Here is a 57,671-nt window from a genome sequence, read left to right on the forward strand (position 1 = left end):
GGGATCGACCTGGCCCCGATCGCACCGATGATCGCCGGACTCGGCCTGCCCTTCGTCACCGTCGACCTCGCTCTGCGCGCGGACGGCGAATGGCGGGTGATAGAAGTGGGCGACGGGCAGGTGAGCGACCGACCAACCACCGTCGACCCTCAAATGATGATCACGGCCCTGCTTGTCCTGGCCCGATATTGACCAGTCTCAAGCCGATGTGGCGATCAGCATTGCCAAGTGTCGTCCTTGTGAGGCGCTGTCGACGCCGGTGATCGGCGTGTCGAGCGATCCAGCGACGAACGGTGCTTCTGCAGCTGTTTGACCTTGTCGAGGAAACGTCTCCAAGCTCGCACTGCGGGCGAACCTCGGGGGCGGTCCGCTGACCGAGGGCCACGATCTCGCGTCGGGCGAGAGCCGTGAGCCGCGACGTCCGGTGGCTCGACCTCGCCTGAGTGGGCGACGGCGGGTGTCGGTGAGCCCGCCGCCGCTTGCGCACCCGGAACTTCCCGAATGAGCAACATGCTTCGCCCGGTGCGGCCTCTGGCCGCGTCTCCGTGGAGTCCGGTCGGGCTTATTGCCAAAGTATGGCAACTACGTAATGCTGGCAGCAGTGGGCGGGTGCCTCGGCAACGCGATGATCCGAAATTCCGTCGGGGTGCCCGCCCAGGTCACGTGACGACGATGGTGCGAGGAGCTGCTGGTGGCCGTCTACTCTCTGCCCGACATGCCGTACGACTACGGCGCGCTGGAGCCGGCGATGTCCGGCGAGATCCTCCAGCTGCACCACAGCAAGCACCACGCCGCGTACGTCAAGGGCAGCAACGACGCCCTGGAGCAGCTCGCCGAGGCCCGCGACAAGGGTGACTTCGCGGCGCTGGTGGGGTTGGAGAAGACGTTCGCGTTCAACCTGTCCGGGCACGTGCTGCACTCGATCTTCTGGAACAACCTGTCTCCGGACGGCGGCGACCGCCCCGACGGTGAGCTGGCCGCCGCGATCGACGAGCACTTCGGCTCGTTCGACGGCTTCGCCGGGCAGCTCTCGACGGCGACCAAGAGTGTGCAGGGCTCCGGCTGGGGCGTCCTGGCCTGGGAGCCGCTGGGCCGGCGGCTGATCGTGGAGCAGGTCTACGACCACCACGGCAACGTCGGGCAGGGTTCTACGCCGCTGCTGGTGTTCGACGCCTGGGAGCACGCCTACTACCTGCAGTACCGCAACGTTCGCCCGGACTACGTCGACCGGCTGTGGAACCTGGTCGACTGGGCCGACGTGACCGCCCGCTTCGACGCCGCCCGCACCGTCACCCCGAAGCTCTGACCGGCGTGACCGGCCCGGTCCCGGTCGCCGCCGACCTCGTGCAGCGTGCCGCCGGGGTCATCGCCGCCCGCCACCGCGGTGACCTCGCCGGTGCGGAGGCGCTGCTGGCCTCGTTCGACACCGACCAGGCGCGCACGCTCGGCTTCTACCTGCTCGCCGATCTCGCCCTCGGGCTGGTCCGCGCGCAGACCGGGCAGTCCCTGGACGACCTGGTCCGGGAACTCACCCTGCTCGTGGCGGCCACACCGCCACCCCCGCCCGGCTGACGGCGCCCAGCGCCGCGCCGCCCGTCGGCGCACGATCTCCTGGCGTACGTCATGGTCAAGCGGTTGTCCGTGCGCGTGGCGGCAGCGGCTGCCGCCGCTCTGCTCGCGCTCGCCGTCGTGGGCTGCTCGTCGTCGGCAACGTCGACCGGCGGTGCGGGCGGCGTCGGGACGCTGGTGGTGGGCTACCGCGGGTGAGCCGGACACCCTCAACCCGGTGCTGAACTATGGCCCCGACGTGCGTCGCTGATCTTCGACGGGCTGGTTTCCCGCGACGCCCGCACATCGATCCCCCACTAGTTCCTTCAAACGGGCCGGAACTTTTGCCATGAGAACAAAAAGATAACTATGTATCGACGGAAGCGCTTGTTGTCGCGACCATGGTCGGATGCGTCGTCTCATCCCCGCACTCGCCCGGCCGCTTGTCGGCCTGACGGCTCTGCTGTTCGCGGCTGTCCTGCTCCTGGTGCCGGCGCGGCCGGCGGCGGCGCACGGGACGCTGGCGATGTCCGTCCCGGTAGCGGGGGCCACCGTGTCGAGGCCGTTGACCGACGTGTGGCTCTACTTCACCGAGAAAGTCGCCTCCAACGCCCACTTCACCATCACCGCTCCCGGCGGCGGGCGGGTCGACGGCGGCTGGAGCTACGGCGAGCCGCGACCGCTGCCCAAACCGGTCACCGAGTACGTGCTCACCGACGGGCTGTTCCAGCCCCGCGAGTACGCCACCGGATTCCCCGCGATGGTGACGGTCGCCCACCTGCCGGCGGTGGGTGAGTACACCGCCACCTACCTGTCGGTCGCCTCCGACGGCGAGCCGGTGCGCGGCACACTGACCTTCCGGTACACGGGCCCGGTGACGGCGGAACCGACCGGCTGGCGCCCGCCGACCGACCAACCCGACCCCTCGCTGCTGGCGGCCGCCGCGCAGCACGAAAGCTCCGGGCACGGATCGGGAGCGGCGACCTCCTCGGCCCCCGCGCCGGCCGCCGCCGCGCCGTCACCCGCCGTCGCGGCGCCGCCGACCGACGAGGGTGGTGCCGCGCGGATCGGCTGGGTGGGCGCCGGGGTGGCACTGGTCGCGGCCGCGGTCGGTCTCGTGCGGTGGCGACGCCGACCGGACCCTGGTAGACCGCCTACGCGTCAGCGGGCAGGGACGAGGCAGAGGCGACCCGGCGCCAGCCCCGCCGGCCGGGCGGGGACGTCCGCTCGCGCTCGCACCGACCCTCCCGGCCTCGGTCCGGGCAATACGCGGCTCGCGCTGCTCGTCGGCGCGCTGGTGGCAAGCCTGCTGGCCGGATTCGGGCTGGGACGGATCGACACCGGCGTGGCGACCGCCGGCGCCGCACGGCCGGCCGGCGTCACCGCACCGGTCGCGACCGGCGCGGCCGAGGCTGCCGGGGACGGACACCGGCACCCGCCCGGCGCCGGCGCGCACACGCACCCCGGCGACGGCGGCGCCGATCGAACGCAGGCGACCGGCACCACGGTCAGCGCCGGCGGCTACACCCTGCGGCCCGAGCGGCGCTCCCAGTCCGCCGGCCGGAGCGAGGACTACCGCTTCCGCGTCGTGGGCAGCGACGGGCGGCCGGTGACCCGTTTCGCCGTCGTCCACGACAAACCCCTGCACCTCGTGGTGGTGGGCCGCGACCTCACCGGCTACCAGCACCTTCACCCCAGCATGGCGCCCGACGGCACCTGGAGCGTGCCGCTGACGCTTCCCCGCGCCGGCACATACCGCGTCTACGCGGACTTCTCCGTCTCTGCCCCCGGCGGCACCCCGACGCCGTTGGTGCTCGGCGTCGACCACCACGTCCCCGGCGCGTACGCCCCGGCCACCCCGCCGTCACCGCGACCGCAGGCGACGGCCGGACCGTTCACGGTGACCATGGCCGGCACGCCCAGGGCCGGCACCACCGTGCCGCTGGCGTTCTCCGTCCGCCGCGACGGCAGCGCCGCCGAGGTGGCGGTACAGCGCTACCTCGGCGCCTACGGGCACCTGGTCGTCGTCCGTGAGGGCGACCTCGGCTACCTGCACGTCCATCCCGAACCGGAACTGGTCAACGGGGCGATCTCGTTCTGGCTCACCGCGCCGGGCGCGGGCCGCCACCGGGCGTTCCTGGACTTCCAGGTCGACGGCACGGTGCACACCGCCGAGTACACGATCGACGTGGACTGAACGGGCCCGCTCACTCGACTGCGCGGAGCCGGCAGAGCGGCTGCGATGGTGGCGCGGCTGCGGCGTGCCGCGCCACCGCCGCGGACCCACCAGCCGCACCGTTCAGATGGCGGCGCCGCCGGTCGCCTCGGCGGTCGCCGTGTCGCGGCGCCGGCGGGCACCGAGCAGCAGGTCGACCGCGAGGAAGGCCAGCAGGCTCACCCCCAGCAGCGGCAACACCCACCCGACCGCGAAGACCAGGGGTACGCCGACCGCGACGCCCCAGGCGGGCAGCCGCTGCCACGCCCCCCGGCCGGGTGGGGTGCCGAGCGGGGCGCGCCGGTCATGGCGGGTGGGGCGGCGCTGCCACCACATCCGGTAGCCCCACACGGTGACGCAGAGCAGGCCGAGGGCGAGCGCGGCGAGCAGGATCTGGTTGACCGGGCCGAGCAGCACTCCCATGTGCGCCTGGATGCCGAGGCTGCTCACCCGCGCCAGCAGCGGCCAGGAGGTGAAGTCGCTGCGGGCGGTGACAGCGCCGGAGGCCGGATCGACGGCGACGGCGTCCTTGCGTACCGGCCAGGAGTTGTCGACCTGAACCACGCTCCACGCGGTTCCCGCCTCGGCGGGTGGGGTGATCTCGACCGGCCCGTCGAGGCCGGCGTCGCGTGCCAGCGCGAGGACCCGGTCGGTGTCGGCCGGGTCGACCGGCGTGGCGCCCCCGCCGCCGCCGTGGTGGCCGGTGTCGGCGACGGGGGTGACCGCCCCGGGCAGCGTGGTCGACAGTTCGGGCGCGTGCGCGTCGAGTGCGTCGAGGGCGGAGCTGAAGTTCCCGCCGGCGTAGCGGGACCAGGTCAGCCCGGTGACGGACAGGAACAGCAACCCGACGGCGAGCCACACCCCTGTCGCGGCGTGCCAGCCGCGGGTGCGCCGCACGCCCCGCTTCGCGGTGAGGTCGGGTGCGACGAGTCGCCGGGCCCGGCTGCTGCTGGTCCGGTGGCGCCGCCACCAGAGGATGAGCCCGCCGAGGACGAGGACCCACAGCCAGCTCGCGGCCAGCTCCGAGTAGTAGCGCCCGACGACGCCGAGGTGCAGGTTGCGGTGCAGATCATCGAGCCAGGTGGTGGCCGGCGTCGACCCGAACCAGGTGGTGAGGGTGCCCTTGACCTGCGCGGTGTACGGGTCGACGTAGACGGTGTGCTGTTTCTCGCCGAGGGTCGGCACGTCGAACACCACCCGGGTGGTGGCGTCGCCCTCGCCGGGGGCGACGCTGGCGACGGTGCCGCCGGGGTGCGCCGCCCGCGCCGCGCCGATCTGTTCCGCTGTCGGCCGTGGACGGTCCCCGACCCGGTCGACGGTGAGCTGGTCGCCGTAGAGCGTCCGATCCAGCTGCGGCGTGACCGTGTACGCCAGGCCGGTCAGCGCGGCGATCAGCAGGAACGGCGCCACCAGGATTCCGGCGTAGAAGTGCAGGCGCAGCAGCAGGCCACCCCACCCGTTGTCGGCGGACCGGGTCGGCGGCGGTGAGGTGTCAACAGGAACCGTCATGCGTCGATCCGATCTCGTGGGGAAAGGGCGTCGGCCTTCCTAGTCGGCGCGGGACCCGCGCTGGTTCCCGCACCCGCCCGCCGCGGCGCGCGTTTCCACCGTTCGGTGGAGTCCGGGAACTTTTGCCGCCCCGCCGCCGACCATTACGCCGGTGCCGGAGGACCGGCCCGAGACCGGATGCAAAGGATGCGCTGATCATGAATCGGACTGCGTTCGCCCGGGTGGCGACGATCGCCGCGGGCGCCGCCGCGCTCACCCTCGGGCTGGCCGGCCCGGCCGCGGCCCACGTCACCGTCAACCCGTCGACCGCGGTGCAAGGCGGGTGGACGAAGGTGTCGTTCCGGGTGCCGAACGAGACCGACAGCGCCGACACCACCAAGATCGAGGTCAACCTGCCCACGGCCACGCCGATCGCGTCGGTGTCCCTCAAGCCCCTCACCGGCTGGACCGCCACCACCGAGAGCACCAAGCTGGCCACGCCGATCAAGACCGACGACGGGGAGATCACCGACGCCGTCACGAAGATCACCTGGACCGCCGGGCCGGGCGCGGCGATCAAGCCGCACCAGTTCCAGGAGTTCGACGTCTCCCTCGGCCCGCTACCGAAGACCGGCCAGGTCGTGTTCAAGGCCCTGCAGACCTACTCCAACGGCGACATCGTCCGGTGGATCGACGAGCCCGCCGCCGGCCAGGAACCCGAGCACCCCGCGCCCGTGCTCACCCTCACCGCCGGCAAGGACGACACCACGTCCGCCCAGCCCGTCGCCGCCGCGGCGCAGACCAGCGGTGACACCGACTCCGACAGCGGCAACGGGACCGCCTACGGCATCGCCGGCATCCTCCTCGGCCTGGCGGGCCTGGTGGCAGGGCTCCTCGCCTACCGCCGGGCGGTCCACCGGAACTGAGCGCATCCCTTCTGTCCTCCGCACCCGCGGCTCGCACTCCCGCGAGGGCCGGTGGCAGGGCGTCGCCGTCGGCCCCGTCCGGGCGGCGGTCAGGCGGCTGTCGGGGGTGGACGCAGACCGGAAAGGCTCTGCGGGCCGGACCGCCGATCAGTCCGACGGGGAGTCCGACCGGCGGGCCGTCGGCCGTCCGGCCCTGCGGCTGTCAGCTTCCCGCGCACTGGCTGCCAGGAACGCGTTGTAGCGGGCCAGGTCGTCGTCCTCGCCGGTGGATTCGGCCCGGTCCGCGGCCCGGTCGAGGCGGCGCTGCTCACGCTGGTCGGCCTGGATCCACTGCCGGACCAGCAGGACCATGACGACGGCGGCGGGGATCTCGCCGAACGCCCAGGCGATGCCGGCGCCCAGCTTCTGGTCGGCCAGGAGCGTGGAAGCCCAATCGGGATGGACGCCGAGGTACCAGTCGGGAGCGATGACCGTGGTGGTCTGCATGAGCACGAGGCCGAAGAAGCCGTGCGCCATCATCGCGGCGAGGTGGATGAGCACGAGGACCGGGTGGGGTACCCGTGGCCGGCCGGGGTCGACGCCGATGAGCACCCAGAACAGCAGGTAGCCGGAGAGGACGAAGTGTCCCAGCATGGCCAGGTGTCCCAGGTGGGAGCGCATCAGAGTGCCCAGCAGGTCGCTGAAGTACAGGCCGAACAGGCTGGCGGTGTAGATGCCGAGGGCCACCAGCGGGTGGGTGAGCAGCCGGGTGGCCCGGCTGTGCAGGGCGAGCAGCAGCCACTCCCGGGCGCCCCGGACCTGCGGTTCGGTCGGACGGCGCAGGGCCCGTAGCGCGAGGGTGACCGGGGCGCCGCCGACCAGCAGGATCGGCACCAGCATGGACAGCACCATGTGCTGCGCCATGTGGGCGCTGAACAGCACGTACGCGTAGCGGGCGAAGCCCAGGCCGGTGGCGGCCGCCAGCACCAGCAGGCCGCCGATCCAGCTCGCGGTGCGGGCCATCGGCCAGTGGTGCCCGCCTTGGCGCAGCCGGCGTACCCCGGCGAGGTAGCCGGCGACACCGACCACGGTCACGGTGAGGAAGAACAGGTCTGGCAACGGCTGCCCCAGCAGGTGCGCCGCCGTGGGCGCGGCCGGCATCGGGAAGCCGAGCACCTCGGTCACCGGGTCGGCGTCGACCGGCTCGGTGACCGGGGTCGGGCTGCGCGACAGCGCCACGGCAAGACCGACGGTCGCGGCGAAGACCACCAGCTCCCCGGCCGCCAGCCGCGCGAACGCGCCACGTCTCCCGGCGGCCAGGGCCGGCAGGGTACGCGCGCGGTGCGCCGCGCCGAGCAGGCCGAGCACCGCGAGCGCGGCCAGTTTGCCCAGCACCAGCCACCCGTACCGGGACTGCCAGAGTTCATCGACGGTGCCGAGGCGCACCGCGGCGTTGGCGAGGCCGCTGACCGCGACGGTGACGAAGCAGGCCAACGCGAGGCGGCTGTAGCGGGCGGCGGTCCCGGGCAGGTTGCGGCTGCGCCGGATGGTCAGCAGCGCGGCCAGCCCGCCGGCCCACAACGCGGCGGCCACCACGTGCAGGGCGAGGCTGGACACGGCGATCTGGTGGTTGCCGGCACCGGCGGCGTGCCCGGTCAACGCCGGCGGCAACAGCCCGACCAGCGCCGTCGCGGCAGCGAGCGCGGCCGTCCGGCGGGACAGGCCGACCCGGGCCGTCACCGCCACCACCGCTGCCAGCCCGGTCTGGGCGAGCAACGCCCGCCCCTGTGTGATGTCGACGCCGAAGCTGACCACCGTTGCCGCACCGAGCCGGCCGAGGGGAACGCCGAGCAGGTCGGAGACCGTGAGTACCAGCAAGGTCAGGGACGCCGCCGCCCAGCCGGCCGCCGCCAGGCCGGCGCGGCGCAGCAGCAGCCACCCGTGCGCGGAGACACTCGCCCCGTCACCGGGCAGCAGGAACGCCGCCGTCGCCGCGAAGCCGACGGTGAGGGTGGCCAACCCGTCTTCGAGTAGCCGTACCGTCGGCAGCGCCCACGTCGTGACCGGTCCCGGGTCGGGCAGGCCCGGGACCGCGGCGGCGAGCGCGCCGCCGAGGCGCAGCGCCAGCAACAGCACCGCCACCGCCGAACCGGTCGCCACCATCGCGACGAGCCATCCACCCGCCGCTGGCCCCGTGCGGCCCGGGCTGCCCTGCCGGGCGCCTATCCGTCCGGTGCTGCCCGACCTGGCGCCGACGGGCCGGTCGGTGGCTGGCTCCCGGCCGTGCGGCCCGGCGGTGGCAGGCTCCGCGGCGACCGATCCGAGGCCGGCCGGTTCGGCCGCCACGGGGCCGGCGGTGTCGGACGGGCGGGGGGAGCGGGGTGTCGGGGACGGCGATGCCGGCTGGCGCACGGTGTGGACCTGGTTTCGGATCGGGTCGCCGGACGGGCCGGCGTCATGGGGTCAGGAGGAGCGGCGGCGGAACAGCAGCAGGGCCGCGCCGGTCACGGCCAGGACGGCGACCCCGCCGGCGGCCAGCAGGACCGGCGGTGGCCCGCCGTCGCCGCCTGCGCCGGTGGCCACCGTGCTGGCCGGTCCGCCGCTGCCGGTCGTCGTCGCGGGCGGTGGGGGCGACGTCGCGGACGCGGCCGGGTCGGCCACGGTGAACCGGTACGAGCCCTGCACCGGGTGGCCGTCGGCGGAGACCACCCGGTAGGCGACGGTGTAGGCGCCGTTGGCCAGCGGCTCGTCGACGCTCACGCTGCCCGCCGTGCCGTCCACGGCCGGCGCGCCGGTCGGCACCTTCCGCCGGCCGGCGTCGCTGAGCACGATGGTCGTGAACTGCGGGTCGAGCCGCTGCAGGAAGCGCAGCGTCACCGAGGTCGGCGCGGCGGTCAGCCGCGCGTCCTGGGCCGGGGTGGCCGATTGCAACGAGTTGTGCGCCGCGGCGGGCGCGGCCGGCACCAGCAGCAGCGCGGTGAGGAGCGCGGCGAGGGCTGCGGTGACACGGGTACGCATAGCGAGCAGGTCCTTCTGGGCAGCGCTCATCCGAGCACCTGCTGGCCGATCCAGCCGCCTTCGGGGCAGCCGGGCGGGATCGCGAAGACGGCGGAGCCGATCGGGCTGGTCCATTCGTTGAGCAGGTCCCGTTCGGCGAGCCGGCGCTGGATGGGTAGGAACTGGCGGACGATGTCGGCCTGGTAGGAGGCGAAGACCAGGCCGCTGTCCGCGCGGCCCTCGGCGCTCGGCGCCCCGTCGTAGTTGTAGGGCCGGCGCAGGATCTTGAGCCGGTCGTCGGTGACGTGCGCGCGGGTCAGGTGGGAGAAATCCGGGATGACGGTGAGCCCGTCCTCGCCGAGCGCGGCGAAGTCCGGCTCGTCGTGCTCGGCCGCGCCGGTCAGCGGCGCTCCGGTGTCGAGCCGCCGGCCGACGGCGAGTTCCCGGTCGGTGCGGCCCAGCAGGTCCCAGGTCTCCAGGTTCATGCTGATCCGCCGCACCACGAGGGTGCTGGAGTCGCGCCACCAGTCCGGCCCGTCGGGCACCCACACCGCGGTATCCACCGGGGCGCCGGGCTTCGGGTTGGCGGTGCCGTCGAGTTGCCCGAACAGGTTGCGCTGCGTGCGTCCCGGCTCCGCGCCGGCGGCCCGGCGGAAGCCCTGCTGCACCCACCGCACGGCGGCGAAGGGTCGGCTGTCCTTGATCAGGACGCGTTGGGCGTGGGCGACGGTGAGCGGGTCGTCGGCGCAGATCTGCAGCAGCAGGTCCCCACCGGACCAGCGTGGCTGCAGCCGGTCGATCCGGAACGCCGGCAGGTCGGCCACCGACGGCGGCCGGCGGTCGTTCCGGCCGGCGGCGGCGTAGAGGCCGGGGCCGAAGCCGAACGTGACGGTGAGTCGGGCTGGCAGCAGGCCGAGTTCCGGCTCGGTGTCGGCCAGCGCGGGGCGGCCCTGGGTGAGCCGGGCGACGTCGTCGGAGAGTAGCCGCAGCATCCGTCCCAACGCGGCCCGGTCGGTGCCCGGCTTCAGGGTGAACGCGACGAACGCGGCGTGCGCCTGCGGCTCGGTGGTCACCCCGGCCTGCCGGGCGCCGTGGAACGGCTCCACCGCCCCGCCCACCCGGGCGACCGGGACCGGCTCTGCGGGGCGTACCCCGAGATCGCCGGAACGGGCGGCGGCGATCGCGGCGCCGCCGGCCAGCGCGCCCCCGGCGGCGACGGCGCCGCCGGTGAGCAGGCCGCGCCTGCTCACTCGGCGGGAGGCCGTGGTCGCGTCGGTCATGCCGCCGGAGTGGTGCTCATGCCCGGCATGGGCTCGCCGTGGCCTGGGGCGTAGGACTCCTGGGCGCCGGTGAACGGCTTCGCCACCGCGCTGAAGGTCTGGGTACGGCCGTCGGCGAAGGTGAGCGTGAAGCTGAGTTCGTCGCCGGCGCGCACCGGCTTGCTGATGTTCATCAGCATCAGGTGGTCCCCGCCGGGCTCCAGCGTGGCGCGGGAGCGCGCCTTGACCACGATGCCGCCCTGCTTGGGCTGCATGACCATCTTCCCGTCCTTCATGGTCATCTCGTGCAGCTCCATCGGGGAGACCTCGGTGGCCGCCTTGGTGATCGTCACGTCGGTGTCGCCGTCGTTGACCAGCGTGCCGAACGCCGCCGTCATGCCCTTGTCGGCGGCCTTGACCCACGGGTCACGCACCCCCAACACCCCGGTGGCCGGGCTCGCCGACGTCGCGGCGGTGACCTTCGGCGTGGCGGTCGTGACCTCTCCCGAGGACCCGCAACCCGCTGCGGCGACGGCGAGAACAGCGGCGGTGCTGAGCAGGATGACCGGGCGAAGCCGGCGAACGTCGGTGGAACTGGGCATGGGAGGTCCCCTCGATGGGTCGATGTCGGATGACCGGTCGGTGCGGCCGGACGGGACGTTGCGCGCGAAGCGGTCACCGCGCGCCGGGCAGTCAGCGGTCAGGCCGCGGTACGCCCTCGCTGCCGGGCGGTTCCGGGATACGGCGGCGGCAGCAGCCGCAGGCCCGGGGCGGGCGCCTCGTCCTCGGCGGGGATCCGCCAGCGGGGAACGTCGGGCCGCGAACGGGAGGACGGACCGCTGGGACGCAGGCCCGGCCGGGACATCGCGACCACGATCGCGTACCCGACCAGGAGGAAGGCGTGGCTGACCAGCCGGGACGTGTCGACGCGGCCGGTCGCCAGGTCGTTGACCGACAGCAGCACCAGCGTGGCGACGAACGCGCTCAACATCGGCACCAGCCCCGTCGGCGGCGTCCGACGGGCCGCCACGAACAGAAACCCCGCGCCGACCGCCACGTTCCACGCCGCCGCCTCGTGCCACAGGTGCCCCGACGCCAACGGGCCCGCCGCGTGCACATGCGGACCGGACGCACCGCGGCCGACCTGCACCAGACCCAACACCACCTGGACTGTGCCGATCAGCCCGAGTGCCACCCGCAACGACGCCACCACGCGCTGCCGCCAGCGGTGCGCCGGCCGGGAGGGCAGCGCACCGAGAACGAGAGCGGTGAGGTCAGGGCCGGCGACGTGCACCGACATCCGGGCCCGCCGGGTGACCGCCGCCGCCTGGCCCAGCCACACCAGACAACCCGCGCAGCCGGCCAGGTGCTCCTCGGCGCCGGCGCGTTCCTCGGGCGACTCCTGCCCGTCCAACTGCGTCGACAGCACGTCACGCCACTGCTCACACCCCATGTTCCGGTAGTCGGCCCGACGGCCGGACCAGTTCCCGCGAGTTCTGAGTGCCGGCGCAGGTCACCCCACCGCGGGTTCGCTCAACCGGCCGTCGTACCCCGTGTTCCCGCGCCGCGAGGGTCACTCAGCGCGGCGACGAGATCCTCGCGGGCCCGCGCCACCCGCGACCGGATCGTGCCCGTTGGGCAGCCGCACACCTCGGCGGCCTCGACGTACGACAGGCCCAGCACCTGCGTGGCGACGAACGCCTCCCGCCGATCCGTCGGCAACGCGGCGATCAGCCGCTCCATCACCACCTGCCGATCGAACCCGCCCCGCACCGGGTCCGCCACGTCGTACCCGTCCGGCAACGGCACCGTACGCGGCCGCGACGTCGCCGTCCGGACATGATCCACCGCGACGCGACGGGCGATAGACAACAGCCACGTCCGCGCCGAGGACCGCCCCGCGAACGACGGCAACGACCGCACCGCGCGCAGGAACCGGCTGGCGGGCCGGCAAGCTGACGGTGCCCCTGCTGCGGCACTCCGCCAGCAGGGGGTGTGTGGTGGGGGAGTTCTACTTCCGCCGCTGAGCAAGCGGCTCCCTGCCGTCGGCGGCTCGGGCCGCCCACGCCGCCCACGGGCGGGCATAGCTTCCACCCGCCTCGAGCAGTTCGGCGTGCGGACCACTCTCGACGATCTCGCCGCGCTCCATGACGATGATGTGGTCCGCGGACACGGCCTGGGTGAGGCGGTGGGCGACAATCAGGGCGGTTCGTCCTTCCAGTGCCGAGGCGGCCGCCTGTTCGAGGTCCCGGGCACCCGCGCTGCCGGCTTCGGCGGTCGCCTCGTCCAGCACCACGACCGCCGGGTCGAGCAGCACCACCCGGGCGAGTGCCACCTGCTGCGCCTGCGCCGCGGTGAGGGCGTGGCCGCCGTCGCCGACCACGGTGTCCAGGCCGTCGGGAAGGTCGAGCGCCCACCGCAGGGCGCCGACGCGGGCCAGGGCCGCGGTCAGTTCGTCCGGCGAGGCTTGTGGGCGGGCCAGCAGCAGATCCTCGCCGAGCGGACCGGCGAACACGTGGGTCTCCTGACTGACCATGGCGATCGTGCGGGCGGGCAGCTCGGTGACGGGGACACCGCCGAGTGTGACGCTGCCCTCCCCGGGCCGCAGGACACCGGCGGCCAGCGAGGCGACAGTGGTCTTTCCGGCGCCGGTGTAGCCGACCAGCGCGACCTGATGACCCGGCTCGACCCGCAGGGAAACGTCACGCAGGACGGGTGTGACCCCGTCGTAGCTGAAGCCGACGCCGGCCAGGACGAGGTCGTGCCCGGACGCCGCGGTGACACCTTCCCGGCGTTCGGCATCCATCCGCAGCACGCCGACCAGGAGGGCGAGGCTGGCCCCCGCGTCCTGGGCCTTGTCGAAGGTGACCATCAACAGGAGGATCGGACCGAACAGGCGGTGCAACAACAGCGCGGCAGCCGAGACCTCGCCGAGGGTGACAGCGCCCTGACGTACGAGGAGAAACCCCACCACCAGCACCGCTCCGAGCCCGGCCAGTTCCGCCCCGCTGATGCGCCCCACGAATCCGTCGGGTCGCGCCGGGTCGGCCGTGGGCGACCAGTAGTCCGTACCGGTCGATGCGGACCACCCGTGGCGTGTCGGTGCCGGGCAGCGTCAGGTGTCGGCGTAGGTAGCCGGCGACCTGCTCGGCGTGGTGGTCGGCGAGGTCGGCCAGTAGTTGCGCCTCGACCGGGTGCAGCGGGTCGGGCTCGGCCTCCGCGTACGCCTCGGGGTCGATGCGGCGCACCTTGTCGGCGCGTTCCCAGCGGACCTCGGCGACCTCGAAGCGGTGCAGGTGGTAGCGGGTGCCGACGTCGAGCAGGTCGCCGGTCGGGTGGGTGGCGGCGAAGTCGACGGCGGCGGGGCGGGCCTCGTCGCCGGCGAGTCGTTCGGCCCAGCCGGAGATCCAGGCCCGCACGGTGCCGCTGGACGAGGTACGCGAGCGGGTCCTGCGCCGGTTCACCGCGCTCAGCGACCAGGGCAACCGGGTGCTCGGCCTCGCCGTGCGGCCCATGCCCGGCGCCACCGCCGTCACCGTCGCCGTCGCCGTCGCCGACGAACGGGAGATGACGCTGGTCGGACTGCTCGCCTTTGCGGACCCGCCCCGCGCGGACGCCGCCGCCGCGATCCGCCGGCTCGCCGGCATGGGCGTCACGGTCCGACTCGTCACCGGCGACAACCGGCAGGCCGCCCGGCACGTCGCCGCCGGCGTCGGCCTCGCCGGCGAACCGCTCGTCGGCGCCGACCTCGCCGCCTGCCCCGACGACCGGTTACCGGAGCGGATCGCCGACGTCACCGTGTTCGCCGAGGTGGACCCGCTGCAGAAGGAACGCATCCTGACCGCGCTGCGCCACCGCGGGGACGTCGTCGGGTTCCTCGGCGACGGCATCAACGACGCCCCCGCGCTGCACGCCGCCGACGTCGGCATCTCCGTCGACACCGCCGTCGACGTCGCCAAACAGGCCGCGGCGATCGTGCTGCTCGACAAGAACCTCGACGTGATCGCCGACGGCGTCCGCCTGGGCCGCCGCACGTTCACCAACACCCTGAAATACATCCGGGTCAACACCAGCGCGTCCTTCGGCAACGTCGTCAGCATGAGCATCGCCACGCTCCTGCTGCCCTTCCTGCCGCTGCTGCCCCGTCAGGTCCTGCTGCTCAACTTCCTCTCCGACATCCCCTACACCACCCTGTCCACCGACCACGCCGACGCCGAGCAGCTCCAGCACCCCCGTACCGTCGACGTCCGGACCATCCGCCGGTTCATGCTGGTGTACGGGTCGATCAGCATCGCCGTGGACCTCCTCGCGCTGGTCGCACTGCACTGGTGGTGGCACGTGCCCACCGACGTCTTCCGCGCCGCCTGGTTCGTCCAGTTCACCGCCACCGAGATCATCGTGCTGCTGGTGCTGCGCTCCAACCGCAGCGTCCTGCGCAGCCGCCCCTCTGCGGCGTTGGCCGGCACCGGGCTGCTGCTCATCGCGGTCACCGTCGCGCTGCCGTTCAGCCCACTCGCCGCGCCACTCGGACTCGCCCCACTTCCACCTGTGGTGTTGGCGACCCTTGCCGCGCTCACACTCGTCAACGTCGCCGCCAACGAGACTGCCAAACACCTCGTCCCGCCCGACCCGACCGGCCCACGGCTCCGGCTACCAGCCCCTCACCCAAAAACCTACAGCGTGTAGGTTTAAGGCCCGCCGTCGAGGAGAAAGTCGGGTAGATGCTGGCCGCACCGAACGCCCTCGCGCTGGGCCCGTCGTTCCTGGACCCGGAGTGGCTCATCTCCACGTTCGGGCTCGTCGGCATCCTGGCCATCGTCTTCGCCGAGTCCGGCCTGCTGATCGGCTTCTTCCTGCCCGGTGACTCGCTGCTGTTCACCGCCGGCCTGCTCGTGGCCGACGGCACCTACCTGCACCAGCCGCTGTGGCTGATGTGCCTGCTGGTGTCGGTCGCGGCGGTCGCGGGTGACCAGTTCGGCTACCTCTTCGGCCGACGGCTGGGCCCCGCGCTGTTCCGGCGACCCGACTCCCGGCTGTTCAAGCAGGAGAACCTGACCAGAGCGCAGGACTTCTTCGGCAGGTACGGGGCGCGTTCCATCGTGCTGGCCCGATTCGTGCCGATCGTGCGGACGTTCACGCCGATCGTGGCCGGCGCGAGCCACATGTCCTATCGCACGTTCCTGGTCTACAACGTCCTCGGCGGCGCGCTGTGGGGGTGCGGGGTCACCACCCTCGGCTACGTCCTGGGACAGGTGGCGTTCGTCCGGAACAACATCGAGTTCATCCTCATCGGCATCGTGATCGTCTCGGTGGTCCCGATCGGCGTGCAGTTGCTGCGTGGACGCCACCGCGCCCGCCGTCGGCAGGTGCAGCGGCGCTGAGGGTTCCTACTCCCGGTCGATGCCTCGCCGTCCGGTGACCGTCCGGTCAGAGCCAGGCGCGCGCCAGGGCCACGAACTCGACGGTCGCTGCGGCTCCCGCCGCAAGACAGCCGGCGCCGAGCAGCGCCGGACCGACCAGCAGCCGTCGTCGCGGCGTGGGCGCGGGCTCGGTGAGTGCCCGCACCCGCAGCACCGCGGCACCGCCGTTGATCCCGAGGGCCGCGGCCGGCCCGGGCTCGGCCATCGCCAGCGAGGCCCGGGCCACGGCCTGGGCGGCCAGGTCACGATCGTCGACGGCTGCGGCGGCATCCTCGTCGGCCCACCGTTCCACCAGAAACGCGACCGACTCACGAACAGGTGCGAGCAGCGGGTTCACCGCAGCCGCTGCCGCGGTGGCCGCCACGAGACGATGGTGGCGGTGCGCCAGGTGGGCCTGCTCGTGAGCGAGGACCACCCGCCGCTCCTCGGCGTCGAGCAGCCGTAACAATCCGGTGGTGACCAGCAGGTGCCCGCTCCGGCCGGGCCGCCCTGGCACGGCGGCGGCGAGTGGCGCGGACCAGTCGGCGACGACCAGACCGTGCTCGGCGGTGCCGACCGCCCGCAACCGTCGATGGGTGGCCAGCCGCCGCCACCCGTCGGCCAGCAGCCGCAGGCTGCCGAAGAGCAGCGCGACCCCCGCGAGGAGCGCAACCGGACCCGGTACCGGCTCGGGCAGCTCCGGAGCTGCGAGGTCGTCGAGCGCCGCCAACGGTGGCAGGTCGTCGAAGGCGGTCAGCGCCAGCATGGTCAGCGACCACGTGGACGAGACCGCGGCGACGACGGCGCAGGCGGCGAGCGACCGAGCGGCCGGGCCGGGCGCGCCACGCCCGGCCAGGCGCGGGGCCGCGCCGGCCAGCACGGCTGCGAGCAGGAGCGGAAGATATACCGTGATGGTCATGAGCGTCGTCGGCGCTCGGCGGCGTCCAGGAGCTTCCGCAGGGCGACGGCGTCACCGTCGTCCAGCGATGCCGCGAACTGCTGGAGCACGGCTTGCCGGTCGGGGCGGCCGGCAAGTGCGGCGCGCATCTGCGTGGCGGCGGCTGTGGCGGCGTCCTCGACCGGCCAGTAGAGGTGCCCCCGACCGGCGCGGCGTCGCGCCACGACGCCCTTGTCGTGCAGCCGAGTCATGATCGTCTGCACGGTGTTGTACGCGAGGTCGCCGCCGATCGCGGCCTGAACCTCGGTCGCCGTCATCGGCTCAGCGTGGGCCCACAGCGTGGCCATCACCTCGGCTTCGAGGGTCCCTGGCGGTCGCCGCCCGCCCTTCGTCGTCACCGTCACCGACCTCCGTGGCCAGGATAGCCCGACGCCGGCGCGTCAGGACCCGCGCTCCGCGGCGCCCGGGGTGTGCCTCACACCGCTGCCCGCTCACCGTCGGGGACTGGTTCCGCCTGCTTCGCCGAGGCGGCCGGCCGGAAGAACACCAGCAGGACGACGGTGGCGTAGACCGCCCAGGTGGCGATCTCCAGCACGGTGGCGCTCGGGGTGAGGTTGATGGTGGCGGCGAGCAGGGTGGCATACCAGGACGCCGGTTCGACCGTACGGGAGACGTCGTAGGCGAGGTCTCCCGCGCCCGGCAGCGCACCTGCGATCTGGAAGCCGTGCACCGCGTACTTGGCGATCCCGGCGGCGATCAGAACCAGCAGCACTCCCGTCCAGGCGAACAGCCGTCCGAGGTCGACCCGGGCGACGGCCCGGTGCATCAGATAGCCCAGCAGCACCGCCGAGAGCACACCGGCGAGCATGCCGAGCAGCGGCGCGACGGTCCGCGTGGCGGCCTCGGCGGCGGCGAAAACCAACAGCACCATCTCCACGCCCTCACGGATGACCGCCACGAAGGCCAGCCCGGCGATCGCCGCCCGGCCCATCCCGAGCGCGGCGGTGAGTTTGCCGGTCAGCTCGGTCTTGAGCGCGCGGGCGCTGCGCCGCATCCAGAAGATCATCCAGGTGACCATCGCCACGGCGACCAGTGACGTCACGGCCTCGAACAGCTCTAGCCGTACGCCTCGGAGCAGTGCCGTGGCGACGTAGGTGAGGACCGCGCCGAGGGCGGCGGCGACCAGCACGGCCGCCCCGACGCCCCACCACAGCGAAGCCCGGGCATCCAGGCGCGCCGAGCGGGCCAGGACGGTGAGCAGGATCGCGACGACGAGCGCTGCCTCCAGCCCGTCGCGCAGCCCGACGAGATAGCTGGCGAAGAAGACCGCGCCCACGTGCACCCCCATACATCGGTCAGCCTCACCTACCCCGCAAACTCCTACAGGTTGTGGGAGTTGTCAAGCTGAGCTGGTTGAATGGCCCTATGAATCACGGTGCGGTCTCGGTCCGTCCGGTGTTCGCGGTCGTACTGGCCGCTCTCGTCCTCATCGCCGTGACGACGGTGCTGGCCGGCCGGCTGAACCACGCCGGCGGCGTCGCCACGGCGGCGCTGCGCGCCGTGGGGCAGCTGGGCGCCGTCGCGCTGTTGATCACCGCCGTTCTGCGGTCGTGGTGGGCCAGCGCGGGTTTCATCACGCTGATGGTCCTCGTCGCGGCGGCGACCTCAGCCCGCCGGATCAGCTCACTGCGCCTCGGTTGGCCGGTACTGATACCCATCGCGGTCGGCTCGCTCCCGATCTGCGCCCTCGTCGTCACGTCCGGCGCGGTACCGCTGACCCAGGTGGCAGTAGTTCCGATCGCCGGGATCCTCGTCGGCGGGGCGATGACCGCCGCCTCACTGGCTGGCCGCCGCGCGCTCGACGAGCTACGCGACCGCCACGGCGAGTACGAGGCGGCGCTGGCGCTGGGCCTCGCGCCCCGCGACGCGGCGCTGGAGATCTGCCGGCCCAGCGCGGGGCAGGCGCTGGTGCCCGCACTGGACCAGACCCGCACCGTGGGGCTGGTCACGCTCCCCGGCGCCTTCGTCGGCGTGCTGCTCGGCGGCGGCACACCCGTCCAGGCCGGGGCGACCCAGCTACTGGTTCTCGTGGCGCTGCTGGCCGTCGAGGCGATCGCCGTCGCGGTGACCGTCGAACTGGTCGCCAATGGTCTGCTCAGCCGACCGGGCCCGCCACACATGACCCGCTCGCCAAGAAGACTCGTCACCAGATCGGCAGGATGACAACGTGAACTACCGCGTGTTCGAACTCATCAACGGCTCCGCCGGACGGTTCGACGGCATCGACGACGTGATGGAGTTCGCCGCGACCTGGCTGCTGTACCTGGTGGCCGCGGCCACCGCGGTCATGGTCGCCGTGGCGCTGCGCCGCCGACGGATCCGTCCGGTGCTCGAACTCGGCGCAGTCCTGTTCCTCGCCTTCGTCGCGGCGACCGTCCTGGCACATCTGAACGGCCAGCTGCGGCCCTTCCAGAGCCACCACGTCCACCAACTGATCCCGCACGACCCGGGAGTCTCCCTGCCCAGCGACCATGCCACCGCGGCGTTCGCACTGGCGTTCGGCGTCTACGCCTTCCTGAGCCGGCGGTGGGGCGTCGTACTGGCCGGTGCGGCGCTGGTCGTAGGCCTCGCGCGGGTGTGGGTCGGTGTGCACTACCCGGGTGACATCCTGGCCGCCGCAGCCATCGCCGGCGTCACCGTCGTGGCCGTCGGTCTGATGAGCCACCAGCAACGTCACCGCATCCCGCCGGTCGCCCCGACGGGTCGAAGAATGTAGCGGGGTGCGGCCGGCGCGGAGGCCAGCGGCGCACCGGAGCGCACCAGGAGTGGAACGCCGACCAAGTCGACGCCAAGTGAGCGCCGTGCGGGGCCGGAGACTCGGGGCACCGGAGCGGTGCCGAGCACAGCTCGGTGCCGGCTGCGAAGCAGGAGCGGCTCGCTCGATGAACGGCTGCGACGCGAAACGCTCATAGCGGGCAAGAGCCACCTTGCCTCGGTCTGCGTGATCGCCTCTGTACTCTGCGCTGTCGGGATGTCGCCCGGCAGTTGTGGACGCCCGACGTGGGGCGGGATGCGGGTTCTGAGGAGAGGGCAGGATGTCGCGGAAGAAGCGGAAGGCAACGGCGCGTACGACGAAGGCGGTCCCGCCGAACAGGCAATCGAAAAAACAGTCTCCCGTGCCGTGGTGGCGGCGCCTGAGCAAGCCGGCCGCCTGGATCGCCGGCGTGGCGACCGTGGTGGTCACCGGTGTTCTCACCACGCTCCCGGTGTGGGTGGGGCGCGAGGGTGTCGACGGCCCGGCCGTCAAGGATTGGATCCGTGAGGTCACGCGGGCGAAGGACGATGTCCGCTACACCATCACCCATGAGAATGACGGTTGGATCATCGCACTGCCCGAAGGAGTCGCCCTGACCCCCGCGCAGAGGAGCTTCCTGGCGAAGTCGTCGTACACCGTGCCGGAGGTCGACGGGTACACCCTGGACCGGCTCGCCGGCGAACTGCGGGCGGTCGGCGGCGCCGAGGTCCCGAAGCAGACGCTGCGGCTGACCGTCGAAGGCCACCGCAACCAGCCGATCCGAGTGGACAGCATCAAGCCCGTCAACATCCACCACCAGAAGCCGTACGACGGCACGCTGTTGCTGGTCCCCCCGCAGGAGGGCGGCAACACCGCCGAGATGGTGTTCAACTTCGACGACGTCGAACCGCAGGCACGGATCGCGCTCGACGACGACAACGGAGGCTACAAACCGGGCGAGCCCTACTTCCTGAAGAAGACCCTCACGATCAAAGACGCCGCCCAGGACGTCGTGGTCATCCGGTCGATGACCACCCGATCGGCGGTGTCCTTCGAAATCCAGATCGACTACCACATCGGGGACGAGGCCCGACACATCGTCATAGACGACGGCGGTCATCCCTTCTCAATCAGTCCGATGCGGTGCGCCGACCACAGCACATTGGACGCCGACGGAGCGCTGATCTCTCAGGGACACGCCAGCTACCAGAAGATCCTGGCCCGGAGCAGCGCCTCGGGAGCCATCGACGATGTACGGAACCCGGGCCACTTCGAACTCGGGACCCCGTTCTGCTGACCCGCAGTGCCGGACGCCGGCCGCACCGACAGGCAGGCGGCTCGCCGGTTGCTTCGTGCCAGCCGGCGGATTCGGTCCAGGCGCACTCCCGCCAGCACGGTACGGCGCGGACCGCGCCGGTCCGCGAGGAACTCGACCAGCTTCGCCGTCTTCTCGATCGCAATCTGACTGAGAGTCACGCCCTCATGCGCCCCCTTGTAAGTTCGCGGCAACTTCACAGACCGCGCCGCCTTCCATCAAGATCACAAGAGTGATCCCGTGCGCGCAGCGTGAGTGAGCGGTCCGAGCAGGGGTTCGGCCGGTCGCGCGACTGAAGGCCGTGCCTGACCTGGAACGGCACGGGTGGCGGCGGCGTCGGCCCCTCGACGAGGCGGTGCACCACGACCGCTGGCCGTAGCGGGTGATTGATCGACCGAACAGCTAATCCAGGTCCGTCTATGCGGCGGCTAGGCTGGCGTTGCACTGAGTCATCCCTTGGCTACGTTGGGAGGAGTTCCATGCGCACCACCGTCAAGGTCCTTGCCGCGTCCGCCCTTGCCGCTCTGAGCCTCGCCACCGCCGGTGCCGCCCCGGCCCTCGCCGCCGCCCCGGCGCCCTTCTGCGAGTCCGGCGCCTCGCAGTTCTACTGCGACGGCAGCAGCACCGGCACGACGACCTGGAGCATCACCTGGTACTCCGGCAGCGTCGGCACCTTCACGACCGCCGGGTCGACCCTCTTCGCCGCCTGCCCGGCCAGCAACCTCGGTCACCCCGTGCGGGCCAGCTACAGCTACTTCGACGGCAGCACGACCCAGTACAGCGGCACCACCCAGTTCATCTGCCGCAGCGGCCCCTGGCAGTAGAGCCCTCCCGCGCCGGCGTACGGGTCACCCGCGCGTACGCCGGCGCGGGCTCCAACACCGGTGTGGGGCTTCGGTAGATCATCAGCATGATCGACGTTCGAGGTGTGGGACCGGGTAGCGGCAGCGCGGCGGCTGCGGTTCGTCGGCGTGCCCGACGTGCACCGCGCTGATCTCACGACCGACGGCCCGGGTCGTGGGGTCGCAGGGGTCCGTCCGAGCCGAAGGCAGGTGCCGAAACGCTGGTAGGCGCGGTGTACCCGCTCGAACGCGACCACGAGCAGGGGCAACGCGGCGGCGATCAACCAGGCGCCCTCGGTGAGCTTGCTCGCGGTGGTGACGATGGCGGCGGCGAAGGTCAGCAGGGCGCCGAAGCCGTTGAGGCGATCTTCCACCGCCAGCCTGGGACGCGCTCGGTCAGCCAGTGCCGGACCATGCCGTACTGCGCGATGGTGAAGGCGACGAACACGCCGATCGCGAACAGCGGGACCAGAGCGTTCACCCGCCCGTCGGCGGGGCCCGTGGTGGCGATGTCGTCGGGGCCAGAGGCGACCGAGGTCGAAGCCGGAACCGGGCCGGTCCATAGGGCAGAGCGGTCGCCGTCACGGCCGCGTCAAAAATCAGGCCGCGGTCGTAGCGGGCGCGTGAAAACCGTCGACGGTGGCCGTCCACCGGGGGTGACATGGCGACGAGGGGTCGAGATGCGGTCCCTCACCGTCCCAGGAGGAACATGATGACTGTCGATCCGGAGCCGTCGGCTCCAGCCGGACGCCAATCGACGCCGACCGGTGTCAGTGTCGCGGCAGGTTGGGCGGTCATGACCGCCGCGGCCCTACTGGCGGCGGCGGTGTTCCCAGCGTCGGAAACGCCGGGGCGGATGCTCGTCATGGCCGTCGCGGCCGGCGTCTTCGCGTCAATGGTGGTGGACCTGCGCGCGGTGGCCGCCGTCACCGCACTCGGGATGGCCACATTCGTCGGATTCCTCGCCAACCAGTTCGGCGACCTGACCGCCACCGCCGACGCCTGGTCGTACGCGTTGGTGATCGGCTTCGCCGGCGCGCTCGGCAGCGGCTACCGATACATGCGGTCCATATCGGGGTCGGCCGGCGAAGTACCTGACCGAGAGCCGGCGCTTCGGCCGTTCCCCTGCGGCCCCGAGCCGGTGGGTTCGCCGCCGGACATGTTCGGTGACTCTCGTGGGGCGTGACCTCGCGAGCGCCCGCCTGGGCACCACCGATCGCGGTGGCCCGGCCAGCCCCGAGTCGACGCGCGCCGCCACCTCGGACGGGTCCTTGTCCATCTGCGTGGAACTGGTCACCGGGCGTGGCCGGGACTGGTGGCCGCGGCCCGGCCGCGTCTTCGCGGCCCATCGCCGGCACACCTTCGCCCAACTGGCCGAGGCGATCGACGTCGCCTTCGGCCGGTGGGACCTGGCGCACCTGCGCATGTTCGTCCTGCCCGACGGCATCGACGTGAGTTGGTCGGCCTGGCGGGACGGGCCGGCGTTCCCCGGCACCCGCGACGGCCGCTCCAGTCGGCTGGACGCGCTGACCGTCGGCACGGCCTTCGCGTACGTGTTCGACCTGGGCGAGGACTGGACGCACCTGTGCACCGTCCGCCGCCCCGACCCCCGCGCCGTGGTGCCGCAGCCGTCGCAGCCGCCCCGCCCCGACCGCGGCTGGGGCGATCTCCCCGACCAGTACGGGCGGCACCGGGCCGACGACAGGATCTGCGCCGCTGCGCCGCGCGGGTCCTCGACGCTGCTGTCGGACCTGCCGCCGATCCTGCCCTCCTGGGGCGCCCAGGTCGGTGGTTCGCCGCCCCGCGCCGCCGGTGTCGCAGGCGGGGCCGCCGCGCGTCGCTGGTGACCCGTTTCACCTGATCAGCGTGCGGGCGTTAAAAGGGCGTCAAGAATCGCCCGGCCGGCGTCATGGTTGCGTTAACGGCCCTGTCCGCCGGACGTCCGAGGCGTTTTGATTGCCCGGCGCGACCGGATGGCGGTCGTGACGATTCCATTGCCGGTTAGAGGAGTCAGCGGTGTCTGACGTGCTGTTCGTGGTGTTGACGGTGGGGCTGTTCGCGGCGCTCGCCCTCGTGGTGAGGGGTGTGGAGAAGCTGTGAGTGCCGTCAACGCCGTCGGCTTGGTGCTGGCGATCGGGCTGGCCGTGTTCCTGGTGGTCGCCCTGCTGTTCCCGGAGCGGTTCTGATGACCATGACAACAGCGGGCGTCGTCTTCGCCCTGTCCCTGGTCGCGGCCCTCGTCGCGGTCTACAAGCCGTTCGGCGACTACATGTTCCGGGTGGTGTCGGGCACCAAGCAGTCCCGCGTCGAGCGGGGCATGTACCGCCTGGTCGGGGTCAACCCGGCCGCCGAGCAGTCGTGGGGCGTGTACGCGCGCAGCGTGCTGGCGTTCTCCGCGATCTCGATCCTGTTCCTCTACCTGTTGCAGCGGGTGCAGGACAAGCTGTGGCTGTCGCTGGGCTTCGATCCGGTGGTGCCGCACGGCGCCTGGAACACCGCGGTGTCGTTCGTGACCAACACGAACTGGCAGTGGTATTCGGGTGAGTCGACCATGGGCCACCTGGTGCAGATGGCCGGCCTGGCGGTGCAGAACTTCGTCTCCGCCGCGGTCGGTATCGCCGTCGCGGTGGCCCTGGTCCGGGGCTTCGCCCGCAGCCGCACCGGCGAACTGGGCAACTTCTGGGTCGACCTGATCCGGATCGTCCTGCGGATCCTGCTGCCGATCGCGGTGCTGGGCGCCCTCGCCCTGATGATCGGCGGCGCGGTGCAGAACCTCTCCGGCGGCACCGACGTCACCACCCTGACCGGGGGAACCCAGACGATCACCGGCGGGCCGGTCGCCAGCCAGGAGGTGATCAAGGAGCTGGGCACCAACGGCGGCGGCTTCTACAACGTCAACAGCGCCCACCCGTTCGAGAACCCCACCTCGTGGACCAACTGGATCGAGATCTTCCTGATCCTGCTGATCCCGTTCAGCCTGCCCCGGGTCTTCGGCCGGATGGTCGGCCAGAACCGGCAGGGCTACGCGATCGCCGCAGTGATGGGCATCCTGGCTGTCGCCAGCGTCGCCCTGACCAACGTGTTCGAACTCGCCGGGCACGGCACCGTGCCGCAGGCGGTCGGCGCGGCCCTCGAAGGCAAGGAGGTCCGGTTCGACGTCTCGAACTCCGCGACGTTCGCCGCGGCGACGACGCTGACCTCGACCGGCGCGGTCAACTCGTTCCACGACTCCTACACCGCGCTGGGCGGCGGAATGCTGCTCGGCAACATGATGCTCGGCGAGGTCGCCCCGGGCGGCACCGGATCCGGCCTGTACGGGTTGCTGATCCTCGCGGTGATCACCGTGTTCGTCGCCGGCCTGATGGTCGGTCGCACGCCGGAGTACCTGGGTAAGAAGATCGGTTCGAGGGAGATCAAGTTCGCCTCGATGTACTTCCTGGTCACCCCCGCGCTGGTGCTGGCCGGAACAGCGGCGGCCTTCGCGACCGGTAACAACTCCACCGCGCTCAACGTCGGCCCGCGCGGGCTCTCCGAGGTGCTCTACGCGTTCACCTCGGCGAGCAACAACAACGGTTCGGCGTTCGCCGGTATCACCGTGAACACGCCCTGGTGGAACACCGCGCTGGGGCTGTGCATGCTGCTCGGCCGGTTCCTGCCGATCATCTTCGTGCTCGCGCTGGCCGGCTCGCTGGCCCGCCAGAATCCCACCCCCGCCTCCGAGGGCACCCTGCCGACCCACAAGCCGCTGTTCATCGGCATGGTCGTCGGCGTCACGGTGGTCCTCGTCGCGCTCACCTTCCTGCCTGCGCTCGCGCTCGGCCCGCTGGCCGAAGGGCTGTGACCACCATGAGAGAGAAGGACATGACCACGTCCACGCCGGCGCCGCACGGCACCGCCGACGCGGCCACCGCCGGCACACCCGCCACCCAGGGCAACCGGGTCGGAGGCGGCCTGCTCGATCCGAAGCAGCTACTCCGATCCCTGCCCGACGCGTCGCGCAAGCTCGACCCGCGCACGCTGTGGCGCAACCCGGTGATGCTGATCGTCGAGATCGGCGCGCTGTTCACCACCGTGCTCGCCGTCGCCGACCCGTCGGTGTTCGCGATCGCCATCGCGGTCTGGCTCTGGCTGACCGTGCTCTTCGCCAACCTCGCCGAGGCGGTCGCGGAGGGCCGGGGCAAGGCGCAGGCAGCCACGCTGCGGCAGGCGAAGAAGGACACCGTCGCGACCCGGCTGGTCGGCTGGACGCCGGGCGCCGCCGCGAACACCTACCGGGACGAGGCCGTCCCGGCGCCGGAACTCAAGCAGGGCGACGTCGTGCTGGTCGAGGCCGGCAACATCATCCCGGGCGACGGTGACGTCGTCGAGGGCATCGCCAGTGTCGACGAGTCGGCGATCACCGGCGAGTCCGCCCCGGTCATCCGCGAGTCCGGCGGCGACCGCAGCGCGGTCACCGGGGGGACGAAGGTCCTCTCCGACCGGATCGTCGTGAAGATCACCCAGAAGCCGGGGGAGAGCTTCATCGACCGGATGATCGCGTTGGTCGAGGGCGCGAACCGGCAGAAGACGCCGAACGAGATCGCGCTCAACATCCTGTTGGCCGCCTTGACGATCATCTTCCTGCTCGCGGTGGTGACCCTTCAACCCCTCGCCATCTTCTCCAAGGGCTACCAGGCCGCCGCGCCGGACTCCGGGGCGATCACCGACGCCGGCGTCACCGGCGTCGTGCTGGTGTCGCTGCTGGTCTGCCTCATTCCGACCACGATCGGCGCGCTGCTGTCCGCGATCGGTATCGCCGGCATGGACCGCCTCGTGCAGCGCAACGTGCTGGCCATGAGCGGCCGGGCGGTCGAGGCGGCCGGCGACGTCAACACGCTGCTGCTGGACAAGACCGGCACGATCACCCTCGGCAACCGGCAGGCCGCCGAGTTCGTCCCGGTCGAGGGCGGGACCGCGGCCGAGGTCGCCGACGCCGCCCAGCTGTCCAGCCTGGCCGACGAGACGCCCGAGGGACGCTCGGTGGTGGTGCTGGCCAAGAACGCGTACGGGCTGCGCGAGCGCGAACCCGGCCTCATCCCGCACGCCACCTTCGTACCGTTCACCGCGCAGACCCGGATGAGCGGCGTCGACCTCAGCGCCGACACCGGTGAGGGCCCGGCGCGCCGGGTCCGCAAGGGCGCCGCCGCCGCCGTGATGAAGTGGGTACGCGAAAACGGCGGCCACCCCACCGAGCAGGTGGGGCAGATCGTCGACGAGATCAGCGGCATCGGCGGCACCCCCCTCGTCGTCGCCGAGCACATCGACGGGGAACCGGCCCGCGCCCTCGGGGTGATCCACCTCAAGGACGTGGTCAAGGCCGGCATGAAGGAACGGTTCGACGAGATGCGCCGGATGGGCATCCGCACCGTGATGATCACCGGGGACAACCCGCGCACCGCGAAGGCCATCGCGGACGAGGCCGGCGTGGACGACTTCCTCGCCGAGGCCACGCCGGAGGACAAGCTCGCCCTGATCAAGAAGGAGCAGGAGGGCGGCCGGCTGGTCGCGATGACCGGCGACGGCACCAACGACGCGCCGGCTCTGGCCCAGGCGGACGTCGGCGTGGCCATGAACACCGGCACGTCGGCCGCGAAGGAGGCCGGCAACATGGTCGACCTCGACTCCGACCCGACCAAGCTGATCGAGATCGTGGAGATCGGCAAGCAGCTCCTGATCACCCGCGGGGCCCTGACGACCTTCTCGATCGCCAACGACATCGCCAAGTACTTCGCGATCATCCCGGCCATGTTCGCCGGCATCTACCCGAGCCTGGACACGTTGAACATCATGCGGCTGTCCAGCCCGGAATCGGCGATCCTGTCGGCGGTCATCTTCAACGCACTGGTGATCATCGCGCTGATCCCGCTGGCCCTGCGCGGCGTGCGCTACCGCCCGGCCAGCGCCTCGAAGCTGCTCAGCCGCAACCTGTGGCTCTACGGCCTCGGCGGCATCGTGGTGCCGTTCGTCGGCATCAAGCTCATCGACCTGCTCATCCAGTTCGTCCCAGGGATCTGACATGCGCCTTCCCAGTTGGCTCACCCAACACCTGGCCGCCCTGCGCGCCGTACTCGCCTTCACCGTGCTGCTCGGCCTGGCCTATCCGCTCGCCCTGGTCGCGGCCGGGCGGCTTCCCGGCCTGTCCGGCAGGGCGGAGGGCTCCCTGATCACCGTGAACGGCAGGACCGTCGGCAGCTCGCTGATCGGGCAGTCGTTCACCGACGCGGACGGCAACCCCGTGCCGCGCTACTTCCAGTCCCGCCCGTCCGCGGCCGGCGACGGCTACGACCCCACCTCCACCTCGGCCAGCAACCTCGGCCCGGAGAGCGTCGTCGACACCCTCTCGACCGACCCGGAGGCAGCCTCCGAGAGCCTGCTCACCCAGGTCTGCGCCCGATCCAAGGCGGTCGGTGAACGGGACGGCGTGGACGGGCGGCGGCCCTACTGCACGCCGGACGGGGTGGGCGCGGTGCTGGCCGTGTTCCGCGCCGACGGCCTCACGGGCCGCATCACCCGGGTGGTCAGCGTCAACCAGGTCGCCCCGGCCACCCCGTTCGTCAGCTCGTGGCAGGGCGTGCCGGTCGAGCTGGCCAAGCCGGACGAGGACTACGTGGCCGCCGGCGGGCTGATCGTCCCGGTCCGGGGCGACGCGCCGGCGGAGCCGGCGGTGCCGGCCGACGCGGTCACCGCCAGCGGCAGCGGCCTCGATCCGCACATCTCCCCGGCGTACGCGGAGATCCAGGTGGCCCGGGTCGCGCGTGAGCGCGGCGCGGACCCCACAGCGGTCCGGGCCTTGGTGGAGAAGCACACCACCGGCCGGTCGCTCGGCTTCATGGGCGAGCCCGGTGTGAACGTGCTGGAGCTCAACCTTGCGCTCGACGAGAAGTTCCCCGCACGCTGACGCCCGACGTCGGGCAGGGTCGGCCCCGGGTCGGCCCTGCCCGAACCGTCCCCACCAGAGAGGATCTTCTGCGTGTCACGAGGAGAGCTTCGCATCTATCTCGGGGCCGCCCCCGGCGTCGGCAAGACCTACGCCATGCTGGAGGAGGCCCAACGGCGGGCCGAGCGTGGCACGGACGTGGTGATCGGTTTCGTCGAGACGCACGGCCGGAAGCACACCGCCGCGATGATCGGTGATCTGGAGCAGGTGCCCCGCCGTACGATCACCTACCGAGGGGTCGAGTTCACCGAGATGGACCTCGACGCCGTCCTCGCGCGCCGGCCCGAGGTGGTGGTGGTCGATGAGCTCGCCCACACCAACGTCCCCGGCTCCCGCCACGACAAGCGCTGGCAGGACGTCCAGGAGCTGCTCGACGTCGGGATCAGCGTGTTGACCACTGTCAACGTCCAGCATCTGGAGTCGATCAACGACGTCGTCGCGCAGATCACCGGCACCACTCAGCGCGAGACGGTGCCCGACGAGGTGGTCCGCGCCGCCGAGCAGGTCGAGCTGGTGGACATGACGCCGGAGGCGCTGCGCCGCCGGATGGCGCACGGCAACATCTACCGGCCCGACAAGATCGACGCCGCTCTGGGCAACTACTTCCGGGTCGGCAACCTCACCGCGTTGCGCGAACTGGCGTTGCTCTGGCTCGCCGACAAGGTCGACGAGCAGCTCGACGCGTACCGGGCCCAGCAGGGCATCTCGGACACCTGGGAGGCGCGGGAACGGGTCGTGGTCGCGCTCACCGGCGGCCCCGAGGGCGAGACGCTGATCCGCCGGGCGGCCCGGATCGCCGCCCGGAGCAAGGGCGCCGACCTGCTCGCCGTGCACGTGGCCCGCAGCGACGGCCTGGCCGGCGCCGACCCCGCCCAGCTCGCCCGGCAGCGGGTGCTGGTGGAGAGCCTCGGCGGCACCTACCACCAGGTGCTCGGCACCGACGTGCCTCAAGCGCTGCTCGACTTCGCCCGGGGCGTCAACGCCACCCAACTCGTGCTCGGCGCCAGCCGACGGGGACGCCTGGCGCAGGTGTTCTCCCGCGGCGTCGGCGTGACCACCACCGCCCTGTCCGGCGCCATCGACGTGCACCTGGTCACCCATCCGGAGGCGGGTCAGGGCCGGCGGACGCGCGGCGTCCCGGCGGCGCTCTCGCGCCGCCGCCGACTGCTCGGCTTCGCCCTCGCCGGGTTCGGCATGCCGCTGCTCACGCTGCTGCTGCGGACGCTGCCCGACCTCACCCTGACCAACGACATCCTGCTCTTCCTCGCCGGCGTGGTCGGCGTGGCGCTGGTCGGCGGGCTGTGGCCGGCGCTGGTCGCCGCGCTCGGCGGCTCGCTGCTGCTCAACTGGTACTTCACCCCGCCCTACCGGACGCTGACCATCGCCGAGGCGGACAACCTGCTCGCGCTCGGCGTCTTCGTCGGCGTCGCCCTCGCGGTCAGTTGGGTGGTCGACGTGGCGGCCCGCCGTACCCGGGAGGCGGCCCGTGCCTCCGCCGACGCGCAGACCCTCGCCGTCGTCGCCGGCGGGGTGCTGCGCGGGCAACGGCCGCTGCCGGCGCTGCTGGACCGGCTCCGGGAGACCTTCGGCCTGCGTGCGGTCAGCGTGCTGGAGTTGGCCGCCGAGGCGGAGGGGCGACCTGGGCGAGCCCGCGAGGAAGGCGCCTGGCGGGTCGTGGCCAGCGTGGGGGAGACACCGGCGTGCAGCCCCAGCGCGGGGGAGACAGCGGTACCGGTCGACGATCGGCTGACCGTCGTGCTCTCCGGTCGTCGCCTGGAGGCCGCCGACCGGCGCATCGTCGAGGCGTTCGCCGCCCAGGCCGCCGTCGCGCTGCGCCAGGAGCGCCTCGCCGAGGAAGCGGCCACGGCCCGCCCACTGGCCGCCGCCGACCGGATGCGCACCGCGCTGCTCGCCGCCGTCAGCCACGACCTGCGGACGCCGCTGGCGTCGGCCAAGGCCGCGGTGAGCAGCCTGCGCAGCCACGACGTCGAGTTCGACGCCGACGACCGGGAGGAGTTGCTGGCCACCGCCGACGAGTCGCTGGACCGGCTCGGCCGACTGGTGGCGAACCTGCTCGACATGAGCCGGCTGCAGGCCGGTGTGCTGGGCGTCAGCTCCACGGCGATCGGGCTGGAGGACGCCGTACCCCGGGCGCTGGATGAACTGGGCCCGATGGCGGCCGACGTCACGACCGACATCCCGGCGGACCTGCCGGCCGCCGAGGCCGACCCGGGGTTGCTGGAGCGGGTGTTGGTCAACATCGTCGCCAACGCGTTGCGGCACAGCCCACCCGGCCGGCCGCCCACCATCACCGCCAGCGCCCACGCCGGCCAGGTCGAGCTACGGGTGATCGACACCGGCCCGGGCATCCCGGAGGACCAGTGGGAGCACGTGTTCCTGCCGTTCCAGCGCCTCGGCGACCGGGACAATCAGACCGGGGTGGGGCTCGGACTGGCCTTGTCCCGCGGCCTGGCGGAGGCGATGGGCGGCAGCATCACCCCCGAGACCACCCCCGGCGGCGGTCTCACCATGGTGCTGCGGCTACCCGCCACGACGCCGGCCACCTCGGAAGGGCCGTCCGAATGACCCGGATCCTCGTCGTGGACGACGAACCGCAGATCCTGCGCGCTCTGCGGATCAACCTGCGGGCCCGCGGCTACGACATCGAGGTCGCCGACACCGGCGCCGCCGCGCTGACGGCCGCCGCCAGCCACCTGCCGGACCTGGTGGTGCTCGACCTCGGCCTGCCCGACATCGACGGCTTCGACGTCATCCGCGGGCTGCGCGGCTGGACCACCGTGCCGATCATCGTGCTCTCCGGCCGGGCCGGCAGCGAGGACAAGGTCGCCGCCCTCGACGCCGGCGCCGACGACTACGTCACCAAACCCTTCGGCGTGGACGAACTGCTCGCCCGCATCCGCGCGGTCACCCGCCGCCTCACGCCGACAGCGGCCGATGCTCCGGCGCCCTCCGCGACGGCTGCCCCCCGGGTGGGCCGGCACACCGTCAACCTCGCCGACCGGACCGTCACCCGCGACGACGGTGCCGAGGTCCGGCTCACCCCCACCCAGTGGGCCATGCTCGACAAGCTGCTGCGCCACCCCGGCAAGCTGATCAGCCAGCGGCAGTTGCTGCACGACGTGTGGGGACCCGAATACCAGCACGAGACCAACTACCTGCGGCAGTACATGGCCCAGCTGCGGCGCAAGCTCGAAGACGATCCCGCCCGCCCCCGGCACCTCATCACCGAACCGGGCATGGGCTACCGCTATCAGCCCTGAGCGCGACAGCCTGGCGCTCCGGCCCGGCATGCGGGGGTCCGCACTCTTGCCGAGCGGCGTGGGGATGCGTGCCCCCACCTGGTGGTCGAGGAGTGGCCGGCCTCGAAGGTGTCCTGCCTCCCGGCCGACGGTGGCGTCGGTCCGGCGGTGGGCGGCTCGGCCGGGTGGCCCGCCAGGCTCACCGCCGCCGCGACGATGACGGCGCCGGCGGCCGTCGCGTTCCGCCACCGCACGACCGGCGTGCGGGCCCGCGCCGACGGATCGGGCGAGGGCGTCCCCGAAGGCCTCCAGGTCGGCGGTGTCGCGCCCGGGTCAGGGCGTCGCGGCCGGGCTCACGTCCACGGCCTGCAACGTCTGGAGCTCCTCCACCGACAGGTCGGTACGCCCCCGGAGCCGGCTGGCTTGCCGGGTGACCGCCTCGTCGAGCAGTTGACGGGCGTACCGGCCGTTGCCGAAGGACCGGCCCTTCGGCACCGCCGTGAAGTGCGCCCGCAGCGCGTCGAGCGTGCCCAGCGGGCACTCGTACCCGCTGGCCGCCGCGAGGCTCTGGAAGATGGCCAGCAGCTCGTCCGGCGTGTACTGGGCGAAGTGGATGTGCCGGGTGAACCGCGATTCCAGGCCGGCGTTGGCGGCGAGAAATGCCGCCATCTCCTGGTCGTACCCGGCGACGATCACGACCACCTCGTCGCGGTGGTCCTCCATCAGCTTGACCAACGTGTCGATCGCCTCGCGACCGAAGTCGTTGTGGGCGTCCGGGGGAGTGAGCGTGTACGCCTCGTCGATGAACAGCACGCCGCCACGGGCGCGGTCGAACGCCTCTCGGGTCCGGTGCGCCGTGTGCCCGATGTACTCGCCCACCAGGTCGGCGCGGGCCACCTCGACGACCTGCCCACCGCTGAGCACCCCGAGGGCCGCCAGCAGCCGGCCGTACAGTCGGGCGACGCTTGTCTTCCCGGTGCCGGGCGGCCCGGAGAACACCAGGTGGCGGGAGACCGCGGGGGCGGGCAGCCCGGCGCTGATCCGTACCCGGGCGTTGGCCAGCAGGTCGATCAGGTCGGCGACCTCCCGCTTCACCGCCTCCAGGCCGATCATCGCGTGCAGCGAGGCGAGCAGTCCGTCCACCGCGGCGCTGCCGGCCGTGTCCGAGCCGGCGGTCGCGGCCGGCGCGGCGCCCAGGTCCTGCGGCAGCAACTGGGCCAGCTCCACCCCGTCACTGGCGCCCTGCGCGGACAGCCGGTACGCCTGCCGGCCGATCATCTCCTCGAAGATCTTCCGGGCCACCCGGGCGTTGCCGAACGACTCGGTGCGGGGCATCGCGTCGAACAGCCCGGCCAACGCGGCGCGGGTGTCGTACTCCAGCACGTAGTGGTGGGTGCGGCAGAGCCGGTCGACGATGGTGATCAGCTCGTCGGTGCGGTAGCTGTCGAACTCGACGGTGCGGGAGAAGCGTGAGGCGAGGCCGGCGTTGCCGGCCAGGAACTGCCGCATCTGCGGCGAATAGCCGGCGACGATCACGATCACCTCGTCGCGGTGATCCTCCATCAGCTTGACCAGGGTGTCGACGGCTTCCCGGCCGAAGTCGTGCCCGCCCGCGCCCTCGATCGGATTCAGCGTGTACGCCTCGTCGACGAACAGCACGCCGCCCAGCGCCTCGGTGAACTTCTGGGTGGTCTTCACCGCGGTGCCGCCGATGTGCTCCGCGACCAGGTCCGCCCGGGACGCCTCGACGAGCTGGCCGGATTCGAGCACCCCGAGGGCGGTCAGGATCTGGCCGTACAGCCGGGCCACCGTGGTCTTGCCGGTGCCCGGCGCCCCCGCGAAGACCAGATGCCTCGACATCGGCGGGCGGGGCAGCCCGGCCGCCGCCCGCCGCTGCGCGACCTGGTGCAGCCCGACCAGGGTCGCCACCTCCTGCTTCACCGCCGCCAGGCCGACCAGGGCGTGCAACTGCGCCAGCAGCGGCGCGACGGTGTCGCCGCCGTCGGACGCCACCGCGCCCGCCTCGGCGTCCGTCGCCCCCGGTGACGGGAACCGGACCGGATCCGGGGTCCGCCGGGCCGGCTCCGGGTCGGGCAAGGGCACGACGGGCGTCGCGTCGGGGGCCGGGCGGTCGTCGGTCCGCGGCGCCTCCCGCCGGTCCGGGTGGGTCGCGGCCCCCACCCGGCGGATCTGCTCCCGTCGGTTGCCGGTGATGGTGGCGCCGGTCAGGTCGACCGGCTCCCGCGTCTCCAGCAGCACCCCGTCCGTGCCGTTGTCGACGACCTCCGACCGGGCCAGCGTGCCCCGGGAGCCCGGTGCGAACCGCACGCCGACCAGGTCGCCGCCGCTGACCCGGCTGTGCCGCAGGTCGAGATCGCCGGACGCCTCGACCACGACTCCGGCCCGGGCCGCCGAGCCGATCTCGCAGGAGGTGAGTGTGGCCTGGCCGTCGCCGGCGACGACCAGCCCGTACGGGCCGCCGCGCAGCCGGGAGTCGGTGAGCACCAACCGGGCCCCGGCGACCCGGACGGCGGCCTCGCCGCAGCTCTCGACGGTGCAGCCGCGCACCGTGCCGAGCCCGCCGTCGACGCCCTGCACGCCGTACTCGCGGCAGTCCGCCACGGTCGTGTCGTCGAGCAGCGGATCGGCGCCGGTGCGCACCAGCACGCCGGTCCGGCCGCCGCTCACCGTGCACCGTGTCAGGGTGCCCCGGGCCCCACCGTCGAAGACCACGGTCGCGTCGCCGGCGGCGGTGATCCGGCAGTCCTCGAGTGTGGGCGCCGCGCCGCCGGTGACGGCGACCGCCGCCGCGGCGGTGGCGTCGAGCCGGCAGTCGACCAGCCGGCCGGTGGCGGTCTCCAGGGCGAACACGGCGTGCCCGGTGGCGGTCTCGACCTGGCAGCGCGACAGCGTCGGGGCGGCGTCCCCGGCGATCACCACCCCGTGCCCGTCGACATCCCGTACGACGCAGTCCTCCAGCGTCGGACGCCCGCCGGTGGCGACCAGCGCGGGGCCACCGGAGTCACGAATCGTGGTGCGCAGCAAGCGGACGGCGCCGCCGCTCTCGACGGCGACCGCCGGCCCGGCGACCGCGGACACGACACAGTCGGTCAGGCTGCCCCGACCGGCGCGGGCGGACAGCACGGCCGGTCCGGCCGTCTCGGTCAGCGTGCAGTCCACCAGTTCCGGGTCGGCGCCGGAGGAGATCACCACCCCCGCGCCGCCGACGTCGCGGACGGTGCTGGCCCGCACCGTCCCGGTCATCCCGCTCTCCAGCAGCAGACCGGCTCCGGCGGCGTTGCGCACCACGCAGTTGTCGAGGTCCAGGCGGCTGTCGCCGGCGTGCAGCGCGACCAGCCCGTCGGCCGTCAGCTCGCAGTCCGACATCCGCAGCGACCCGCCGGTGACCTGCACCGCCGGGAACCGGTCGCCGCCACCGACGACGGTGATGCCGCGCAGCTCGACCCGGCCGGCGCCGACGAAGAGGGCGACCGCGTCCGACGCCTGGAGCGTCACGGTGCCGGGGCCGTCCTCGGCGGCCAGCGTGACGTCCCCGACGATCCGCAGCTCCTCGTGGTAGATGCCCGGCTGGAGCACGATGGTCGTGCCGGGGCCGGCGACCGCCAGCGCGTCGGCGATGCGGGGCAGCCCGCCCGGCTCGGTGTGCGACACCGACACCACACTGGAACTCATCGCCGCGAACCTCCGGGAACGGGAACGGGAACGGGAACGGGAACGGGAGCGGTGGGCCGGGCCGGCGTCGCGTCGGCGGGCCGGTCCGGGACGAAGCGGTGACCCCGGTCGTCCAGGCCGATCGGGAAGTCCATGGTGACCGGGCCGTGGAGACCGGCGGCGGTCGCGTTCGCGCGCAGCCGCCGCAGCGTCTCCTCGCCCCGGGCGGCCGCCGCGGGGCGCTCACCGGTACGGTCGCGCAGCAGCACCCGCACGGGGCCGTCGCCGTCCGGATCGTCGACGGCGAGCACCGCGAAGCGGCTGCCCGGCGGGAAGGCCGCCGCGGGCCGGGCCGGCGAGGTGAACGGGTCGATCCGTCGGGCGCTGACCGACCAGATGACGTACTCGACCGCGACGTCGGGACCGGCCCCGCCGGACAGTCGCACGTCGACGAAGGCCGGCTCGACGAGTTCGTCGCCGGCCCGGTAGCCGTCGGCCGCCGGCGCGCTGCTGGTGGCGTAGACCGGGCCGATGACGGTGGGTAGGCGGCGTAGCCCGCTCGCCGCGCCTCGGGCGAGCAGCGTGGCCGCCCCGGGCGGACCGTCCGATCCCCGGAGGGCATGGTTCACCGCCGCCGGGTCCGCCGCGTAGGCGCAGAGCGCCACCAGGTCGCCGACCAGGTCGGCGCCGTGACCGGCAGCGCGAAGGCCGGGCTCCTCGGCGAGGGTGCGGGTGACCACCCGGGCGTACGCGTCGTAGCGGTCGGTCAACGCCCGCCGCAGCCGGGCCCGGTCCTCGGCGCCCCAGTCACCGCTGGCCAACCACCGGGCCACGCCGGGGGTCCCGGTCGCCTGCGGTGGGTCGGACGCGGGCCGGGCGGGGCTCACCGCGGCCGGGGCGTCGAGTGTCGTCGGCCGAGGGTCGGCGGCGACGGCCGGCGCGGTCGGCGGGCCGGCCAGCGTGGCCAGTCCGCTCCACCGGCCCGCCCACCGGCCCGGATCGAGGACGGTCGCGCGCGACGTCAGCTCCTCGGGTGTGTCGTTGAGCGGGGGTGGCGCGTCGACGGCCGGCGCGCCGGCCCGGGCCGGAAGCGGCAGCGGGACGGTCAACCGTGCCCCCTCTCGGTCGGCCCTGGCGGCGGTGGGACCTGACCGGTTGACAACGGACGGCACGGGCGTCGGGTTCATCGCACGACCGGGTCAGGTCCCGCCGTCGTCGGGGTACGGCGTCGCCGACCTGCCGGCCGTGCCCTGCGGGTCCTCCGCACCGGCGGTGTTCTCGTCGCCGGGGGAGATCGGGGCCTCGGCCGGACCCAGATCCTCCGCCCGGTAGCGGTCGAGCAGGTGGCGGAGGACGGCGGTCAGTTCCCGGATCTCGGTGACGCCGCCGTCCATGCCGGCGGTCGTGTACGTCTCCAGGGTCCGCGATCTGGTCTCGGCCCGCCGGTTGCCGGCGATGTGCTCACGCAGGCTCGCCAGCACGGCCTCGTACTCGTCCCGGGCCGCACGCGTGAGGGATCGGCTCAGCGTGGGCCGGGGCCGTGCCACCGGCGGCGGCGCGGCCGGCCTGGCGGCCGGTGCGGTGCCGGAGCGTGGCGCGGTGACCGGGTGGACCACCGGGGCCCCGGCGAGGGCGGCCGTGATGTCGGCCCGCGTGGTCGGGGGCTCGGCGGGCGCCGTCCGGGTCTCGGCGGAGGTTGCCGAGGGCTCGGCGCTCCGGCCCGGCGGGTGCAGCGGATCCGTGTGCTCCAGCGAACGGCTGCCAGCGGAGCGCGTCCCGGGCGTGGCGGCCGGCTCGTCTCCCGCAGGCGTGCCGGGTCCCTCGGGTCCCGGGTCGGCGTGCGACGGGTCGGTGGCGTCGTCGGTGGCCTCGTCGTCGGCGGACATCGTGTCGTCGTCGGTGGCCTCGTCGTCGGCGGACATCGTGTCGTCGGACGTCGTGTCGTCGGAAAGGTAGTCGTCGGACATCTGGTCGTCCGACGGGTCGTCGGCGGTCAGCGCGGCCAGGTCCGGGACCGGACCGCCGGGGAACCGGTGCTCGTGCAGGGCCCGGACGACCTCGATCCACTGGTCACGTGCGTTCACCAGGATCTCCGCGTGGCGGTCCAGGACGCGCTGACGAGCCAGGTTCAGCGTGCGCGCATACCGCAGCGCCACCGCCAGCGCCGGCTCCAGGAGCGGGCGTACGTCCGCGCCGGCCATCGCCGCCGCCACCAGCTCAAGCAGCAGCACCCCGTCGGCGTCGGCCAGCCGCGCCTCCGGGTGTCGCGCGTCGGAGGTCAGCCAGTCCGCCGCCAGCGCGGGCGTGTCGATCAGCGCGGTGCGGAGGCGGCCGACCGAGGCCGGTACGGCCAGGCCCGCCTGGCTGCGGCGCACCGCGACGAGCACCCGCGCCCGCAGCGCCGAGGGACGGTTCCAGTCCGCCGCCTCGCGCTCGTACCCGGCGCGGATGAGGTGATCGAAGGACTTGAGGTGCCGGTGAAGCTGCGACTCGTCCATGGTGACGTCACCCATGTGGCGCACCTCGACGACGGCCAGCGGGGTCGGAAGCGCACCGTCGTTGTCGTCCATGGCGAAGGAGCCGCTGATGCTGACCGCGTCCTTCTGACTGATCGGCATGTTGCCGGCCCCCGTCGGGCTCAGCGCGTTTCGCAGGTAGTCACGAACGCTGCCGGCGGCGGGGTTGCGCAGGCTCGTGTCCAGCAGGGCGTCGGCGTGGAGGGAGTGCGCGACCCGATCGGTGAAGCCCGCCAGCAGGATCTCGGTGATCCGGTCGCGCTGCTCGTGCAGGAAGCTCTGCACGCGTGGGGGTAGCTGGGCGCGCAGCCCCGACACCGAGGTACGCAGGCCCGCCGCGAGATAGTTCTTGCTGATCAGGCGCGAGCGCGGCGGCGCGACCCGCTGGTGCAGCATCGCGACGACCTGCGTGTAGAGCAGCGCGAGGTAGCCGCGTAGCTCCTCGGTGCCGGGCACGTCGGTGAGGAAGGGCAGTGCGAAGGGCGGCACCGGCGACCCGAGCACCTGGGTGAGATAGGACGTGGTCACCACCTGGGAGAAGTCCAGTCCGTCGAGCAGGTGTCGACGGGAGTTCTCGTTGTAGGTGCCGGCGGCGATGAACTCCAGCGGGGCGACCAGGGCGTGCATCGGGGCGCCGACGGTGAACTGCACGTAGCGGGTGTGCGGCTCGTCCGGCCTGGGCCGGATCGAGACGCCCTGCACGTGGTGTGCGAAGCCGTGCTCCGGCGGGAAAAGGTCGGACAGCAGGGTGGGCCCGCTCACCGAGGCCAGCGCGGCGTTCACCGCGTCGAGCGCGTCGAGCACCTCGTCCCGGCGGGCCCGGTTCTCCTCGCCCGGCAGGACACCCGTCGGCGCCGTGACGACCTCCAGGATGAAACTCCGGCGGTTCGTGTCGTAGGTGACCGCCAACAGGTCGGCCAGGTGGAACAGCGTCGTCTTCGGAGCCGGCAGCACCGGGAAGGTGAGCGCGAGGCCGGCGAACTCCACCTCGAGGCCGGTGGCGCCGCCGAGCAGGCCCTCCGGCTCGCCGCGGCGGCGTGGTCGGCGTACCCCGGGAGCGACCGGCACCCCGTCCCGCGGTCCGTCGATCGGCGCGATCAGCTGCCGGCTGCCGGGCAGTTCGGTGCCCAGGTCGGCCAGTCGACGATGGGCGAGCTGATAGGTGAGCAGCAGGTTGCCGAACTCGGTACGGGTGGCGGGCAGCGTCCGCTCGGTCACCCCGTCGATGCGGGCGTGCAGCGCGGCCACGCCGTCGACGAAGCTCCGCCACGAGGCCCACGCGTCCTCGCCGGCCGTACCCCGGTCGGCCACGGCGATCCGCACCCGCTTGTCGAGCGCGGGGACGCGGTGCGCGGCCGTCTCCACCTCGCTCCGCAGCCGCGCGAGCCCGACCGGCGAACCCTTCCCGGTCCGGGGCAGCGGCAGGTCCCACGCCACCTCGGCGGGTAGGACGGTCACGTCCCGGCCGCCGGCCAACGGTCGTCTCCGGGTGGGCAGGAAGTGCTGGTTGACCAGGACGATGACGTGGGTCGGCGTGGTGCCACCGCCGCCACTGAGCACCGCCTCGACGGTGCCCTCCGACAGCCCTTGCAGATCGACGCGGAGGTCGCCGCCCCGCGCGGTGGAGAGGTCGGTCGCCCAGCGGAGGACCTGGGTCACCACCAACCAGTAATGGTCTCCCTGGTCGTTGTCGTACTCGCCGGGGGTCGCCATCGACGTGGCCAGGTCCTCGATCGTCAGCAGCGCCTGCCCGGTCCGGGCGATGTCGTGGGCCGCCGGGTGGATGGCGGCCTCGGCCAGGCGCAACGTGTCACGGATGTGCTGCTGCTCCAGCGACCGCCGCAACACGGCGGCGAGGAACGCCCGCAGGGCGAGCGGGTCGTCGACGCGTACCGCACCCGGGAGCCCCGCGGCCAGGGCCACCAGCCGGGCGGCCTCGGTGACGCGGTCCGTCCCGACGGTGCGGAGCGTCGCGGCGAACACGCAGTTCCCGTCGTCGGGCACCCAACCCACCTGAAGGCCGTTCGCCCTGAGCCACCGCTGCTGGTGGGCGCGGGGGGCGTAGAACTCGCCGGGGCGGTTCCGGCTGCCCTCGTGCCACCAGGCCGGCGCCGCGGCCAGGTCGGTGTCCTCGCGTTCGTAGTGCTCCAGCCGGGCGGCGATGAGGTTGTCGAGCATCCGCTCGTCGGAGCCGGTCGTGAGGAGGTCCTCGAGGTGGCGCAGTCGCGCGCCGTCCGGGTCGTTGGTCGCGAGGTAGTGCCGTAGCCGGACCTCGGCGTCGCTTCGCACGCGCGGACCACCGGAATCGTCGCCGCTCGCGGGTGGCGGGTCCACCGGATGCCGCTGCCGCAGGCGCAGCACCGACTGTCGTTCCGCGTCGGTGCGCTGATACGTCGCGAGCAGTTCGGTGAGCGTCTGGACGAGCTGGGCCGTGTCCGCGAGGCGGCTGTCGGTCCCGGCCTCGGTGAGCCCGTCCACCTCCGCCGTCCGTTCCTGCCGTACCCGGGCATCGGACTGGCCGCTGATGTGCTCCCGGAGCCGGCTGGTGATCTCGACGAGCCGGTCGTCCAGCGCGATCCGCCGGGTCCGGTGCTGGCTCAGGGCCGGCGGGGCCGGCTCGGTCGTCGCCGGGTTGCGGGCCGCCGGCACGTGGTTCGGAACCGTCCGGTCCTCGGGGGCGACCTCGGTCAGGGTTCGACTGATCGGGGTGGAGTGCCGTCGCGCGACCGGGGTCGTCACCGTGGTGTCCCCGCCGGGCTCGTCGGACGCGGCCCGCTCCGGGGAGAGGAACGTGACTGGCCGCCGTCGACGCAGCTTGACCACCGGGGTCGCCACCGGTCCGGTCGGGCGGAACTCGTTCCCGCCCACCTCGGCCAGCACGAGTGGCCGGCCGGTGGTCGGCCCGCTGCTGGTCACGGTCCCGTCGGCGGCGATCGTCTGCACCTCGACGCCCAGCACCGCCGGGACGGTCGCCAGGGGTGGCGGTGGCGCGTCGTCCGGGAGTCCCTGCCGCCGGGCGATCAGCGTCCGTAGCTCGGCGGCGGTGGTCGCCGCCGCGACCTGCCGGACCTCCGCCGTCGGGTCGGGTTGCCGCCGCGCGGTCGCGGAAAGGGCCCGGAACCAGGAGTCCGGCCCGGACTCCGGTGCCAGCGGGACCAGTCCGTGGGCGGTGAGGGCGCCGTCCTGCTCGGCCGACAACGGCGGGGACGCGGGCGGGCGGGCCGCCCGTTCCCGCTCGCGGAGGAACCGCTCCGCCTCGGCCGGAAACTGGCCCTCGGGTCGCCGGGCCAGCTCGACCAACTCGTCGCGGGTGACGCCGAGCCGCACGGCACTGTCGATCAGGTGCGGCGGGAGCGTGTCCACGGCGAGTTCCGCGGCCACCGCCCGCCGGCTGCCGATCGTCGGCTCGAGTTCGACGTACCAGCCGTCCGGCGCGACGCCGAACCGGTCGGTCACGCCGCCGGCCGGGTCCCGCCGTCGCAGCTCCACCGGCACGCGCAGCGCCCGGGCCAGCGCCCGCGCGGCGCGTAGCGGGTCGTCCAGGAGCCGGATGTGCAACGGCGGCTCCGGCCGGGCTCCGGCCTGGGCCGCCGCGTGCACCGCGTCGACCATCCGGGTGACCAGGTCCCGGCCGGCCGGATCCGCCTCGTGCACGGCGGCGATCTGCGCGGGCGTGAGGTGTCCGGCGGCCCACCCGTCCACGGACTCGCGGAGCTGCCGGGCCTGGCCGGCGGTGTCGACCTCCACCACGAGGACGTCCTCCGCGTCGACCCCGACCGGGCCGCCGAGGTCCCGCGCGAGACCCAGCAGGGCCAGGTCCGGGCCGTCCGGCGCCGGCGTGGCGCCGTCCGGGTCGAGCCGGGCGAACGCGTCGACCAGGTCGAGGCTCGGCGACTGCGGCCCGGCGACCGGTGGGCGGGTGCGGTCCCGTCCGGCCGGGTCCGACCTTCTGCCGAACTCGGCGCGGCGTTGTTCGGCCACCAGCGCGTCGTAGTCGGCTCTGGACATCTGCACGTACACGTCGCCGCTGAACTCGTCGCTGATCCGGCGCCGCCCCCACGACGTCGGGCGCCACCAGTGCACGATGTGCTTGTGCCCCTCCAGCCGGTACCGGCCGTACATCCGCACCAGGACGGTCGGGCCCTGCTGCTTGACGTGCTCCTCCCGCCGGTGCGCGTCGGCGAACGTGCTGGTGTGCGACTTGGGCGCCTGCCGGCTCAGGTCGGTGTCGCCCTCGGTGCGGTGCGCGCCGTACGCCTCGCTGGGGTTGGAGCCGTCGGTGACGCTCAGCTTGGCCGGGCCGCCCGCGCTCAGACCGGCGGCCAGGTAGGGCGTGTCGTGGGTGGTTGAGGCGCTGAACCCCTGCTGGTACTTCGCGTACCGGCCGGTGCCGGTGCCGTCGAGCTCGGAGACGATCTCCATGTTCTCCAGCCGGCAGCGCAGCGTGAGGTCGGCCCGTCGGCTCGAGTGACCGGGCACGAAGGCGTCGGCGGCGACCTGCACCCCGTCCGGGCTCATGGCCTCCGGGGTGAGAGCGGCCAGCAGGTCGCGCGTCACCAGGGCCCGTACGGAGGCGCTGGTGTGGTAGCCGGGCCGGGTCACCCAGCGCGACGGCACCCACCGGTTCCACTTGACCGGCCGCTCGAACAGCGCCCCGAGCAGCCGGCGGCTGGCCGCCTCGGCGCCGTGCACCTGCACGCTGTCGACGAAGGCGTCCTTGGGCAGCGCGGTCGGGTTCACGTCGGACCGGAGGCCGGTCGGCGCCGCCGCCGGGGTGGCCTCGGCGACACTCTTCGGAACCTTCAACACCACCGAGCCGCGGACGGTCCGCGGCGGGAGGAACCGTTCGGTCCGGCGGAACCGGCCCAGCGTCCGGGCCACCCAGCTGCGCGAGGCCGCCGGCGACAGGGGCGGCCGTGCGCCGCCGCGGAACCGGGAGAGGACCTTGCTGGTCAGCCAGTTCGTGACGCGTCGCCCGCCGAGCTTGAGCCGCCGGACCTCGACGGTGAACTCGACGTCGGCCGTCGCCCGGTAGTAGTTGCCCCAGTCGTAGGTGGTCGACTCGTAGGTGAACTGCTCGGTGGTCGCCCGTGACCGGCTCACCCCGTCGGCGAACCGGACGCCGGGTCCGGTGGTGACCCGCTGCTGGGCGGACCTGCGCTGCTCCTCCAGCGTCGGCGGGGTGTCGGGCCGGTGCTCGAACGTGGGCTTCAACCCGGCCGAGGTGCCGCGGGTGAACTGCCGGTCCGTCGCCGCGCGGCGCTCGACGTACCGGTGGCGGTAGGTTTCCAGGCCGCTGCCGCGCACGTAGTCGCCGAACTCCGGTCGGCTGGTCAACGTGGCGCTGACCCGGACCTCGACCATGTCCTGACCGAACCAGCCGTGCGGGTTGGCGAAGTAGAGCGATACCCCGTCCGGGGAGAGGACCTGTTCCAGCAGCGGTTGGTCCCGCCCGCCGTCGAACAGCGCCTGGATCGCGTCGAGGCCGCCCTGCAACCGCCCCACGTACGGTGAGACCTGGGCGCGACGACGCCACCACGGGCGGCGCGGCGTCGTGTCCGGCGGCGGGACGAGCCGGTCGTGGGTCTTGCCGAGCAGGCCGGGCTCGAACTGGTCCACGGCGTCGATCACGACGTCGGACAGGGGCGTCCCGTCGCTGAGGGTGAGTGAGTGGATGCCGCTGTGCCCTAGCGAGGCGCCCGGGCCGGGCCGCAGGTAGGGCGGAAGGCCGAGTTTCCGGGTGGCGGCCGCGGTCGGGACGACAGTGGTGTCGAAGAGGGGCTCGAACTCCCCGATCACCTCGGGCGACATCGCCAGGTCGGTCCAGGCATGGCTGCGGGCCAGTTCGCGGGCGGCGTCGGTCCGCAGGTCGTGGTGGCGGTCCGGCTCGTCCTCGGCGGCCGCGGTCCGTTCCCACTGGATGAGGACGCGGGCCATGAGCTGGTGCGAGACCTTGAGGTCACCGCCGACCCACCGGGCGACGATGTCCAGGAGTTGTTCGTCGTCGAGCGGGACGTCACCCCGGGCGTAGTGCTCCAGGGCGTCCGGCTCGGACAGCAGGTAGATCATCGGCTCGACGTCGGTGATCGGGCGGGCGACCGGGGGATAGTTGCTGTTCGGCAGCAGCTTGGCGCGTTTGGTCTTGCCGATGCGCAGGTCGTAGCGGACCTTCGCGCGGAACGCGTAGGCGCGCTGGAAGTTGAGCTCCAGCGACTCGCGACCGCCGGTCTGCTTGGTCGAGCGGGAACGGCTCCGGCCCCACCGCATCGCGTGGGTCAGCGACGCGCTCACCCCGGTCACGTTCGACCGCCCGGGATCCCCGCCGGCGCCCAGGTCGAGCGGCGTCACCGCGACGCCCCGCCGGCGGCTGCTCGACTGGCCCGCCTGGGTCAGCGAGAGCTTGATCAGACCCAGCACGTAGGGGTCGCTGGTCGCGCCCACGAACTGGGAGGCGCCGAGATCCGCCTTGAGCGACACGGCCCGGTGCTTGTCGCGCCAGAACTTCGACGTGAAGAACGTGTCGGTGGTGTAGCGGCCCCTGGCCACCTCGGGAAAGTGGGAGAGGACCTGGGCGTGGTTGAGGAAGGTCGAGATCTCCTCGTCGGCCGTGCCGCCAGGCTTGGCCATCCGCTGCATCCGGCCACGAGCGGTGGTCAGGAGCCCGGTCACGTCCAGATAGGAGACGGCGGCGTTGTCGAGCACCGCGACCGGGGTGTCCTTCCGGCCGGTGGCGGCCCGCTCCGGGCTGTGCGCCGGCTTCGTGTTGAAGGCGGGGACGACGCGGACCGTCGCGGTGCTCGGGATCGGGGGCAGGGGTGTCGGCAGGCGACGGGTGTCGACCGACCGGCCGAGGACGCGTTTCACGAGCTGCTTCCACGACCACTGGCGGTCGTGCTCGATGACGACCCCGTACTGGGTCGTCACCTCGAACTCGGTCAGCTCGCCCTGGTACTCCATCAGGCGGGGCATGTTGCTGACCTGGTTGACCGACTCGTCGCCGCCGACGCCCCGGTCCCACTCCACACCGATGCCGGCTCCCTGCAGTTGCCGGCCGGTCTTGGTGGGCAGGAACCGCAGCTTCGTGCCGGCCGCGAAGCCCTGCCCGCCGCCGGCCGAGGAGCCGCCGGAGTCGAGCCCCATCTCCAGGTTGACGATGTGCCGCTCGCTGGTGCGGCGGGGATCGGAGGTCGGGTCGACGGGGACCGTCAGGCCGCGCTTGTCCTGGACCTCCCGCGGGCGGGCCTCGATCGTCACGCGCGCCGAACGGACGCCGAAGGTGGTGAACCACCCGGTGTGCCGCTTCCGCACGGTGATCGAGAATCCGCCCTGGTGGACACCGTCGAAGTTCGACTCCAGCGCGGCGGTGGAGATGAGCTTGCGCAGCAGCACCCCGTTGTTGACCTGGCTGTCCCGCTTGCGGCTGAACCAGGAGCGGCGTTCGAAGGCCGCATCGGGGTCGCGTACCACGTAGCCGAACCTGGCGAGTTCCCGTTCGACCCGGTCGACCAGTCTGTCGACGAGTTGCGGGTCCACCTCGACGATGCCCTTGCCGATGCCCCGGCCCCGGCGCGCGTGCTCCGGCACGGTGGGTGGCGCCGCGTCGGCGACCGCCGGGGACGCCTCCGGTGTGGGCGTCGCTCCCGGCTTCGACGGTGGTTCGATGCCGTACGCGACGGCGTCGGCGGTGGGCACCCGGACCATCGCCCGACCCCTGATCTCAAGCGGCTGGTAGGTAGCGCCCGGATGGTCGTGCCGGGTGCGCGGCCGCCTCCCCCGTACCGCCGAGCCGGCCCTGACCAGCACGTTGCGACGTCGCCGCACCTGCACCGTGGCCTGGTGGGCGAACTCCAACTGGTACGCCGAGGTGAAGCTGGCGTAGCGCGAGACGAGGACCCAGAGACCGAGCCGGCCGGCGGAGTTGCCGTTCCGGTTGGTCCAGCTCCACCGCGCGTACGGCAGCTTCACCGCGAATCTCAGCTTCGGCACCCGCGCGACGAGGAACTCCAGGCTGGGCTCGATGCTGGCCTCGTTGGTGACCGACGACCCGGCGGTGGTACCGGAGATGGCGGTCCGGACCTCCTCGACGTGCGCCTTGTCGCTGGGCGCGCTCACCGGACGCCCGTGCCCGATCCGCCGGGTGCGGATCCGGACGTCGGCGACGACCCGGCCGTTCTCCACAACCGTGAACGCGTAGCCGCGGTACCGGTTGACCGCCTTGTCGAGGTGGGTGTCCAGGTTGGAGACACGGTGCCAGACGTCGGACCGCAGCGGATGCCCGAGGGGGATCGGTCCGCGTTCCCGTTCCAGTTGCCGGACGATGTCGTCGGCGAGCAGATGCAGGCTGGTGAGCCCGGAGGCGTAGAAGACCTTCGGCAGACGCCGGTCGGCGCCGAGGGGCGCGCGCGCGTTCGGCCGGATCGTGGCGGCCAGTCGGTCGGCCCGGCCGGGCTCGGCCCGTTCCAGATACTTCTCCGGCAGGGCGAGGGTCAGCCGTTCGGCGGCGTCGAGCGTGGACGTGGGCAGGTCGGCCCAGCTCTGGGTCGCCTGGTGGCGCACCTGCAGGTGGTACCGCGCGGCGGCGGAGAGCAGGGCGGCGTCCTCGCGGGTGTCCTCGACCCGGCCGACCTCGGCGTCGCGCACCGTGCCGGTGGACCGGTTGACGAGGTTGCGGACGAACCGCACCGCGGCGCCGATCCGCACCGAGAGCAGCAGGTGCGGCACGCCGAACGCGAACCCGGGCGAGCCACCGAAGCGGAACCAGCTGATCGGGCCCGAGTGGCTCTCGCTGTGCGCGCCGACCTGGAAGGTGCCGTGGATCGTCTCGGTGGCGCGCACCTGAGCGGCCCGTCCGGCCGGGGCGGGCGGCGGGCCGGGCTCCCCGTCCGGCCGCCCCGCGCCGGCCCCGGTCCTGGCGGCGGTGGTCGGCCCGGGCGCGAACTCCTGGCGGGGGTCGGTCAACTCCAGGCGTACCCGCACCTCCACGTTGCCGATGAAGACGACCATCCCGTCGCCGACCAGATGCCGGTAGTTGTTGCCCAGCACCCCGCGGATCCGGTCCCGGGCCGTGGCGTCCTCGGGGACCCCGTGCTGCCGGGCGTACCTGATGAGCCGGCCGGTGAGCCGGTCGAGGTCGGGCAGCGCGTGGGCCGGGATCCCCGCGGCGTACGCGATCGGATCAAGCTGGCCACCGCCGACCGGGACGGCGGCGCGGGCCGGTGGGGGCGGCGGGTCGACCGCTCGCCGGTGGCTGTCCCAGGAGTCGGCGATGGCGACGTGCACGGTGACCGTGCCGACGTGCGGGGCTCCGCCGCCCGGTGTCGGCCGCCCGCCCGCCGCCAGTCGCCGCAGCGTACGCCGGAACCTGCCGCCGCGATCCCGGTCCGACGCCGTCGCCGCCGGCCGGTGCCGGAAGAGGACGATGGGCGGGTCGCCGCCGGTGGCCCGGGAGAGTTCCTGCCGGACCCGCTGTTCCAGCGTGCCGGCCAGCCACTGCGCCCGCCGACGCCCCAGCCCGGCCGGCGAGCGCCCGAGGAGTCGCGGGGGGCCGTCGCCGTGGCCCTCGATCGTGACGATGACCGGAGCGCCCTCGGGCGGCCGGTGGGCGGCCGTGCGGACCACCCGGTCGGCGATGCTCCCGGCCAGCTCGTCCAGGTCGACGCCGTCGTCCGCGAGCGTCTCGTGACGGCCGGGAACGAACCGCAGCGCGACCGGCGGATCGTTGACCGCGGCCGGGGCGACCGGTTCCGCCGGGGGCGCGACCGGCATGGTCGGGGTGGCCGCCGGTGCCGGGGGCGCCGGGGGCGGGGCGACGTAGGCGTGGAAGGCGGCGTGGCCGGTGCCGGCCTGAGCGTGGCGATAGAGCCGGATCGGGACACCTGTCGCGCCGGCCGGGGAGAACGACCGGGCGCGGGTGCCGTCGTCCACGACGACCGGCCGTCCGAGCAGCACCGCGACGAGCATCGGTCCGACGTCGGGCTGGTCGTGCGGAGTGTCGGGGCGCAGCAGGTCCGCCAGGGTGGCGCGCAGGGCGGCGTCGTCACCGGCCGGCACGACGGCCGTCGCCGCCCGGATCTCCGCGAGTTGGGCCGCGGTGAGCTGAGCGATCCGGGGGACGAGGAGATCGTGCAGGTCCGCCACGACGTCGGTGAGCGCGGTGGTGCTGATCACGCGTCGCTGCTGGGCCCGTTCGTCACGCAGCCGGGTCAGGTCGGCCCGCACCACCTCGTTCTGGAACGCCTGCTCGTCGACGTTGTCGAGTTCGCCGTAGAGGACGGCGGCCAGCAGGTGGTTGCCGTCGCCCAGCAGCAGGGCACGGTCCTCGGTCCGCAACCGCTCCGGTTCCACGGGTGTCGACGAGCCGGCGGGGCGGCGGAAGGGGAGGCGGATCGGGTCGGGCGGCGGTGTCGGCTCCTCCGTGGGCGCCGGTCGATCTGCTATCGACCCACTGCGCCCCGCCGGCAGATCCGGAGGAGTTCCGCCTCCGTCGGTAGCTCGGAGCCCAGGTGATCCCGCGCGATCCGCGCCGCCTCCGGCCGACTCACCGACCGGCTCCGCCCGGTTTGGCCGAACAGCAGCGGCGCCGCTGCCTCCGGTGCGTGGACCCACCGACGCCGCGGCACGTGCCAGATCACCGCCTGGAGCGGACCCGGCCAGAGCCGTACCGCGATCAGTCCCGTCGGCGTCGGCGCCGCCGGTGGTGTCACCGCGTGATATTCGAGCTGGTCCGGTGTCATAGCGTTCCCGTTCCTCCGCGGTGAAGATCTCGGTCATGCTCAGGCCGTGCGCGACGACCACGTCGGACAGGGTCTGGCCGGCCCGCTCCAACTGGCCGAGGTACGTCTGCCACAACCCGGGACTCCGGTCGATGAATCGCGCGAAGCTCCGGGACCGGCCCGACGGCAGCCCGTCGAGATCCGTGGGAAGAGGCCGGCCGTGGTCGCGCTGGATGCGCAGCATCTCCAGGAAGGCGTCCACCCGTTCGGACATCGGCGCCGTCCCGCGACGCGCCACCTCGTAGAACGGGTGGGTGATCGTGGCCGTCCGCCAGGACGACTCGGTGGGGAACTGCACCTCCAGCGGATCACCCTGCCGGTTCCGCACGATCACCCGCAGCCCGCACCAGTCGTTGCCCGGCACCCAGAAGTTCTTGACGTCCTCGTCGCCCCGGACGGTGTAGTCGCGTCGCGCCAGCTCGGCCAGCACCTCGCGCACCGTGGCGGCGTACCCGACCGGCGAGACCTGGACGGCGAATCGCGCGCCGTCCTGGTTGCCGGCCAGGAACGCCTCGGCGGTGAGGCCCGTGGTGATCCGCCGCATCTGGTACTTGCGGGCCAGCGACGCGAGGGACTTGGTGCGGTTGCCGGTGCCGACGAGGTGGGCCCGCTGCCCGCCGGGGTCGATCACCCGCAGCGCGTCGCGCATGATCGGAAGCGCCTCGTTCGCCCGGGCGCGCGCGGCTCGGACCCCTTCCTCGAGGACCCGCCGATCGTCGTCGGACAGGTCGTCGCCGAGCCCGCGCTCGTCCTCCGGAGGCTCCGGCGACGGCTGACGCTCCGGTGGCGTGGCGGGTGCCGGCGGTGCTGTCGGCGGTGGCGCGACCGGCGGTGACGCGACGGTTGCCGGCGCTGCTGTCGGCGGTGGCGCGACCGGCGGTGGCGTGGCGGGTGCCGGCGGTGCGACGGGTGGCGGCGGTTGGGCGGTGACTGTCAACGGCTGCTTATCCGCCGTGTCGGCCCGGGACCGCTCGGGCTCTTCCGGCCGGATCGCCGGCGCGGCTTCGGCGGGACGCCGGGCGGCCGGGTCGCGGGACAGGCTGCGGGCGCGGTTCGCCGGGGAGCCGCCGCCCCGGTCCGTCTGCGGCCGCGGTCCGGTCAGGACGCTCATCAGCAGCGGCAGGGCACCGAGGGTGTCGGCGGTCTCCGGGCGGCGGCGGGTGGACCGGACCGTCAGGTGGTGGGAGTTGTCCGGCAGCCCGAGTTCCGCCGGAGACGGCAGATCGGCCAGGGTGAGACCGTGGTCGAGAACGACGTCCAGGAACGACCGGTCGGCCCGCTCCAGTCCGCCCAGATAGGACCGCCACTCGTTCCCCCGCACCCGGACGAGTTCCGCGAGCCCTTTCTCCCGGCTCTTCGGCAGACCGGTGAGCGGATGAGGGAGATCCCGGTTCAGGCCGTTGTCCCGGTTGAGTCGCAGCAGGCTCAGGTAGGCGCTCACCCGCTCCGGCATCGGCGCCGTCTTCAGCCGGACGACCTCGTGGAAGCGCCGGGCCTGCTTCGCGGTCCGCCACGAGGCCGCCGTGGGGAACTCCACCTCGATCAGCCGGCCGCGGTAGCGCAACGTCGTGGTCAGCCCGAACCACCGGCCGCCGGGCCACCAGAACGGCACCATGTCGGCGTCGTCGCGACGTTCGTAACCCTCGGCCTCGAGGCGGGCGAGCACCGTGTGGACCGCCGAGCTGTACCCGACGCTGGGCACGCGGACCGAGAACCTGACGGAATCCTTGTTGGTGGCGAGGAACGTCGCGAGGTCGATGTGCTCCCGCAGATTCCGGTCGCGGAACTTGCGGGCCAGGGACGACACCGTCTTGGCCCGATGCCGGACGCCGACCAGGGTGACGTCGATGCCGGACGCCCGGACGGCGTCGGTCACCCGCCGCATCACCGTCAGCGTCTGGTCCGCCCGTTCCTTGGCCACCTGGGCCGCGTCGAAGAGCGCCTCCTGGTCGGCGGGGGCGAGGCTCTGGATCAGTTCCCGCTCGACCCGGCGGGCGTCGAACGCCCGCCCGCCCCGCCGCGGCCCGGCGTGTGTCGCGTGTTCCGCGGGGGCGGTGGCCGGTGGCGGGAGCGGCGTCTCGGACCGGTGCGGAGAGTCGGGGGGCAGATGGAGCCGCTCCCGATCGACGAGCGTGGCCAGGCTGAGCCCGTGCTCGGCGACGACGTCGGCGAAGGTCCGGCCGGCCACCAGCAGACCGTCGAGATACTGCTGCCACGGACCGGCGTCCGAATCGACGAGCGTGGCCAGTCCGTTGTTCACGGGGTCGGGGAACAGCGTCCTCGCGCGGTTCAACCCCAACTCGTCGTTGATCCGCAGCATGCTGAGCACGGCGGAGACCCGGGCCGACAGGGGCGCCGATGCCAGGCGGTTCACCCGGTGGAACTCGCGGGTGAGCTGAACCGAACGCCACGACTGCTCGGTGTGGATCTGGAGTTCCCAGGGCCGTCCGTCCGGGCCGCGCATCGGGATCGTCGCCCCGAACCGGGTGTTTCCGGGACGCCAGTGGTCGAAGATGCCGTCGTCGTCGTCGACGGTGTTGTGCCCGAGGCGACGCAGCGCGCTCAACACCTCGAAGAGGAGCATCTCGTGTCGATCGGCGGGGGCCAGCACCGAGAAGCGGACGGTGTCCTCGTTCTGTGTGAGGAACCGCTCCAGGGAGATGTCCTCTCGCTGTCTCAGCTCGGCGTACTGCTGCGCCAGGCGATGCGGCGACTTGGTGGCCTCAGCCGGCTCGGCCAGCCTCAGGCCGTAGCGGGAGGCGCTGTTGAGGTCGTGCACCGCCCGGCCGACGGCGCGGGAGACCGTCATGGCGCGCGCGCGGGCCCTGGCGACCGTCCGCTCGATCATCCTCCGCTCGGCTCCGGTGAGGCTGGACCTGAGGTCACGTTCGACGGCCCCCACGTCGAACGTCGCCGGGTCAGGTGGCCGTCCGACGCCGGTCCGGGGACTGCCGGCGCCGGTTGCGTGCCGCGCGGCAGACGGTTGCCCGAGAGGCGGGAGCGGGCGCGCGGGAGGTGGCTCGGGCGGGATGGTCGGGCCGCCCCCGCCGGTGCCCGACCCGGACGCGGCACCGGTTCCGGCCCGTCGGTGGGCGACGCGGGAGAGGCGGATCGCCTTCGAGATCTCCGCCTCGTCGAAGTCGTCGTCGCGGATCGGCAGATCATCGGCGGCGGGCTCGGCCGTCTCCGCGCCCCGTTGCGCCCACGGCACTCGACCCTTGCCCTTGTCCTGTCGGGGCCGTGCTGCCGTCACCGGGCTCGACCCAGCGGTGGTCGGGCTGCCCGAGCCCTCCGGCGGCGGGCCGGAGACGTCACCCTCACGCTCCGAAGCCTGCTCGACGACCAGGTGCAGGCTCCGGCGGAAGCGCTGAAGGACGCTCTGCTGGGTCTCCTGGGCGGGAGCTTCGAGGGCCAGCCGACGGGTCAGGCGCGAACGCGGTGAGTCGGGGGGCGAGTTCGGCCCCGTCGGTGGGGAGTCGGGCGCGGGCTGGCCAGGCGTCTGCGGTCGGGAGAACAAGCCACTCAACCGGGTCGGTGGGCGCGGCGGCGAGTCGGGCAGCGGCCGGGATCGCCCGCCCGGGGAACCGACCGGAACCGGGCGGGTGGCACGCGCGCTCGGTGCCGGGTCGCTGACGTGCTCCCGGAGAGGCGTGGCGGTCGCGGACCGGGCGATCCCCTCCGGCCCCTCGACCGGAGCGTCACCGGGCGGGTGTTCCTTCTGCTGCCGTGGGAGCATGCCCGCGGCGACCGGGCCGACCGGCGCGTCCAGCAGCCCGCGGGCTTGGACGTCCGACCGCTCGCCCCCGATGTCCACCGCCCGGCCGTCCGGACCGAGCACGAGGATCTCCGACTCCGGCGAGCGGAGCTGCCCGGACCAGAACGTGGTGTGCGGCCCGTCCACCCGGACGTCGTGATCGAACGAGTCCGGCTGCTGCGGGTCCACCCATCGCAGCGTCACCGTCGGCCCGCGACCGTCCGCGACGACCCAGTAGACGTGCGCGCGGTCCCGCTGCGGCCGGGCGACCACAAGCGCCATCGCGCCCGGCTTGTCCGCCAGGTAGGCCAGCACCCGGGCGCCGTCGTTGCTGGTGGCGGTGTCGCCGCCGAGCAACCGGAGCAGTTCGGCGGTGTCGGCGACGGAGGGTCCCCGCCGGCCGGCGTCGACCAGGCCGGCGCCGGCCAGGCCGGTGCGGGGGCCCGGATTCGACCGGCGGCCGTGCACCTTCGCGAACACGTCCCAGGCCAGTGGCACGCAGTCCAGGCCGGGGTCGCCGGTGGCGCCGGGCCGCTGCTCGCGCTGGCGGAGCCAGTCGTCGAGCACGGACATCCGGGCCGCCGGGTCCGCCGCCACGGCACGGTCCCACGGGGGTACGCGGTCCGGCGCGCCCCCCGTGGCCGGCACCGTGCCGGGCGTCGCGGGCGTGCCGATGTCGGCGGGCGCCAGCGGTTGCGGGACCTGCGCGTATTCCCCCGGCGCGACCCGGTCGGGCCCGGTGCCGGCCGTGCCCGGCGCGGTCTTCTCGGTGCCCGGCCCGGTGGACGCGTCGCCCGCGTTCTGGCTGGCCGTGCCGCCCGGTCCGGTAGCCGTGCCGCCCGGGCTGTGGCCGGCCGTCCCGGGGGCGGTCGCGGTGGAGCCCGCGGGCTGGCCGGCGGACGTGGGCGTGCCGGAGGTGGGCGGCCCGCCGGCCTGGCCGACCGACGCGAAGGTGACGGGCGCGAGCGGGGTGGCGGGTGTCGGCGCGTCGGCGCGCGCCTGCTCGGCGTCCGCCCGGCCGGTGTCCACCCCCGACGCCGGGTCGCCGGAGCGATTCGACCCGAGGGCCCCGTCGTCGCCGGTGGTCCGATCGGTGTCGTCCCACCGCGGGCCGCCGTCGAACGCGTCGGGGCCCGACGCGGCGTCGAGGAGGTCGCGGACCGACGAGGTGTCGGAGAAGTCGGACAATGAGGAGGTGTCGGAGAAGTCGATGTCATCGAACGTCTGGCGTGCCGACCGTGGATCGTCGAACGGCGAGTCCGCGTAGGGCGAGGTGTCCGACTGTGTCGCGGTGTCCGACGCCGACCGACCCGGGGCCGCCTCGCCGGCCGTGGCGCCCGGTTGGCCCCGATCCCCGCCCGCGGCGTTGTCACCGGTGCCCGTGGCCGTGCCTGCGGCTGTGCCTGTACCTGCCCCGACACCTGTGCCTGTGCCTGCCCCGACACCTGTGCCTGTGCCTGCCCCGACACCTGTGCCTGTGCCTGCCCCGGCACCTGTGCCTGTGCCTGTGCCCGGGACGATGCCGGAGGCGGTCCGGTTCGGTGTGGCGTCCGCGCCGGTCGTGCTCGTCGGGTCGACCGGGCGGGCCGTGTCGGGCAGCGCGGTCGGTTCCGCCGCCGTGTCGACGGCCGTGGCATCGACCGTCGCCGGGCTCGCGTCGTCGCGCTTGCGGTCGGGGGAGGGGTGGTTCGGGTAGAACCGGTCGTGCAGGGCCGTGCCGGCCGATCCGGCGCCCGAGTCGAGCGTGCCGCTGATGGCGCCCGAGGTGGCCGCGGCGGCGCTGACGCTGAACCCCTGGCCGTTGGCAGCGGAGACGGTACCCCCGGCGATCACCTCGATGGCGACCGAGGCGGCGACCTCGGTGACGAACTCCCCGGTGTGCTGGCGCACCTGCTGCAGGCGGGTGGGCGGGGCGGTGCCGGCCCGCACCGGGACGTCGCGCCCGACGGGAACCGGCACGGGTGGCGGCGGCGGGACCGGACCGGGAATGGGGGTGGGACGCGGAGGAGGCGGCGCGGGGACCGGCTTCGGGGTGGGGCGCGGGGTCGGGACCGGTGGGGTCGGGCCGTCGGAAAGCTGCCGGGGCCGGACGGGAACCCGGTTCAGCAGCGTGCCGATGTTGCCGAAGGCGGGGCCGAGCACGGCGACGACGAGGCCGGCGATGGTCCCGTCGCGCACGGCCTGCCAGAACTGCGCCTGGTCGAACGTCCGGCGTGTGCCGAGCCGCATCTGGATCCGCTGGATGATGGCGTCCATCAGCGCCTCGGTCAGCGCCTCCGTGGCGACGGCGCCCAGCGCCGCCAGCATCAGGCGGCTGAACAGCAGCCTGATGACGAACCGGAAGATGGCGATGCGGGCGGCGAGCCAGGCCATCGCCATCCCTGGGTTGATGAAGGCCGCCGCGAAGGCCCAGACGAACTCGATGAACATCTGGACCGTCGCCCCGAGGATGCTGAACTTCTGGTACTGGGTCCGCATCGCGGCGTTCTCGGTGGTGGCGCTGACGTTGTGCAGGTGGGCCGCCGTGTTGCTCACATAGCCGGGCGTGCGGACGTAGTCCTGCATGCTGGCCACGAAGGCCCGCTGCGTCTCGCCCCCCACGCCCTCCTGGACCCGGCGTACGGCGCCGGCCAGCTTCGGCTCGGCCGCCTCGACGAGATCGGCCGCCGTCTTCAGCTCCCGGGCCAGCCGGCGCATCTTCTCCGCGCTGGCGCCGGGGAACTTCTGGTCGGTCAGCCAGTAGAGGAAGTTGGCGAGCCGGTCCGGGATCTCAATCTCCACGGCCGGCCCCTCCGTCGATCGGGGCCGGCGTCGAGGTGACGCCGGCCGTCATGGACGCGTTCCGCCGAAGGAGGCGACGTCCGTGTTCAGTTCCTCGACCGCGCCGAGCAACTGGTTGAGCGCGGTCACCTGGTCGGCGTCGCCCGCGGACAGGTCCCGCAGGCCGTACAGCAGCATGCGGATCTGCTCGACCTGGGCGGCCAGGCCCTCGTTGAGGATCTGGTCGGACGCGTCGCGGATCGTGGTCGCGACCGGCAGCCAGTCGTCGACCGCGGCGTCGAGCGTGTCGATGACGTTCTGCATGTGTGTGACGAACGGCGCGAAGGACTCACTGCGCAGCAGGTCGGTGTCGGCGTGCAGGGGTGGGGTCGGCATGTGTCAGCTCCGTTCCGCGCCCGGTGCGTCCGGCAGGTCGGGGACCTGTCGCATGGCCTGGCTGATCATCTCGTCGATGTCGGCGGTCCCGTTGATCATGTCCATGATCGGCAGGGACTGGGGGAGGACCGCCGAGAACATCGACGCGACCTCGGCGACCGCCTGCCGGCGCGCCTCCGCGATGGTCTCCACCAGCAGCTCGCTCAACTCCCGCGGGGGCATCGAGCGGTATCCGCGCGAGTGGAACGTGATGTCGACGACCTCGCCCTGGGCGTCGACGACGACGGACAGCGCCCGGTTCCTGGACCGGACCGTGATCCTCCTGTCCGCCATGTCGTGCTGCACCCGGGTGATGGCCTGCTGGCTCTGCTCCAGCTCGGTGTAGGCCCGATCGATCTCGTCATGCCAGGAACCGGACATGCTGTTTCGCCTTTCCTCTCGACTAGCGGTTTCCGCGCCCGCGCGACGGCTCGTAGCCCGGCTGCGGCGTGCGGGGCGGTGCGGGCGTCCGGGTGGGCCGGCTGGCCGGCTCGGGTTCGAACTCCTCCCGCCCGATGACGGCGACGGTGACGTCCGGATCGGTGCCCCAGACCTCTTCCTCCTCGGCCAGCCAGGTGCTGCGCTCGCGCTCCTTCTCGTTCTGGTTGCCGCCACCCCCGCCGCCCATCGGCGGCATGAACGGCATGCCGCCCATGCCACCCATGCCGGCGCCGGCCGCGCCGGTCGTGCCGTCCGCGCCCGGCGAGGCGTACGCGGCGGCGCCGGGCAACGCCGCCAGGTTCTCGCCGCCGGAGGCCAGCGAACCGGCGCCCATCGTCCCCGGTGGCAGGCTGCCCAGCCCGGCCGCGGCGTAGCCCGCCGGCGGGGTCCCCAGCGGCCCGAGGGCGAAGCCGCTCGGCTGACCCGGCGTCCGGACGCCGGTGGCGTCGAAGCCGCCCAGTTCCGAGCCGCTGGAACCGACGTCGCCGGGATCGATGGTGGCCGGGCTGCCCCCGGAGAGCCCACCGCCGACGTTCTCGTCGTCGAAGCCGGAGCCCGAGGTGCCGGCGGTGCCGCCTGCGGAGCCGCCGCCGGTGCCCGGCCGGCCCGGCAGACCGCCGCCGGTCGCCATGCCGCCACCGATCAGGGGAGGACCACCCGTGCCGCCGCCGGTCTCACCGCCGGAGGCGCCGATCCCGCCGGGGCCGTCGAGGCCGCCACCGCCGGGCCCGCCGGCGCCGTCGAAGCCACCCGACCCGCCGCCGGATCCACCGTCGAAGCCGCCCGCGACGTCGGCGCCACCGGCGCCCCCCGCGCCACCGAAGTCGCCCGTGTCGCCGGCGCCGCCGAAGCCGCCCGACTCGCCACCGAACTGCGCTCCGCTGCCGCCACCCGGTGGTGGGACGGCGGCGTTCGAGACACCGCCGACGTCGCCGCCGCTTCCCCCGGGTGGTGGGGTGGACCCGTCGAAACCGCCGCTTCCGCCGGGCGGCGGGAAGGATCCGCCGGAGCCGCCGCTTCCGCCGGGCGGCGGGGTGGCGCCGTCGAAGCCGGGTGGTGGAGGGCCGTCGATGCCGGGCGGTGGCGTGTTGCCCCCGGTGCCCGACGTCGGGTACGGCACGTGCGGCAGAGTGATGACGCCCCGCCCGAAGGCCGCGATCAGGTCGTTGTAGCTCTTGATGAGCAGCCGGGTCGCCGTCTGCGAGGCGGTGTCGAGTTCGTCGTAGCGGCTCTGCCACTCGTGCTTCAGGTCGTTGTTCAGCCGTACCCACTCGGACTGTTTGATGACGTCGTAGGTGGCGTTGCCGGCCTTGCCGAGGATCGAACCGAAGTTCAACGTCCAGGTCTCCTGCCGGTCGCCGGTCGCCGCCGACCTGTCGACGTTCGCGTCCGCCGCGTCGACCTGGCGCTCCATCTCCTTGAGCA

37 protein-coding genes and 2 pseudogenes (2 of these 39 cut by a window edge) are annotated in these 57,671 nt (G+C 73.3%); 20 read left to right on the plus strand and 19 right to left on the minus strand.

What is annotated here, in order from left to right; genetic code table 11:
- The 5 genes from ACLQ2W_RS25690 to ACLQ2W_RS25710 form a co-directional block, all read left to right on the plus strand.
- On the plus strand, nt 1-192 hold the final stretch of the coding sequence (locus tag ACLQ2W_RS25690; RefSeq protein WP_425789357.1) for an ATP-grasp domain-containing protein. The gene continues 348 nt to the left of window position 1, outside the view; 192 of the gene's 540 nt are visible here — the last part of the coding sequence; its start codon lies beyond the left edge, outside the window; the stop codon is at nt 190-192.
- Nucleotides 193-691: 499 nt separating this feature from the next.
- Nucleotides 692-1,306, plus strand: coding sequence for a superoxide dismutase (locus tag ACLQ2W_RS25695; RefSeq protein WP_425789359.1), 615 nt, complete (start codon nt 692-694; stop codon nt 1,304-1,306).
- A gap of 5 nt (nt 1,307-1,311) precedes the next feature.
- Nucleotides 1,312-1,572 (plus strand): superoxide dismutase, encoded by a 261-nt coding sequence (locus tag ACLQ2W_RS25700; protein WP_425789360.1) that lies wholly within the window; start codon nt 1,312-1,314, stop codon nt 1,570-1,572.
- Nucleotides 1,573-1,623: 51 nt separating this feature from the next.
- Nucleotides 1,624-1,767: a hypothetical protein gene (locus ACLQ2W_RS25705; protein WP_425789362.1), complete on the plus strand. Its 144-nt coding sequence runs from the start codon at nt 1,624-1,626 to the stop codon at nt 1,765-1,767.
- A gap of 190 nt (nt 1,768-1,957) precedes the next feature.
- Complete coding sequence (locus tag ACLQ2W_RS25710) at nt 1,958-3,745, plus strand: copper resistance CopC family protein (RefSeq protein ID WP_425789364.1); 1,788 nt, start codon at nt 1,958-1,960, stop codon at nt 3,743-3,745.
- 102 nt (nt 3,746-3,847) lie between these two features.
- On the opposite strand, the gene ACLQ2W_RS25715 is transcribed toward ACLQ2W_RS25710, so the two are convergent.
- Complete coding sequence (locus ACLQ2W_RS25715) at nt 3,848-5,272, minus strand: PepSY-associated TM helix domain-containing protein (RefSeq protein WP_425789366.1); 1,425 nt, start codon at nt 5,270-5,272, stop codon at nt 3,848-3,850.
- A 197-nt stretch (nt 5,273-5,469) separates the two neighbouring features.
- On the opposite strand from ACLQ2W_RS25715, the gene ACLQ2W_RS25720 reads away from it, so the two are divergent.
- Nucleotides 5,470-6,177, plus strand: a complete 708-nt coding sequence (locus ACLQ2W_RS25720) for a YcnI family protein (RefSeq protein ID WP_425789368.1) — start codon at nt 5,470-5,472, stop codon at nt 6,175-6,177.
- A 147-nt stretch (nt 6,178-6,324) separates the two neighbouring features.
- Here ACLQ2W_RS25720 and ACLQ2W_RS25725 read toward each other — a convergent pair whose 3' ends face one another.
- From ACLQ2W_RS25725 to ACLQ2W_RS25760, 8 genes and pseudogenes are all read right to left on the minus strand, one after another.
- Entirely contained in the window at nt 6,325-8,319 is a 1,995-nt protein-coding gene (locus ACLQ2W_RS25725; RefSeq protein ID WP_425789370.1) for a cytochrome c oxidase assembly protein, read from the minus strand.
- Between the two features lie 300 nt (nt 8,320-8,619).
- The gene (locus ACLQ2W_RS25730) at nt 8,620-9,174 is read right to left on the minus strand and encodes a copper resistance CopC family protein (protein WP_425789523.1); all 555 of its coding nucleotides are present in this window, start codon (nt 9,172-9,174) and stop codon (nt 8,620-8,622) included.
- 26 nt (nt 9,175-9,200) lie between these two features.
- Nucleotides 9,201-10,433, minus strand: coding sequence for a Dyp-type peroxidase (locus ACLQ2W_RS25735; RefSeq protein ID WP_425789372.1), 1,233 nt, complete (start codon nt 10,431-10,433; stop codon nt 9,201-9,203).
- A complete protein-coding gene (locus ACLQ2W_RS25740; RefSeq protein WP_425789374.1) occupies nt 10,430-11,014 on the minus strand; it encodes a copper chaperone PCu(A)C in 585 nt (194 codons plus the stop codon). The genes ACLQ2W_RS25735 and ACLQ2W_RS25740 overlap by 4 nt, the downstream gene beginning before the upstream one ends.
- 98 nt (nt 11,015-11,112) lie before the next feature.
- Entirely contained in the window at nt 11,113-11,865 is a 753-nt protein-coding gene (locus tag ACLQ2W_RS25745; RefSeq protein ID WP_425789376.1) for a zf-HC2 domain-containing protein, read from the minus strand.
- Between the two features lie 80 nt (nt 11,866-11,945).
- Nucleotides 11,946-12,347: pseudogene (locus tag ACLQ2W_RS25750) on the minus strand (sigma-70 family RNA polymerase sigma factor); the annotation flags it as partial.
- A 76-nt stretch (nt 12,348-12,423) separates the two neighbouring features.
- Nucleotides 12,424-13,284 carry an ATP-binding cassette domain-containing protein gene (locus ACLQ2W_RS25755; protein ID WP_425789378.1) on the minus strand — a complete coding sequence of 287 codons (861 nt, stop codon included), beginning with the start codon at nt 13,282-13,284 and terminating at the stop codon, nt 12,424-12,426.
- 115 nt (nt 13,285-13,399) lie between these two features.
- Nucleotides 13,400-13,828 (minus strand): annotated as a pseudogene (locus ACLQ2W_RS25760) (DUF2470 domain-containing protein); the annotation flags it as partial.
- A gap of 4 nt (nt 13,829-13,832) precedes the next feature.
- Between ACLQ2W_RS25760 and ACLQ2W_RS25765 the strand changes: the two are divergent.
- Both ACLQ2W_RS25765 and ACLQ2W_RS25770 read left to right on the plus strand, forming a co-directional pair.
- Nucleotides 13,833-15,098, plus strand: a complete 1,266-nt coding sequence (locus ACLQ2W_RS25765) for an HAD-IC family P-type ATPase (protein WP_425789380.1) — start codon at nt 13,833-13,835, stop codon at nt 15,096-15,098.
- A 35-nt stretch (nt 15,099-15,133) separates the two neighbouring features.
- A complete protein-coding gene (locus ACLQ2W_RS25770) occupies nt 15,134-15,793 on the plus strand; it encodes a DedA family protein (protein WP_425789382.1) in 660 nt (219 codons plus the stop codon).
- A 46-nt stretch (nt 15,794-15,839) separates the two neighbouring features.
- Here the strand turns inward: ACLQ2W_RS25770 and ACLQ2W_RS25775 are convergent, their stop codons facing one another.
- From ACLQ2W_RS25775 to efeU, 3 genes are all read right to left on the minus strand, one after another.
- Nucleotides 15,840-16,730 (minus strand): M48 family metalloprotease, encoded by an 891-nt coding sequence (locus ACLQ2W_RS25775; protein WP_425789384.1) that lies wholly within the window; start codon nt 16,728-16,730, stop codon nt 15,840-15,842.
- Nucleotides 16,727-17,113, minus strand: coding sequence for a BlaI/MecI/CopY family transcriptional regulator (locus ACLQ2W_RS25780; RefSeq protein ID WP_425789386.1), 387 nt, complete (start codon nt 17,111-17,113; stop codon nt 16,727-16,729). The genes ACLQ2W_RS25775 and ACLQ2W_RS25780 overlap by 4 nt, the downstream gene beginning before the upstream one ends.
- A gap of 71 nt (nt 17,114-17,184) precedes the next feature.
- Entirely contained in the window at nt 17,185-18,057 is an 873-nt protein-coding gene (efeU, locus tag ACLQ2W_RS25785) for an iron uptake transporter permease EfeU (protein ID WP_425789388.1), read from the minus strand.
- A gap of 77 nt (nt 18,058-18,134) precedes the next feature.
- Here efeU and ACLQ2W_RS25790 point away from each other — a divergent pair, with 77 nt between their 5' ends.
- From ACLQ2W_RS25790 to ACLQ2W_RS25805, 4 genes are all read left to right on the plus strand, one after another.
- A complete protein-coding gene (locus ACLQ2W_RS25790; RefSeq protein WP_425789390.1) occupies nt 18,135-18,932 on the plus strand; it encodes an ABC transporter permease in 798 nt (265 codons plus the stop codon).
- 4 nt (nt 18,933-18,936) lie between these two features.
- Nucleotides 18,937-19,485: a phosphatase PAP2 family protein gene (locus tag ACLQ2W_RS25795; RefSeq protein ID WP_425789392.1), complete on the plus strand. Its 549-nt coding sequence runs from the start codon at nt 18,937-18,939 to the stop codon at nt 19,483-19,485.
- A 319-nt stretch (nt 19,486-19,804) separates the two neighbouring features.
- On the plus strand, nt 19,805-20,800 hold the full coding sequence (locus tag ACLQ2W_RS25800; protein ID WP_425789394.1) for a hypothetical protein: 996 nt from the start codon (nt 19,805-19,807) through the stop codon (nt 20,798-20,800).
- Between the two features lie 497 nt (nt 20,801-21,297).
- Nucleotides 21,298-21,642, plus strand: coding sequence for a hypothetical protein (locus ACLQ2W_RS25805; protein WP_425789396.1), 345 nt, complete (start codon nt 21,298-21,300; stop codon nt 21,640-21,642).
- A 355-nt stretch (nt 21,643-21,997) separates the two neighbouring features.
- Here the strand turns inward: ACLQ2W_RS25805 and ACLQ2W_RS25810 are convergent, their stop codons facing one another.
- The gene (locus ACLQ2W_RS25810) at nt 21,998-22,141 is read right to left on the minus strand and encodes a hypothetical protein (RefSeq protein ID WP_425789398.1); all 144 of its coding nucleotides are present in this window, start codon (nt 22,139-22,141) and stop codon (nt 21,998-22,000) included.
- A 231-nt stretch (nt 22,142-22,372) separates the two neighbouring features.
- On the opposite strand from ACLQ2W_RS25810, the gene ACLQ2W_RS25815 reads away from it, so the two are divergent.
- From ACLQ2W_RS25815 to ACLQ2W_RS25850, 8 genes are all read left to right on the plus strand, one after another.
- Nucleotides 22,373-22,846: a hypothetical protein gene (locus ACLQ2W_RS25815; RefSeq protein WP_425789400.1), complete on the plus strand. Its 474-nt coding sequence runs from the start codon at nt 22,373-22,375 to the stop codon at nt 22,844-22,846.
- Nucleotides 22,836-23,507, plus strand: a complete 672-nt coding sequence (locus ACLQ2W_RS25820; RefSeq protein WP_425789402.1) for an IS1096 element passenger TnpR family protein — start codon at nt 22,836-22,838, stop codon at nt 23,505-23,507. The genes ACLQ2W_RS25815 and ACLQ2W_RS25820 overlap by 11 nt, the downstream gene beginning before the upstream one ends.
- 249 nt (nt 23,508-23,756) lie before the next feature.
- The gene (gene kdpF / locus ACLQ2W_RS25825; RefSeq protein ID WP_074475088.1) at nt 23,757-23,846 is read left to right on the plus strand and encodes a K(+)-transporting ATPase subunit F; all 90 of its coding nucleotides are present in this window, start codon (nt 23,757-23,759) and stop codon (nt 23,844-23,846) included.
- Nucleotides 23,846-25,501, plus strand: a complete 1,656-nt coding sequence (gene kdpA / locus ACLQ2W_RS25830; RefSeq protein WP_425789404.1) for a potassium-transporting ATPase subunit KdpA — start codon at nt 23,846-23,848, stop codon at nt 25,499-25,501. The genes kdpF and kdpA overlap by 1 nt, the downstream gene beginning before the upstream one ends.
- A gap of 20 nt (nt 25,502-25,521) precedes the next feature.
- Nucleotides 25,522-27,714: a potassium-transporting ATPase subunit KdpB gene (gene kdpB, locus ACLQ2W_RS25835; protein WP_425789406.1), complete on the plus strand. Its 2,193-nt coding sequence runs from the start codon at nt 25,522-25,524 to the stop codon at nt 27,712-27,714.
- A gap of 1 nt (nt 27,715) precedes the next feature.
- A complete protein-coding gene (locus ACLQ2W_RS25840; RefSeq protein ID WP_425789408.1) occupies nt 27,716-28,597 on the plus strand; it encodes a potassium-transporting ATPase subunit C in 882 nt (293 codons plus the stop codon).
- 72 nt (nt 28,598-28,669) lie between these two features.
- Complete coding sequence (locus ACLQ2W_RS25845) at nt 28,670-31,222, plus strand: DUF4118 domain-containing protein (protein ID WP_425789410.1); 2,553 nt, start codon at nt 28,670-28,672, stop codon at nt 31,220-31,222.
- Nucleotides 31,219-31,917: a response regulator gene (locus tag ACLQ2W_RS25850; RefSeq protein ID WP_425789412.1), complete on the plus strand. Its 699-nt coding sequence runs from the start codon at nt 31,219-31,221 to the stop codon at nt 31,915-31,917. Before ACLQ2W_RS25845 ends, ACLQ2W_RS25850 begins: the two co-directional genes overlap by 4 nt.
- Before the next feature lie 312 nt (nt 31,918-32,229).
- Here the strand turns inward: ACLQ2W_RS25850 and ACLQ2W_RS25855 are convergent, their stop codons facing one another.
- The 6 genes from ACLQ2W_RS25855 to ACLQ2W_RS25880 form a co-directional block, all read right to left on the minus strand.
- Nucleotides 32,230-35,589 carry a right-handed parallel beta-helix repeat-containing protein gene (locus ACLQ2W_RS25855; protein WP_425789414.1) on the minus strand — a complete coding sequence of 1,120 codons (3,360 nt, stop codon included), beginning with the start codon at nt 35,587-35,589 and terminating at the stop codon, nt 32,230-32,232.
- Nucleotides 35,586-36,677, minus strand: a complete 1,092-nt coding sequence (locus ACLQ2W_RS25860) for a hypothetical protein (RefSeq protein ID WP_425789416.1) — start codon at nt 36,675-36,677, stop codon at nt 35,586-35,588. The genes ACLQ2W_RS25855 and ACLQ2W_RS25860 overlap by 4 nt, the downstream gene beginning before the upstream one ends.
- A gap of 90 nt (nt 36,678-36,767) precedes the next feature.
- Nucleotides 36,768-55,391, minus strand: coding sequence for a hypothetical protein (locus ACLQ2W_RS25865; protein ID WP_425789418.1), 18,624 nt, complete (start codon nt 55,389-55,391; stop codon nt 36,768-36,770).
- A 48-nt stretch (nt 55,392-55,439) separates the two neighbouring features.
- The gene (locus ACLQ2W_RS25870; protein WP_425789420.1) at nt 55,440-55,766 is read right to left on the minus strand and encodes a hypothetical protein; all 327 of its coding nucleotides are present in this window, start codon (nt 55,764-55,766) and stop codon (nt 55,440-55,442) included.
- Nucleotides 55,767-55,769: 3 nt separating this feature from the next.
- Nucleotides 55,770-56,186: a YbaB/EbfC family nucleoid-associated protein gene (locus ACLQ2W_RS25875; protein ID WP_425789422.1), complete on the minus strand. Its 417-nt coding sequence runs from the start codon at nt 56,184-56,186 to the stop codon at nt 55,770-55,772.
- 22 nt (nt 56,187-56,208) lie between these two features.
- Nucleotides 56,209-57,671, minus strand: partial view of a WXG100 family type VII secretion target gene (locus ACLQ2W_RS25880; protein ID WP_425789424.1) — the 3' portion only. The gene runs 727 nt beyond the window's last position; only the last 1,463 of its 2,190 coding nucleotides appear in the window; the start codon falls outside the window, past its right edge; its stop codon occupies nt 56,209-56,211.

This window comes from Micromonospora sp. DT227 (assembly GCF_049841835.1).
In the GTDB taxonomy this organism is placed as follows: Bacteria; Actinomycetota; Actinomycetes; order Mycobacteriales; family Micromonosporaceae; genus Micromonospora.

Coding starts and splice junctions, on each gene's coding strand:
- ACLQ2W_RS25705 (WP_425789362.1), top strand. CDS start 1,624: ATGGTCAAGCGGTTGTCCGTGCGCGTGGCGGCAGCGGCTGCCGCCGCT.
- ACLQ2W_RS25710 (WP_425789364.1), top strand. CDS start 1,958: ATGCGTCGTCTCATCCCCGCACTCGCCCGGCCGCTTGTCGGCCTGACG.
- ACLQ2W_RS25715 (WP_425789366.1), bottom strand. CDS start 5,272: ATGACGGTTCCTGTTGACACCTCACCGCCGCCGACCCGGTCCGCCGAC.
- ACLQ2W_RS25720 (WP_425789368.1), top strand. CDS start 5,470: ATGAATCGGACTGCGTTCGCCCGGGTGGCGACGATCGCCGCGGGCGCC.
- ACLQ2W_RS25725 (WP_425789370.1), bottom strand. CDS start 8,319: ATGGTGGCGACCGGTTCGGCGGTGGCGGTGCTGTTGCTGGCGCTGCGC.
- ACLQ2W_RS25730 (WP_425789523.1), bottom strand. CDS start 9,174: ATGCGTACCCGTGTCACCGCAGCCCTCGCCGCGCTCCTCACCGCGCTG.
- ACLQ2W_RS25735 (WP_425789372.1), bottom strand. CDS start 10,433: ATGACCGACGCGACCACGGCCTCCCGCCGAGTGAGCAGGCGCGGCCTG.
- ACLQ2W_RS25740 (WP_425789374.1), bottom strand. CDS start 11,014: ATGCCCAGTTCCACCGACGTTCGCCGGCTTCGCCCGGTCATCCTGCTC.
- ACLQ2W_RS25745 (WP_425789376.1), bottom strand. CDS start 11,865: ATGGGGTGTGAGCAGTGGCGTGACGTGCTGTCGACGCAGTTGGACGGG.
- ACLQ2W_RS25755 (WP_425789378.1), bottom strand. CDS start 13,284: ATGGTCACCTTCGACAAGGCCCAGGACGCGGGGGCCAGCCTCGCCCTC.
- ACLQ2W_RS25770 (WP_425789382.1), top strand. CDS start 15,134: ATGCTGGCCGCACCGAACGCCCTCGCGCTGGGCCCGTCGTTCCTGGAC.
- ACLQ2W_RS25775 (WP_425789384.1), bottom strand. CDS start 16,730: ATGACCATCACGGTATATCTTCCGCTCCTGCTCGCAGCCGTGCTGGCC.
- efeU (WP_425789388.1), bottom strand. CDS start 18,057: ATGGGGGTGCACGTGGGCGCGGTCTTCTTCGCCAGCTATCTCGTCGGG.
- ACLQ2W_RS25790 (WP_425789390.1), top strand. CDS start 18,135: ATGAATCACGGTGCGGTCTCGGTCCGTCCGGTGTTCGCGGTCGTACTG.
- ACLQ2W_RS25800 (WP_425789394.1), top strand. CDS start 19,805: ATGTCGCGGAAGAAGCGGAAGGCAACGGCGCGTACGACGAAGGCGGTC.
- ACLQ2W_RS25805 (WP_425789396.1), top strand. CDS start 21,298: ATGCGCACCACCGTCAAGGTCCTTGCCGCGTCCGCCCTTGCCGCTCTG.
- ACLQ2W_RS25815 (WP_425789400.1), top strand. CDS start 22,373: ATGACTGTCGATCCGGAGCCGTCGGCTCCAGCCGGACGCCAATCGACG.
- kdpA (WP_425789404.1), top strand. CDS start 23,846: ATGACCATGACAACAGCGGGCGTCGTCTTCGCCCTGTCCCTGGTCGCG.
- kdpB (WP_425789406.1), top strand. CDS start 25,522: ATGACCACGTCCACGCCGGCGCCGCACGGCACCGCCGACGCGGCCACC.
- ACLQ2W_RS25840 (WP_425789408.1), top strand. CDS start 27,716: ATGCGCCTTCCCAGTTGGCTCACCCAACACCTGGCCGCCCTGCGCGCC.
- ACLQ2W_RS25850 (WP_425789412.1), top strand. CDS start 31,219: ATGACCCGGATCCTCGTCGTGGACGACGAACCGCAGATCCTGCGCGCT.
- ACLQ2W_RS25855 (WP_425789414.1), bottom strand. CDS start 35,589: ATGAGTTCCAGTGTGGTGTCGGTGTCGCACACCGAGCCGGGCGGGCTG.
- ACLQ2W_RS25870 (WP_425789420.1), bottom strand. CDS start 55,766: ATGCCGACCCCACCCCTGCACGCCGACACCGACCTGCTGCGCAGTGAG.
- ACLQ2W_RS25875 (WP_425789422.1), bottom strand. CDS start 56,186: ATGTCCGGTTCCTGGCATGACGAGATCGATCGGGCCTACACCGAGCTG.